General features: G+C 69.6%; 46 protein-coding genes (1 of these 46 cut by a window edge). 30 read left to right on the top strand and 16 right to left on the bottom strand.

Translation table 11 applies throughout. The annotated features are described in order from the left end of the window. The 7 genes from trpC to ACGFIK_RS07740 form a co-directional block, all read left to right on the top strand. Positions 1-657, top strand: the 3' portion of a protein-coding gene (gene trpC, locus ACGFIK_RS07770; RefSeq protein ID WP_327027038.1) for an indole-3-glycerol phosphate synthase TrpC. It extends 147 nt beyond the left edge of the window; the window shows 657 of its 804 coding nt (coding positions 148-804); its start codon lies off the left edge, out of view; it ends in the stop codon at positions 655-657. Between the two features lie 56 nt (positions 658-713). Next, entirely contained in the window at positions 714-1,949 is a 1,236-nt protein-coding gene (trpB, locus tag ACGFIK_RS07765) for a tryptophan synthase subunit beta (RefSeq protein ID WP_327024885.1), read from the top strand. A 2-nt stretch (positions 1,950-1,951) separates the two neighbouring features. Then, positions 1,952-2,755: a tryptophan synthase subunit alpha gene (gene trpA / locus ACGFIK_RS07760; RefSeq protein WP_327024886.1), complete on the top strand. Its 804-nt coding sequence runs from the start codon at positions 1,952-1,954 to the stop codon at positions 2,753-2,755. 197 nt (positions 2,756-2,952) lie between these two features. After that, entirely contained in the window at positions 2,953-4,086 is a 1,134-nt protein-coding gene (gene lgt, locus ACGFIK_RS07755) for a prolipoprotein diacylglyceryl transferase (protein ID WP_327024887.1), read from the top strand. A 14-nt stretch (positions 4,087-4,100) separates the two neighbouring features. Further along, positions 4,101-5,282, top strand: coding sequence for an NAD(P)/FAD-dependent oxidoreductase (locus ACGFIK_RS07750; RefSeq protein ID WP_327024888.1), 1,182 nt, complete (start codon positions 4,101-4,103; stop codon positions 5,280-5,282). Between the two features lie 366 nt (positions 5,283-5,648). Next, positions 5,649-8,345 carry a LamG domain-containing protein gene (locus ACGFIK_RS07745; RefSeq protein ID WP_327024889.1) on the top strand — a complete coding sequence of 899 codons (2,697 nt, stop codon included), beginning with the start codon at positions 5,649-5,651 and terminating at the stop codon, positions 8,343-8,345. 224 nt (positions 8,346-8,569) lie between these two features. After that, positions 8,570-14,830, top strand: a complete 6,261-nt coding sequence (locus ACGFIK_RS07740) for an RHS repeat-associated core domain-containing protein (RefSeq protein WP_393338315.1) — start codon at positions 8,570-8,572, stop codon at positions 14,828-14,830. 121 nt (positions 14,831-14,951) lie between these two features. On the opposite strand, the gene ACGFIK_RS07735 is transcribed toward ACGFIK_RS07740, so the two are convergent. Together ACGFIK_RS07735 and ACGFIK_RS07730 are read right to left on the bottom strand one after the other, a co-directional pair. Then, on the bottom strand, positions 14,952-15,377 hold the full coding sequence (locus ACGFIK_RS07735; RefSeq protein WP_327024892.1) for a hypothetical protein: 426 nt from the start codon (positions 15,375-15,377) through the stop codon (positions 14,952-14,954). Between the two features lie 34 nt (positions 15,378-15,411). Next, positions 15,412-16,275, bottom strand: a complete 864-nt coding sequence (locus ACGFIK_RS07730) for a GNAT family N-acetyltransferase (protein ID WP_327024893.1) — start codon at positions 16,273-16,275, stop codon at positions 15,412-15,414. 146 nt (positions 16,276-16,421) lie between these two features. Between ACGFIK_RS07730 and gltB the strand changes: the two genes are divergently transcribed. The 7 genes from gltB to ACGFIK_RS07695 all read left to right on the top strand — a co-directional run bounded on the left by gltB (position 16,422) and on the right by ACGFIK_RS07695 (position 28,071). Then, entirely contained in the window at positions 16,422-21,146 is a 4,725-nt protein-coding gene (gltB, locus tag ACGFIK_RS07725) for a glutamate synthase large subunit (RefSeq protein WP_393338311.1), read from the top strand. Further along, the gene (locus ACGFIK_RS07720; protein WP_327024895.1) at positions 21,139-22,647 is read left to right on the top strand and encodes a glutamate synthase subunit beta; all 1,509 of its coding nucleotides are present in this window, start codon (positions 21,139-21,141) and stop codon (positions 22,645-22,647) included. The genes gltB and ACGFIK_RS07720 overlap by 8 nt, the downstream gene beginning before the upstream one ends. Positions 22,648-22,865: 218 nt before the next feature. Next, positions 22,866-23,666, top strand: coding sequence for an SGNH/GDSL hydrolase family protein (locus tag ACGFIK_RS07715; protein WP_327024896.1), 801 nt, complete (start codon positions 22,866-22,868; stop codon positions 23,664-23,666). Positions 23,667-23,825: 159 nt separating this feature from the next. After that, positions 23,826-26,363 carry an FtsK/SpoIIIE domain-containing protein gene (locus ACGFIK_RS07710; protein WP_393338307.1) on the top strand — a complete coding sequence of 846 codons (2,538 nt, stop codon included), beginning with the start codon at positions 23,826-23,828 and terminating at the stop codon, positions 26,361-26,363. Between the two features lie 2 nt (positions 26,364-26,365). Then, positions 26,366-27,205 carry a hypothetical protein gene (locus ACGFIK_RS07705; protein WP_393338304.1) on the top strand — a complete coding sequence of 280 codons (840 nt, stop codon included), beginning with the start codon at positions 26,366-26,368 and terminating at the stop codon, positions 27,203-27,205. Positions 27,206-27,347: 142 nt separating this feature from the next. Further along, positions 27,348-27,611 (top strand): DUF6244 family protein, encoded by a 264-nt coding sequence (locus ACGFIK_RS07700; RefSeq protein ID WP_102660593.1) that lies wholly within the window; start codon positions 27,348-27,350, stop codon positions 27,609-27,611. A gap of 34 nt (positions 27,612-27,645) precedes the next feature. Further along, positions 27,646-28,071, top strand: a complete 426-nt coding sequence (locus ACGFIK_RS07695) for a hypothetical protein (RefSeq protein ID WP_393338302.1) — start codon at positions 27,646-27,648, stop codon at positions 28,069-28,071. Between the two features lie 86 nt (positions 28,072-28,157). Here ACGFIK_RS07695 and ACGFIK_RS07690 read toward each other — a convergent pair whose 3' ends face one another. After that, positions 28,158-29,414 carry a S8 family peptidase gene (locus ACGFIK_RS07690; protein WP_393338299.1) on the bottom strand — a complete coding sequence of 419 codons (1,257 nt, stop codon included), beginning with the start codon at positions 29,412-29,414 and terminating at the stop codon, positions 28,158-28,160. Positions 29,415-29,705: 291 nt separating this feature from the next. Then, the gene (locus ACGFIK_RS07685) at positions 29,706-30,206 is read right to left on the bottom strand and encodes a hypothetical protein (protein ID WP_327024901.1); all 501 of its coding nucleotides are present in this window, start codon (positions 30,204-30,206) and stop codon (positions 29,706-29,708) included. Between the two features lie 221 nt (positions 30,207-30,427). Here ACGFIK_RS07685 and ACGFIK_RS07680 point away from each other — a divergent pair, with 221 nt between their 5' ends. The 3 genes from ACGFIK_RS07680 to ACGFIK_RS07670 are packed head-to-tail and all read left to right on the top strand — an operon-like array spanning position 30,428 to position 36,905. Further along, on the top strand, positions 30,428-33,895 hold the full coding sequence (locus tag ACGFIK_RS07680) for a DEAD/DEAH box helicase family protein (protein ID WP_393338296.1): 3,468 nt from the start codon (positions 30,428-30,430) through the stop codon (positions 33,893-33,895). Beyond that, entirely contained in the window at positions 33,892-35,385 is a 1,494-nt protein-coding gene (locus ACGFIK_RS07675; RefSeq protein ID WP_327024903.1) for a restriction endonuclease subunit S, read from the top strand. Before ACGFIK_RS07680 ends, ACGFIK_RS07675 begins: the two co-directional genes overlap by 4 nt. Beyond that, positions 35,382-36,905, top strand: coding sequence for a class I SAM-dependent DNA methyltransferase (locus ACGFIK_RS07670; protein ID WP_327024904.1), 1,524 nt, complete (start codon positions 35,382-35,384; stop codon positions 36,903-36,905). The genes ACGFIK_RS07675 and ACGFIK_RS07670 overlap by 4 nt, the downstream gene beginning before the upstream one ends. Before the next feature lie 50 nt (positions 36,906-36,955). Here ACGFIK_RS07670 and ACGFIK_RS07665 read toward each other — a convergent pair whose 3' ends face one another. Together ACGFIK_RS07665 and ACGFIK_RS07660 are read right to left on the bottom strand one after the other, a co-directional pair. Beyond that, complete coding sequence (locus ACGFIK_RS07665) at positions 36,956-37,213, bottom strand: flavin reductase (RefSeq protein ID WP_327024905.1); 258 nt, start codon at positions 37,211-37,213, stop codon at positions 36,956-36,958. Continuing rightward, a complete protein-coding gene (locus tag ACGFIK_RS07660; protein WP_327024906.1) occupies positions 37,210-37,572 on the bottom strand; it encodes a hypothetical protein in 363 nt (120 codons plus the stop codon). The genes ACGFIK_RS07665 and ACGFIK_RS07660 overlap by 4 nt, the downstream gene beginning before the upstream one ends. A gap of 102 nt (positions 37,573-37,674) precedes the next feature. On the opposite strand from ACGFIK_RS07660, the gene ACGFIK_RS07655 reads away from it, so the two are divergent. Both ACGFIK_RS07655 and ACGFIK_RS07650 read left to right on the top strand, forming a co-directional pair. Continuing rightward, entirely contained in the window at positions 37,675-38,421 is a 747-nt protein-coding gene (locus ACGFIK_RS07655) for a DUF5753 domain-containing protein (RefSeq protein ID WP_327024907.1), read from the top strand. Further along, positions 38,409-38,603: a DUF397 domain-containing protein gene (locus ACGFIK_RS07650; protein ID WP_327024908.1), complete on the top strand. Its 195-nt coding sequence runs from the start codon at positions 38,409-38,411 to the stop codon at positions 38,601-38,603. The genes ACGFIK_RS07655 and ACGFIK_RS07650 overlap by 13 nt, the downstream gene beginning before the upstream one ends. Before the next feature lie 96 nt (positions 38,604-38,699). Here the strand turns inward: ACGFIK_RS07650 and ACGFIK_RS07645 are convergent, their stop codons facing one another. Continuing rightward, positions 38,700-38,855: a hypothetical protein gene (locus ACGFIK_RS07645; protein ID WP_327024909.1), complete on the bottom strand. Its 156-nt coding sequence runs from the start codon at positions 38,853-38,855 to the stop codon at positions 38,700-38,702. Between the two features lie 74 nt (positions 38,856-38,929). On the opposite strand from ACGFIK_RS07645, the gene ACGFIK_RS07640 reads away from it, so the two are divergent. Next, positions 38,930-40,048: an IS630 family transposase gene (locus ACGFIK_RS07640; RefSeq protein WP_327024910.1), complete on the top strand. Its 1,119-nt coding sequence runs from the start codon at positions 38,930-38,932 to the stop codon at positions 40,046-40,048. A 3-nt stretch (positions 40,049-40,051) separates the two neighbouring features. Here the strand turns inward: ACGFIK_RS07640 and ACGFIK_RS07635 are convergent, their stop codons facing one another. The 5 genes from ACGFIK_RS07635 to ACGFIK_RS07615 all read right to left on the bottom strand — a co-directional run bounded on the left by ACGFIK_RS07635 (position 40,052) and on the right by ACGFIK_RS07615 (position 42,182). After that, positions 40,052-40,321, bottom strand: coding sequence for a hypothetical protein (locus ACGFIK_RS07635; RefSeq protein WP_327024911.1), 270 nt, complete (start codon positions 40,319-40,321; stop codon positions 40,052-40,054). A 43-nt stretch (positions 40,322-40,364) separates the two neighbouring features. Further along, the gene (locus ACGFIK_RS07630; protein ID WP_327024912.1) at positions 40,365-40,820 is read right to left on the bottom strand and encodes a Fic family protein; all 456 of its coding nucleotides are present in this window, start codon (positions 40,818-40,820) and stop codon (positions 40,365-40,367) included. Further along, positions 40,807-41,403 (bottom strand): type II toxin-antitoxin system antitoxin SocA domain-containing protein, encoded by a 597-nt coding sequence (locus ACGFIK_RS07625; RefSeq protein ID WP_327024913.1) that lies wholly within the window; start codon positions 41,401-41,403, stop codon positions 40,807-40,809. The genes ACGFIK_RS07630 and ACGFIK_RS07625 overlap by 14 nt, the downstream gene beginning before the upstream one ends. Before the next feature lie 159 nt (positions 41,404-41,562). Beyond that, a complete protein-coding gene (locus ACGFIK_RS07620; RefSeq protein ID WP_327024914.1) occupies positions 41,563-41,823 on the bottom strand; it encodes a flavin reductase in 261 nt (86 codons plus the stop codon). Further along, the gene (locus ACGFIK_RS07615; protein WP_327024915.1) at positions 41,820-42,182 is read right to left on the bottom strand and encodes a hypothetical protein; all 363 of its coding nucleotides are present in this window, start codon (positions 42,180-42,182) and stop codon (positions 41,820-41,822) included. Before ACGFIK_RS07615 ends, ACGFIK_RS07620 begins: the two co-directional genes overlap by 4 nt. Before the next feature lie 257 nt (positions 42,183-42,439). On the opposite strand from ACGFIK_RS07615, the gene ACGFIK_RS07610 reads away from it, so the two are divergent. Together ACGFIK_RS07610 and ACGFIK_RS07605 are read left to right on the top strand one after the other, a co-directional pair. Next, positions 42,440-43,285, top strand: coding sequence for a helix-turn-helix transcriptional regulator (locus ACGFIK_RS07610; protein ID WP_393338288.1), 846 nt, complete (start codon positions 42,440-42,442; stop codon positions 43,283-43,285). Beyond that, entirely contained in the window at positions 43,273-43,467 is a 195-nt protein-coding gene (locus ACGFIK_RS07605; protein WP_327024917.1) for a DUF397 domain-containing protein, read from the top strand. Before ACGFIK_RS07610 ends, ACGFIK_RS07605 begins: the two co-directional genes overlap by 13 nt. Before the next feature lie 86 nt (positions 43,468-43,553). On the opposite strand, the gene ACGFIK_RS07600 is transcribed toward ACGFIK_RS07605, so the two are convergent. Next, on the bottom strand, positions 43,554-44,663 hold the full coding sequence (locus ACGFIK_RS07600) for a M14 family zinc carboxypeptidase (protein WP_393338285.1): 1,110 nt from the start codon (positions 44,661-44,663) through the stop codon (positions 43,554-43,556). A 552-nt stretch (positions 44,664-45,215) separates the two neighbouring features. On the opposite strand from ACGFIK_RS07600, the gene ACGFIK_RS07595 reads away from it, so the two are divergent. Continuing rightward, positions 45,216-46,022 carry a TerC family protein gene (locus ACGFIK_RS07595; RefSeq protein ID WP_327024919.1) on the top strand — a complete coding sequence of 269 codons (807 nt, stop codon included), beginning with the start codon at positions 45,216-45,218 and terminating at the stop codon, positions 46,020-46,022. A 308-nt stretch (positions 46,023-46,330) separates the two neighbouring features. On the opposite strand, the gene ACGFIK_RS07590 is transcribed toward ACGFIK_RS07595, so the two are convergent. Further along, positions 46,331-47,206 carry an aldo/keto reductase gene (locus ACGFIK_RS07590; RefSeq protein WP_327024920.1) on the bottom strand — a complete coding sequence of 292 codons (876 nt, stop codon included), beginning with the start codon at positions 47,204-47,206 and terminating at the stop codon, positions 46,331-46,333. A 208-nt stretch (positions 47,207-47,414) separates the two neighbouring features. Between ACGFIK_RS07590 and ACGFIK_RS07585 the strand changes: the two genes are divergently transcribed. The 6 genes from ACGFIK_RS07585 (at position 47,415) to ACGFIK_RS07560 (ending at position 54,500) form a co-directional block, all read left to right on the top strand. Further along, positions 47,415-47,780, top strand: coding sequence for a YciI family protein (locus ACGFIK_RS07585; RefSeq protein WP_327024921.1), 366 nt, complete (start codon positions 47,415-47,417; stop codon positions 47,778-47,780). A 244-nt stretch (positions 47,781-48,024) separates the two neighbouring features. Beyond that, positions 48,025-49,473 (top strand): pyruvate kinase, encoded by a 1,449-nt coding sequence (gene pyk / locus ACGFIK_RS07580; RefSeq protein ID WP_327024922.1) that lies wholly within the window; start codon positions 48,025-48,027, stop codon positions 49,471-49,473. Then, positions 49,470-50,354 (top strand): acyl-CoA thioesterase II, encoded by an 885-nt coding sequence (locus ACGFIK_RS07575; RefSeq protein ID WP_327024923.1) that lies wholly within the window; start codon positions 49,470-49,472, stop codon positions 50,352-50,354. The genes pyk and ACGFIK_RS07575 overlap by 4 nt, the downstream gene beginning before the upstream one ends. A gap of 131 nt (positions 50,355-50,485) precedes the next feature. Further along, complete coding sequence (locus ACGFIK_RS07570) at positions 50,486-50,947, top strand: Rrf2 family transcriptional regulator (protein WP_327024924.1); 462 nt, start codon at positions 50,486-50,488, stop codon at positions 50,945-50,947. A 133-nt stretch (positions 50,948-51,080) separates the two neighbouring features. Continuing rightward, positions 51,081-52,037 (top strand): sulfite exporter TauE/SafE family protein, encoded by a 957-nt coding sequence (locus tag ACGFIK_RS07565; RefSeq protein ID WP_327024925.1) that lies wholly within the window; start codon positions 51,081-51,083, stop codon positions 52,035-52,037. A gap of 198 nt (positions 52,038-52,235) precedes the next feature. Then, complete coding sequence (locus ACGFIK_RS07560) at positions 52,236-54,500, top strand: cellulose binding domain-containing protein (RefSeq protein ID WP_327024926.1); 2,265 nt, start codon at positions 52,236-52,238, stop codon at positions 54,498-54,500. Between the two features lie 251 nt (positions 54,501-54,751). Here the strand turns inward: ACGFIK_RS07560 and ACGFIK_RS07555 are convergent, their stop codons facing one another. Both ACGFIK_RS07555 and ACGFIK_RS07550 read right to left on the bottom strand, forming a co-directional pair. Continuing rightward, positions 54,752-55,756, bottom strand: coding sequence for an LLM class flavin-dependent oxidoreductase (locus ACGFIK_RS07555; RefSeq protein WP_327024927.1), 1,005 nt, complete (start codon positions 55,754-55,756; stop codon positions 54,752-54,754). Between the two features lie 56 nt (positions 55,757-55,812). After that, positions 55,813-56,292, bottom strand: coding sequence for an Lrp/AsnC family transcriptional regulator (locus ACGFIK_RS07550; protein ID WP_327024928.1), 480 nt, complete (start codon positions 56,290-56,292; stop codon positions 55,813-55,815). 102 nt (positions 56,293-56,394) lie between these two features. On the opposite strand from ACGFIK_RS07550, the gene ACGFIK_RS07545 reads away from it, so the two are divergent. Then, positions 56,395-57,552, top strand: a complete 1,158-nt coding sequence (locus ACGFIK_RS07545) for a PLP-dependent transferase (RefSeq protein ID WP_327024929.1) — start codon at positions 56,395-56,397, stop codon at positions 57,550-57,552. Positions 57,553-57,671 lie beyond the last annotated feature (119 nt).

The following is a 57,671-nucleotide window of genomic DNA, read 5'->3' as shown; positions in this document are numbered from 1 at the left end:
ATCGCCGAGGTGAAACGCTCATCACCGTCCAAGGGCCAACTGGCCGAGATCGCCGACCCGGCCGACCTGGCCGGTGAGTACGCCGCCGGGGGTGCCCGGGCGATCAGCGTGCTCACCGAGGGACGCTGGTTCGGTGGCTCGCTGGAGGACCTGGCCTCGGTGCGGGCCGCGGTGAACATCCCGGTGCTGCGCAAGGACTTCGTGGTCTCCAGCTACCAGGTGCACGAGGCCCGGGCCCACGGCGCCGACCTGGTGCTGCTGATCGTCGCCGCCCTGGAGCAGAACGTGCTGGTCGGCCTGCTGGAGCGGATCGAGTCGCTGGGCATGACCGCACTGGTCGAGGTGCACGATGAGGAGGAGGCCGACCGGGCCCTGGAGGCCGGGGCGCAGGTGATCGGGGTCAACGCCCGCGACCTGCGTACCTTGGAGGTCGACCGATCGGTGTTCGAACGGATCGCCCCGGGCCTGCCGAGCAGCGTCGTCAAGATCGCCGAGTCCGGGGTACGGGGTCCGCACGACCTGATCCGGTACGCCTCCGCGGGTGCCGACGCGGTGCTCGTCGGCGAGGGGCTGGTCACCAAGAAGAGCCCCCGCGAGGCGGTCGCCGAACTGGTCAACGCCGGGAACCACCCGGCCACCCCCCGCCCGGTGCGCTGAGGTCGTACCGATCGATTCCGAGGGAGAGGATCCCCGATGAGCGCGCAGGTCACGGCATGAGCACCCCGGCGTCGGTCGGCCCGGCGGCACAGGTCCCGGACGGCGCCGGCCGCTTCGGTCGTTTCGGCGGACGGTTCGTGCCGGAGGCCCTGGTCGCCGCCCTCGACGAGCTGGAGGCCGCACACCGTACGGCGATGGTCGACGAGGGCTTCCGTGCCGAGTTGGCCGCCCTGATGCGCGACTACGCGGGCACCCCCTCCCTGCTGTACGAGGCCCGCCGCTTCTCCGCCCAGGCCGGTGCCCGGGTGCTGCTCAAGCGGGAGGACCTCAACCACACCGGGGCGCACAAGGTCCGCAACGTGCTCGGTCAGGCGCTGCTGACCCGGCGGATGGGCAAGAAGCGGGTGATCGCCGAGACCGGTGCCGGTCAGCACGGTGTCGCCGCGGCCACCGCCGCCGCCCTGTTCGACCTGGACTGCGTGGTCTACATGGGCCAGGTCGACACCGAACGGCAGGCCCTGAACGTGGCCCGGATGCGGATGCTCGGCGCCACGGTGATCCCGGTGACCACCGGCTCGCGGACCCTCAAGGACGCGATGAACGAGGCGATGCGGGACTGGGTGGCCAACGTCGATGACACCCACTACCTGATCGGTACCGCAGCCGGTCCGCACCCCTTCCCGGCGCTGGTCCGCGACTTCGTCCGGGGCATCGGCGACGAGGCCCGGCAGCAGTGTCTGGACCTCACCGGTGCCCTGCCGGACGCGGTCACCGCCTGCGTCGGGGGCGGCTCCAACGCCCTCGGCATCTTCCACGCCTTCGTCGACGACCCCCAGGTGCGGCTGTACGGCTTCGAGGCCGGCGGCGAGGGGCTGCTCAGCGGTCGGCACGCGGCCAGCATCACCGGTGGTTCCAGCGGAGTGCTGCACGGCGCCCGCACCTATGTGCTCCAGGACGCCGACGGTCAGACGGTCGAGTCCCACTCGATCTCCGCCGGCCTGGACTATCCCGGGATCGGGCCGGAGCACGCCTGGCTGCACGACACCGGGCGGGCCACCTATCTGCCGGTCACCGACGACGAGGCGATGGCGGCTTTCCAGCTGCTCTGCCGTACCGAGGGGATCATCCCGGCGATCGAGAGCTCGCACGCCCTGGCCGGCACCCTGGCCATCGCCGGGAAGCTCACCGCCGAGTTGGGCCGGGAGCCCACCATCGTGGTCAACCTCTCCGGCCGGGGTGACAAGGACGTGCACACCGCCGGCAAGTACTTCGGCGTTCTGGACGGAGACTAGGCATGAGCCGCATCGGGGTGGTTTTCGACAAGGCGCGGGCGGACGGACGGGCGGTGCTGATCGGCTGTATGCCGGCCGGTTTCCCCACGGTCGAGGGCAGCATCGCGGCGATGAAGGCGATGGTGGCCGCCGGGGTCGACGTGATCGAGCTGGAGATCCCGTACTCCGATCCGGTGATGGACGGTCCGGTCATCCAGCGGGCCAGCGACATCGCCCTGGCCGGGGGCGTACGCACCCGGGACGCCCTGCGGATCATCGAGGAGGTCACGGCCACCGGTGCGCCGGTGGTGACGATGACCTACTGGAACCCGATCGAGCAGTACGGTGTCGACGCCTTCGCCCGGGATCTCGCCGCCGCCGGTGGTACCGGGCTGATCACCCCGGATCTGATTCCCGACGAAGCGGACGAGTGGCTGGCCGCCTCGGACGCCCACGGGCTGGACCGTACCTTCCTGGTGGCGCCCTCCTCGACGGACGAGCGCCTGGCGATGACGGCGGCCCACTGCCGGGGCTTCATCTACGCCACCGCCCTGATGGGGGTGACCGGCGCCCGTAGCCAGACCTCCGAGGCGGCACCCGTGCTGGTCTCCCGGGTCCGCGCGGTGACCGATCTGCCGGTCGGCGTCGGGCTCGGCGTCGGCACCGGGGCCCAGGCCGCCACGGTCGCCGGCTACGCCGACGGGGTGATCGTCGGCAGCGCCCTGATCCGCTGCCTGCTGGACGCCCCCGACACCCCCACCGCCCTGACCGCCCTCACCACCCTGGCCACCGACCTGGCCACCGGCGTCCGCCACCCCACCCCCTGACCCCACCCCCTCCCTCCCGCACCCTCACCCCGCCCCCTGAGCCGCGTCGATCATGCACTTTTGGTCGCCGATTCGCCGGGAATGGGCGGTATGCGGGGACGGAAAGTGCAAGATCGCGGGGGCTGAGTGGGGGATGGGGGTGGGAGGTTGGGTGGCCGGGGTGACGGTGGTGGGGTGGGCAGCGGTAGGGTGCGCCCGTGAGTCTCGCCTCGCCGACCTACCTGGCCGCCATCCCCAGCCCGAGTACCGCCGTGTGGAATCTCGGGCCGATTCCCCTGCGGGCGTACGCCCTCTGCATTCTCGCCGGCATCGTGGTGGCCTGCTGGGTCACCGACCGGCGACTGCGTCAGCGGGGGGTAGCTCCCGGCGCGGTGCTGGACATCGCCCTGTGGGCGGTGCCCGCCGGCATCATCGGCGCCCGGATCTACCACGTGATCACCTCACCGGCGCAGTACTTCGGCACCGGTGGTGACCCGATCAGGGTCTTCTACATCCACGAGGGTGGGCTGGGGATCTGGGGCGCGGTCGCCGGTGGCGCGGTAGGGGCCTGGTTCGCCGCCCGGCAGTTGGGCATCCCCTTCGCGGTGGTGGCCGACGCGCTGGCCCCCGGTCTGCCCCTGGCCCAGGCGGTCGGTCGGCTCGGCAACTGGTTCAACAACGAGTTGTACGGCAGCCGGACGGACCTGCCCTGGGGCCTGGAGATCCACCGGATGGAGGGTGGGCAGGCGCTGCGCGACGAGGCCGGCCGGCCGATCCTGGAGGAGGGGCTCTACCACCCGACCTTCGCCTATGAGGCGCTGTGGAACGTCGGGGTCGCCGCCCTGGTCTTCTACCTCGACCGTAAGCTGCGGCTCGGCCGGGGCAGGGCCTTCGCGCTGTACGTGATGGGCTACACCGCCGGCCGGTTCTGGATCGAGATGATGCGGACCGACGAGGCCAACACCATCTTCGGCGTACGCCTCAACGTCTGGACCGCGGCGCTGGTGTTCCTCGGCGCCCTGGCCTACTTCCTGCTGGTCCGTGGCCCGCGCCAGTACCTGATCCCGATCGGCGCCGCGGCCGCCGCCCCGACGGCCGACTCCGACGTCTCCCAGGTGGACCTGTCCGCCCGGCAGGCCGCCGAGCAGTCGGCCGCGCCGGAGGGCTACCGGACGGTCAGCGAGGAGCAGTTCCGGCACTGGCAGGCGACCGGCGAGGCGCCTCCCGAGGGACCCGACCCGACCGGTACGGCCCCAGGAGAGCCCGACGCGGGCGCTGCCGGGGACCGGCCGGACGACGAGCCCGTCGACGGCGAGGGGGCCTCGGCCCGCCCCGCCGAACGCGACAGCTGAACGAGGGGGTGGCCATGCGGACCGCGGTGGTGGTCGGCGGCGGGCTGGGCGGCCTGGCCGTATCCGGTGCGCTAGCCCGGTCCGGCTGGCAGGTCACCCTCCTGGAACAGGCCGACCGGATCCGCCCGGAGGCGACCGCGGTCGTACTCTGGCCGAACGGGGTCCGGGCCCTGCGTGCCCTGGACCTCGGCGCCGGCCTGGACGCGGTGGCCACCCCGTTGCCCGACGGCGGGGTACGCCGTCCGGACGGTCACTGGCTGGTGCAGCCGAGACCGGTCCCGGTCGAGCGGCTGCCCGTCGTGGTGCACCGGGAGGACCTGCACGACGCGTTGATCGCCGGCCTGGGCGAGCGGGTGGAACTGCGTACCGGGGTGACCGTGCGGACCGTACGGGTGGCCCCGGGTGAGCGTCCCGCGGTCGGCGACGGCCGGCACACCTTCGAAGCCGACCTGGTGGTGGCCGCGGACGGAGTCGACAGCCTCATCCGTCGTCAACTCGCCCCGGAAGCCGGCGTGGTCAGCTCCGGCTGTGCCGCCTGGCGGGCGGTGATCCCCTGGTACCGGGCGCCGAGCCTGCCCGATTCGGTGGGCGGGGAGATCCTCGGCGCCGGCTACCGGTTCGTGGCCGCCTCCCTGGGAGAGCGGGGTTCCTCCGGTGCCTCCAGCCGGGGCGGCATCTACTGGATGGCGACCGCCGCGGGTGCGGCCCGACCCGAACCGCCGCAGACCCAGCTGGCCCTGCTGCGCCGCTGGTACGCTGGCTGGCCCGGACCCGTCGACGAGTTGCTGTCCGCCACCGAACCCGAGGACCTGGTGCAGCAGGAGATCCGCGAGCTGCGCCCGCTGCCGAAGGCGTACGGGTTCCCGTCCGGGCCCGGCGGAGTGGTGCTGCTCGGCGACGCGGCCCACGCCATGCCGCCGCATCTCGGCCAGGGCGCGTGCCTGGCCTTCGAGGACGCGGCGACACTCGCCGCGTTGCTGCGCGAGTCGACCCTGCCGGATGCGGTGGTGGCGTACGACCGGGCACGGCGTCCCCGCACGGCGGCCGTGGTTCGGCAGACCCGCCGGATGTCCGCGGTTCTCCAGACCCGGGGCCGGCTGGCCCTGCGTGCCCGCGACGCCGCCCTGGGCGCCATCAGCCCTCGGCTGCTCGGCACCACGGCCGCTATCGCCGCCCAGTGGCGCCCGCCCGCCTGACCGCGGAGTCTCCCGCCCCGCCGGCTGCCACCGCCGACGACCGCCCGGCCGTCCCCGGCCGGCGGTGCTCGTGCTGATCACGGATTGCACACATGATCTTTCTGGCAGTGTCGAACAAATGCCGCAGAGCTACGGCCGGATGATATTGACAGATCGAAACGTGCAGGGAAGGGTGGGTGATCAATCGTCACGGGGGTGTCTACATTGGTCAAACAATCATGGTCTCAGCCTGCCCAAATTCGGTCGCAGAGACCGCGTCGGCTGGCAACCGCGTTGGTTGCCGTACTGCTTGGTTCAGGGCTCGGTGTGGTGGCCGGTGGGCCCGCATCCGCGCTAGCAGAGTCCACATTGGAGCGAGACTGCACGGTGGCGGAGGCGGCGAACGAGACTGCCGCCGCCGCCTTGGCCGCCCAGTGCGGTGTGTCGGTGGAGGTGTTGAGTGAGCGGACCGAGTCCGAGCAGGTAGCTGTCGATCCGACTGGCACGCGGACGCTCACGGTGTCGGCGGTGCCGCAGCGGGTCCGGCGCTCCGACGGTTCGTGGACGGCGATCGACCCCACCCTGTCGGTGTCGGGCGGTGCGGTGGTGCCGGCCGCGACGCTGGCCGATGTACGGTTCTCGGCCGGTGGATCGGCGCCGTTGGTGACATGGCGGGAGGGCGGCTCGTCGTTCATCCTTTCGTGGCCGCTGGGGGCGTTGCCGGTGCCGCGGCTGGTGGGTGCAACTGCGGTGTACGACGATGTGCTGCCCGGGGTCAACCTGCACGTCACCGCCTTGTCGGAGGGGTTCACGCATGCGGTGGAGATTCTGTCTCCGGCGGCGGCGGCGAATCCTCAGGTGCGCAACCTGCGGTACGTGCTGGGCGGGGATGTCAGCGTCGAGACGCAGGCCGATGGTGGGTTGCGGCTGACCGACCCGAGTGGGCAGACCATGGCGGTCACGCACTCGGCGTCAATGTGGGACTCGTCGGTGGATCCGGCAGCTGCCGGCGAGGTACTGCCGATGCGAGGCGGTGACCGGACCACCGCCGAGCCGGCGAGCGGTGCGGAACCCGCAGTCACGTCGAGGCGTACGACCGTGGCGATCACCATGGACGAGGACGAGCTTGTCGTGATCGCGGACGAATCCATGCTCGATGATCCAGAGGTGACCTGGCCGGTGTTCGTGGATCCGCCGTTCAACGGCCTGCGGTCGAAGTGGGCGTTCGCGAACGACGCGAACAAGGCCTGGGACGTGGGTAACCGCGCCTGGGTCGGTCGCAACCCGTACGACGATGTGTTGTACCGGTCGTTTTTCGACTTCAACGTCTCGACGTTGCGAGGGACCCAGATCCTGTCGGCGAAGGTGACCATGAAGCTCGACCACTCGTGGTCCTGCGACCCGACCGCGGTGCACCTGTACCGGACCAACACGGATGGGATCACGGTGTCCAGCGGTGGCCGGATGGCCTGGTCGACCCGGCCGCTGCCGTCGTCGTACTGGTTGGGCTCCTGGTTGGGTAACGCGAACGAGGCCGGTGGTTGTGGGTCCGTTCAGCCGGACGCGGACGCGGTGTTCGATGACAGCAAGGTGAAGACCGACGTGCAGGCGCGGGCGACGGCGAATGCCACGACCTACACGGTCGGTTTGTGTGCGTGCACCCGCACCGGCGAGCACGAGTCGTCGCAGGCTCGGTGGAAGAAGTTCTTCACCGGTCACACCTACCTGATCGTGACGTACGACAAGAAGCCGAACCCCCCGGTCGCGCAGCCGTTCTCCACGACGACGGACTGCTACAAGGCGTGCACCTCGCCGGCGGTGGTGCGTACCACGACTCCGACCCTGCGGGCGAACGTGTCTGACCCGTACAACGGAAACCTGCGGACCGCCTTCGAGGTCCGCACCGCGGCCTCGGCGTCGGCGACGCTGGTGGCCGGGAACTCCTCGGCACTGGTGACGACCGCCGCACCGGGTACCGCGACGTGGCGGGTGCCGTCCGGGCTGGCCAGTGGGCAGACCTACCACTGGCGGGCACGCTCCTCCGACGAGAACAATCTGACCGGCGACTGGTCGGGGTGGCAGACCCTGACCGTGGACACGGCACCACCAGTGCTGGCCCCGGTGTCCTCGACGCAGTACCCGCTGCGGGAATGGGGCGCCGAGGTGGGCACCCCGGGCATCTTCGCGGCCGACGGCAGCCCGGACACGGCGGACTTCACCTGGTGGGTGGACAACGGCTCGACGACCACGGTCGCGGCATCAGGCACGGATCCGAAGACGATGTCGGTCACCCACACCCCGGCCACGGACATGGTCCACACGCTGAACGTGGTGGCCAAGGACATCGCCGGCAACATCAGCCCGACGTATCTGCATCAGTTCTGGGTGTCGCCGGCGCCGAACAAGTTCTCCCGCTGGAGGTTCGACGAGGCGTCGGGCACGACGGCGGCGGACTCGGGCTCGGGCGGCAGCGCGCTGTTGCCGGGAACGCTGTCGGGTTCGGTGGCGTTCGGGCCGGGCTATCTCGGTAACGCAGCCTCGTTCACCGGAACGGGCGGTCAGATCACCACCACCGGGCCGGTGCTCGACACCACCAGGAGTTTCACGGTGATGGCCTGGGTCCGCGCGTCCGACCTCGCTGCCGACGATCACCAGGTGGTGCTGAGCCAGGACGGTACGACGGCCAGCCGCTTCCAGCTGATGTACGACAAGGACGCCAACGGCGGCGCCGGCGGCTGGTGCTTCGCCATGCGTCCCACCGACGGCGGAAACCCGACGACCGCCTGCGCGGACGGCTTCGCCTGGGGGCCGCCGACCGACGGCACCTGGGTGCACCTGGCCGGGGTGTACGACGCGGCCACCGACAAGATCCGCGCGTATGTGATGGGTGATCTGCTCAGCTGCGGTGGGGAGACCGCCGAGACGTCCTTCACCGGCGACTGGTCGGCGACCGGATCGTTCGCGATCGGCCGTGGACAGTCGTCGGGTACGGCCGCGAGCCACTGGCGCGGCGAGATCGATGACGTGCACGCGTTCCAGCGCACCCTGTCGGCCTGGGAGATCTGTCAGCAGGCCGCTCAGTAGTTCCACGCAACCGCAACTCAACCGGCTCCGGGCAGTCCGACACCGGTCACGTCAGGCTGCCCGAGCCGGTCTCTTTTGATCTTCGGATCGTCTCGTTCCACCTCCGGTTTGTCCGTCGAACATGCATGGGGAGCATTGCGATGAGCGTTGAGGTCGGTGGCCCGCCACAGCGGGCGAGAACGATGGGTCGTACCAATCGGTGCTTACGATGGCTGGCCGCCCCGATGGCGCTGGTCCTGGCGGTGACGTTGTTCGAGCAGCCGTCGGCTGCCGTTGCCGCGCCGAAGTGGGAACCGCCGAAGCCGAAGGAGGTCACCGGGCTCAAGGTGACCGACGTCCGGCCGGAAGCCGCCCGGCCGGATTTCTCGGCGCAGTCGCGGACGGTGCGTCAGCCGCGCCCGGTGAACTGGCCGGCGGCCGGCACGGCGACGGCCCGGCCGAAGGTGGCCGGTGCGGGTCGGGCCGGTGAGCTGCCGGTGACGGTGTCCGCCGTGGAGTCGGAGGGCCTCGGCGCCCGGAGACTGGCCGGGCCGGACGTGGTGTCGGTGCGGGTGTTCGACCGGGCGGCCACGGCGCGAGCCGGCGTGCAGGGTGTGTTGCTGGGCCTGGGCCGTGCGGACGGGGGAACAGGCAGCGGCCCGGTCTCTGTCGAGGTGGACTTCTCGGGGTTCGCGCACGCCTACGGTGGTGACTGGGCGTCGCGGTTGCGGCTGGTGCAGCGGCCGGAGTGCGCGGTGACCACGCCGCAGGTGGCGCAGTGCCAGACGTCGACGCCGATCCCGTCGGTGAACGACGCGCGCGCGTCGACGGTGTCGGCGCGAGTAAGCCTGCCGGGTGAGGCAATGACGCTGCTCGCGGTGCAGGCCGACTCGGCCGGTGACAACGGTGACTACAAGGCGACCGATCTGTCGCCGGCCGGAGCCTGGGAGGTGTCGACCCAGACCGGTGACTTCTCCTGGTCCTACGAACTGCGGATGCCACCGTCGTTGGGTGGGCCGTCACCGTCGGTGAGCCTGGCGTACTCGTCGGGCAGTGTCGACGGGATGACCTCGATGACGAACAACCAGGGTGGTTGGGTCGGCGACGGCTGGTCGTCCTGGCCGGGTTTCATCGAGCGGCGGTACGCCTCCTGCGGGGACGACAATCCGGGTCACAAGACCGGCGACCTGTGCTGGTTCAGCGACAACGCGACGTTGTCGTTGAACGGTCGGGCGGGTGAGCTGGTCCGGAGTGGTTCGGTGTGGCGGTTGAAGAACGACGACGGCACCAGGATCGAACGGGTCACCGATTCGGCGCGCAATAACGGTGACGACGACAACGAGTACTGGAAGGTGACCACCACCGACGGGGTGCAGTACTACTTCGGCTACCACCGGCTGCCGGGCTGGTCGTCGGGGGATCCGGTGACGAACTCGACGTGGACGACTCCGGTGTACGGCAACAACTCCGGTGAGCCGTGCTACGACTCCACGTTCGCGAACGCCCGCTGCGACCAGGGATGGCGGTGGAACCTCGACTACGTGGTCGATCCGAACAACAACTCGCTGGCCTACTTCTACAAGAAGGAGACCGGCGCGTACGGGCGGAACAACACTCCGACCCAGCGGACCACCTATGACCGGGGCGGTTACCTGGACCGCATCGAGTACGGCATGCGCAAGGGCGCCGAGTACAGCGCGGCCGCGCCGTTGCGGGTGACGTTCGAGACCGGCCCGCGGTGTCTGTCGAACTGCTGGACGGGCGCGGAGTGGACGTCGGATCCGAGGCCGAATTCCTGGCCGGACACGCCGTGGGACCAGTACTGCGATGAGTCCCCGTGCGTGGAGCAGAACTCGCCGACGTTCTGGTCGGCGCGTCGGCTGACCAAGGTCACCGCGCAGCTGCGCAACGGCACCTCGTCGTACCGGGATGTGGAGTCCTGGGCGTTGCGGCACGAGTTCATCAACGCCGGCACCGGTGAGGGTACGCCGATGTGGCTGCGGGGGATCACCCGTACCGGGCACGTCACCACTGCCGGTGGTGTCGCCGTCTCCGACCCGGAGATCACCTTCAACCCGGGAGCCGAGCCGTTGGCCAACCGGGTCGACGGGCCCTCGGACCAACGCACCGAGTTGAACCGGTGGCGGATCAAGCAGATCCGCACCGAGACCGGCGGCGACATCCTGATCACCTACTCAGGCCACGACTGCACCCGCACCAGCCTGCCGACGCCGCACTCGAACACCAAACGGTGTATGCCCGCCTACTTCTCCTGGCCGGGTAGCGGTGACCCGACCCTGGACTGGTTCCACAAGTACGTGGTGACCCGCATCGACCAGGACGACCTGGTCACCGACCAGCCGAACCAGACCACCTTCTACGACTACCTCGACAACCCTGCCTGGGCGTACAACACCGACGAGCTGACCAAGGACAAACACCGCACCTGGGGCGACTGGCGCGGCTACGGCCGGGTACGGGTCCGCCAGGGCGACCCGACCAACGGGGTACAGACCGCGGTCGAATACCGCTACCTGCGCGGCATGCACGGCGACAAGCAGCCCAGCGGCACCCGCTCCGTGCAGGTGTCGGACACCTGGGGCGGAACGATCACCGACCACGAGGCGCTCCAGGGCTTCCTCCGCCAGGAGATCACCTACAACGGGGTCAGCAGCAGCGGCGTCAACGGTGCCGAGGTTTCCTCCACCCTGAACGAGCCGTGGCGCCGTGGCCCGACCGCGACCCGGACGCGCAACGGCGTGACCACCAACGCCTGGATGGTGAACAACGCCTCGACCCGGACCCGTACCGCCCTCGCGGCCGGCGGGTTCCGCATCACGAAGACCGCCACCACGTACAACTCGGACGGTCTGCCGACGGCGGTGGAGGACGCCGGTGACGAGAACGTCACCGGGGACGAGACCTGCACCCGTACCCGGTACGCCCGTAACGAGGGCAGCTGGATGATCGACCGGGTCAGTCAGACGGAGGTGCTGTCGATCAGGTGCGCGGACGCGCCGAGCACGGCGACGCCGGCCACGGTCCTGAAGCGGGATCGTTCCTTCTACGACAGCTACACCGGCGACTCGTCCTTCGGCGCGGCCCCCACCAAGGGCAACGTGGTGCGCACCGAGGAACTGGACCGGTTCGACGGCGCCACCCCGGTGTATGTCCGCACCCAGTCGATGAGCTACGACGCCAACGGCCGGGTCACCGCCACGACCGACGCCAGGGGCTACAGCAGCACGACCGACTACACGACGGCCAACGGTGGCCTGCTCACCCAGACGGTGGAGACCAATCCGCTCGGCCACACGAAGACCACCGCCCGGGAACCGGCCTGGAACCTGGCCACCCGGGTGACCGACGAGAACGGGGCGTTCACCGACCTGACCTACGACGGTCTGGGCCGGCTGACGAACGTGTGGCTGCCCGGTCGGAACAAGGCCAACCAGAGCGCCAGTACGAAGATCAGCTATCAGATGCGCAACAGCGGTGGTCCGACCGCCGTCTCCACCGAGAGCCTGCTGGTGACCGGTTCGACGTACAAGAAGTCGGTCACCCTGTACGACGGCTTCCTGCGTGAGCGGCAGAGCCAGACCCAGGCCACCGGCGGCGGGCGGTTGCTGACGGAGACGTTCCACAACGCCCGGGGCGAGGTGGAGTGGACCTCCGAGCCGTACTACGACACCACGAACGCGGCACCCTCGACGACCCTCGGCACGCCGCAGGGCCAGATCCCGTCGATCACGCAGAACGTGTACGACGGGGCCGGCCGACGTACCGCCGAGATCTTCAAGGCCCTCGGCGTGGAGAAGTGGCGGACGAGCACCAGCCACGACGGTGACCGGATGCACGTCACCGCCCCGCAGGGCGGCATCGTCAGCACCGTCATCACCGACGTCAAGGGACAGACCACCCGACTGCGGCAGTACGCGAACCGGTCCGACGTCGGTTCGACCGATCCCGCGACGTACGACGAGACGCAGTACACCTACACCCTGCTCGGGCAGCAGAAGACGATCAAGGACCCGGCCGGCAACACCTGGTCGTACAGCTACGACCTGCGCGGTCGGGAGATTCAGGCGGTCGACCCGGACAAGGGCACGACCACTTCGACCTACGACGCCGAGGGCAACGTACTCACGGTGACGGCGCCGTTGGGCACCGGAACCACGACCGTCGCTTACACCTATGACGAGTTGGGCCGCAAGACCAGCGTGCGGGACGACAGCGCCACCGGCGCGATACGGGCCGACTGGGTTTTCGACACCCTGCCCAACGGGAAGGGCAAGCTGACCTCCACCACCCGCTACACCGGTGGTCAGGCGTGGACCAGCCGGACCGACTCCTACGACGCGTTCGGGCGGACCACCTCCACCTCCCTGGTGGTGCCCGCGTCGGAGCCTCAACTGTGTGCCGCGGCGGGACCGGATCCCTGCGTCTACACCACGACCACCAGCTACCGGGTCAACGGACAGACGCACCAGGTAGACCTGCCGGCCGCAGCCGACCTGCCGTCGGAACGGTTGACCTTCGGCTACAACGACCTCAGCGAGGACGGCTCGCTGCTGTCGGCGGCACAGATCTACGTCGGGGCGGTGACCTACAACAAGCTGGGTCAGCTCACCGGGCGGGAGTTGGGCGCCTTCGGCTCGCGGGTGGCGGTCACCTCCGATTTCGACGAGCCGACCCGCCGGCTGAAGGCCACCAATGTGGTGCCGGAGCTCAAGCCGGAAGCGGCGAACTGGTCCTACGAGTACGACGCGGCCGGAAATGTCACCAAGATCAAGGAGCAGCCGCAGGGGCAGACCGCGGACACCCAGTGCTACACGTACGATCACCTGCGGCGACTGACCGGGGCCTGGACCCCGGGCTCCGGTGACTGTGCCCAGAGTCCCACCGTGGCGGGGCTCGGTGGACCGGCGCCCTACTGGCACTCCTGGACCTTCGACGTCACCGGCAACCGGCTGACCGAGACCCGGCACGCGGCGACGAACACCACCTTCAATTACACCCACCCGCCCGCGGGTGCGGCCCGCCCGCACACCGTCACCAACGTCACCGCGACCGGAGGCGCGTCGTGGAGTCGTAACTACGGCTACGACAACGCCGGCAACACCGTCGCCCGGCCCACGGCCAGCGGCGCCACCCAGAGTCTGGTGTGGAACCGGGAGGGTGACCTGGAGAGCGTCACCGAGGGCGGCACCACCACCAGCTTCCGCTACGACACCGAGGGCAACCGGCTGACCCGTACCGACGCCACCGGCAAGACCCTCTACCTGCCCGGCGGCTTGGAGGTCCGCTACACCAACGCCACCGCCGCCAAGACCGCCACCCGCTACTACACCCATGCGGAAGCAGTCGTCGCGATGCGGACCGGCGAGGGACTGTACTGGATTCTCGGTGACCATCACGGCACGGCCGAACTGACCATCAATGCCGCCACCCTGGCGATCGCCAAGCGTCGCACCCTGCCCTATGGCGACAACCGGGGCAACGCGGTCGGCATCTGGCCGGCAGCCATGGACAAGGGATTCGTCGGCGGCACCAAGGATCCCACCGGCCTGACCCACATAGGTGCCCGAGAATACGATCCCTTCATCGGCCGGTTCATCAGCGTCGACCCCGTGATCGACTACGCGGACCCGCAGCAGATGCACGGCTATGCCTACAGCAACAACAACCCGGTGAGTTTCACCGATCCGGACGGCGAGTTTCTCCGCAGTGTCGTGAAGAAGGCGGCGAACGCCGCCGTGTCGACCGGCAAATTCCTGTCCGACAATGCCGGGAACATCTCACTCGGGCTGGGGGTGGCAGCAATGGCCTGTGCGGTCATTCCGCCGCTACAGGTGCTCGCGCCGGTCCTCACGGCGGGATCCGCGCTGGCCGGTGCCTATGATGCGGGCAAGAGTGCGAAGAATGGGGACTGGACCGACGCCGCCATCGGAGTGGCCGGCCTGATTCCCGGCGGCAAGGCCGTGATGCAGACCGGCAAGTTGCTCAAATCCACCGCAGGCCCGGCTAAGAAGCTCTCCGCGGCCAAGGTGCAGCACACGAAGCTCAGTTGGCAGAACCAGAAGTTCCAGCAGAACGCCCGCCGTCCCGGCCAGGACGAGAGCTACCGGAGGCTGGCGTATCAGATGGAGACCCAGGGGATGTTGTTCGCCGACTACGCCGTCAGCGTCCATCGCCGGATCCTGGGCGAGGCCGTGGATCAGGTGATCAAGCAGCCCAGGACCGGGTTGGACTTCATGGGTGACGTGCTGTTGCTGGAGAACGCCAACTTCAACGCCTGCAAGTGGTTCGTCGGCTGTGAGTCCTCACGGCATGCGACGGTCTTTCCGGAGCATGCGCAGCGCAATGTCGTCAAGGCGAGCAGCGGCGTCAGAGGTAACGGCAGCGGTGGCTACCAGCCGAAGACGACCCCGGCGAAGAACTCTCCGTCCGCGCCGGTGCGGACGCCGACGTACAACTGGACGCCGGGACGAATCGGCGGCATCTAGGCAGTGACCGCGTAGATCCGGTTCACCGACCCGGGTCGAGTCAGGTGTCGGGCCGCGAGGATGATCTTCATCCGCGCGGCCCGACCCCGTGCTGTGTGACAGTGGCCCGTCGGACGGCGACTCAGGCGGCGGGCGAGAACCATTGCCGAGACGATGCGGGCAGCAGCAGCAGGCCGATGACGGCAGCGAGCGCCACCATCCGCAACACGGTCAACGCGTCGATGTCGGGCAGTGCCGTCAGGCCGTACGCGATGTTGAAGGCGGCGAAGCCGGCGGTCAGCATCCGGGCGCGCCCGACCTGGCGCCACAGGCCGTACGCGAAGGCCAGCGAGAGAAGGACCACCCCCACGGCGAACACGGTCGCCCTCGTGTCGGTGACCCCCGGAGCAGTGCTCGTCTTGAACTGGATCGCCTGGATGACGCTCGCCAGGGGGAAAATGATCGCGGCCGCGACGACCGGGATGGGGACGCGTGTCTGACCTTGATCGATCATCGACACATGGTAGGTGTTGATCGCTTGGCTCGACCAGAGCGGCAGTCGGTGCACCTGTGCGGCTGTCGGATCAGGTTGTGCGGGCCGGTCAGGTGGTGACGGCGGCAGGTTCGGCCACGCAGGCGGTGCCCACGCGGTGGAAACCGGCCCGCAGGTAGACCCGGGCGATCTCCTCGCTACCGGCGGAGAGGAACACCAGGTCGGTTCCGTCGGCCAGCAGGGCACGGGCCAGGGTGGCGGTGACCGCCGCACCGAGTCCTCGACGGCGGGCGCTGGGCAGGGTGGCCACCCCGGCGATCTCGGCGACGTCACCGACCCGCATGGCCATGCCGCTGGCCAGCGGGCCTTCGGTGGCAGTGCCGGCCAGTACCGAGAGGTGGCTGCCGTTGGCGATGCGGGCGCGTTCCTCGTCGACCGCCGCCTCGTCCAGGCCGATCATGGCCGCGTCGCGCTCGGCCGCTCCGGACCTGCCCCGCGCGGTGCCGGGCGCGGCGAATCCGACCGCCGCCACCGCCCGCCGCGCGGCCACCGCTGCACCGAGATCATCGTCCGTCGGGCCTAGCAACCGCACCGACACGCCAGCGACGGCCTCCGGGTGGAGCAGGGTCACCGGGTCGGGCAGGGCGGCCGGGTCGAGGACCATCAACGGCGCTTCGAGTACGGCCAGGCCGGCCGCACGGGCCACCGGGAGCAGGTCCGGGTTGAGGTCGTGCACCCACTCCAGCGCCTCGGGCAGGCCCAACTCCCGCTGCCGGGCGCGGACCTCGGTCAGCTCGGCCAGCGACGGCGGCCGCCCGGCACCCCGACGCGGTCGCGCGTAGAACGGCCATCCGCGGCCTTCCCGAACGAAGAGGACCAGAGCGCCGTGATCTTCCACATGTGCCGCGTCCCGGGGCACCGCGTCGTAGAACCGTTCCAATCGGTCGAGGAGGTCGGTACGCTCGGAATCCACCCGGCGAGATTACCCGTCTCAGAGTCTGGACGGTGTGATCAATCTGCACTGGCCTTGCCCTACGAGCCCTAACGTAGACTTAATAGTCCGTATAGGGCCGACGTCGTCCCGATCATTTTTTAGCCTGAGTGACGACAGGAGGCCCGGTGGCCTTTGCGTACCCACACCGCCCCCAGCCGGCACCGCAGGACCCCCAGGTGACGTCTCCTGCCGGCCTGTACGACGCCGCTCATGAGCACGATGCCTGCGGGGTCGCCTTCGTGGCCGATCTGCACGGACGGCGCTCCCATACGGTGGTCGCCAACGGCCTGGGCGCGCTCTGCCGGCTGGACCACCGGGGTGCCCGGGGCGCGGAGCCGAACACCGGCGACGGCGCCGGCATCATGATCCAGGTACCGGACGCCTTCCTGCGCGCGGTGGTGGACTTCCCCCTTCCCCCGCACGGTGAGTACGCCACCGGTCTGGTCTTCCTGCCGGACGACGACGCCGGTGCGGCGCGGGCCCGCCAGGTGGTCGAGAAGTACGCCCTGGTCGAGGGGGCGGAGCTGCTCGGCTGGCGGGATGTGCCGGTCGATCCCTCCGACCTGGGCGACACGGCGTTGGCCGCGATGCCCCGGGTGCGGCAGTTGTTCCTCGCCGCCCGTCGGCTCACCGACACCCCGGCCGGTCCGGCCGGTTCCCCACTGAGCGGCCTGGAGTTGGAGCGGGTCGCCTTCTGCGTACGCAAGCAGGCCGAGCGGGAGTCCGCCGAGCGGGGAGTGCCGGCGTACTTCCCCTCGCTGTCCGGGCGGACCATGGTCTACAAGGGGATGCTCACCCCGGACCAGCTACCGGCCTTCTACCCGGATCTGACCGACGAGCGGGTGGACAGCGCCATCGCCCTGGTGCACTCCCGGTTCTCCACGAACACCTTCCCCTCCTGGCCGCTGGCCCACCCGTACCGGTTCATCGCCCACAACGGTGAGATCAACACCATCCGGGGCAACCGGAACTGGATGCAGGCCCGTGAGGCCCTGCTGCGTACCCCCGATCTGCCGGGCAACATCCGCCGGGTCTTCCCGATCTGCACCCCGGCCGCCTCCGACTCGGCCAACTTCGACGAGGTCCTGGAGCTGCTGCACCTGGCCGGGCGGAGCCTGCCGCACGCGGTGCTGATGATGATCCCGGAGGCCTGGGAGAACGACCCGGACATGGCCGCCGACAAGCGGGCTTTCTACCGGTTCCACGCCAGCCTGATGGAGCCCTGGGACGGCCCGGCCTCGGTCGCCTTCACCGACGGCGAGATCGTCGGTGCGGTGCTCGACCGCAACGGCCTGCGGCCGGGGCGCTGGTGGCAGACCGCCGACGGGCTCGTGGTGCTGGGCAGCGAGGCCGGGGTGCTCGACCTCGACCCGGCCACCGTGGTAGCCAAGGGTCGCCTCCAGCCCGGCAAGATGTTCCTGGTCGACACCACGACCGGTCGGATCGTGCACGACGAGGAGATCAAGACCGAGCTGGCCGCCGCCCAGCCGTACGCCGACTGGCTGCACGCCGGGCTGATCGAGCTGGACGACCTGCCGGCCCGCGAACACCAGGTCTACACCCACGACTCGGTACGCCGTCGTCAGCTGACCTTCGGCTACACCGAGGAGGAGCTGAAGATCCTGCTCGCCCCGATGGCCCGTACCGGCGCGGAGCCGATCGGGTCGATGGGCACGGACACCCCGATCGCCCCGCTGTCCACCCGGCCCCGGCTGCTCTACGACTACTTCCACCAGCTGTTCGCCCAGGTCACCAACCCGCCGCTGGACGCCATCCGGGAGGAGTTGGTGACCAGCCTGGCCTCGACCATCGGCCCGGAGGGCAACCTGCTCGACCCCGGCCCGGCGAGCTGCCGGCAGATCGTGCTGCCCTACCCGGTGATCGACAACGACGAGCTGGCCAAGATCCTCAGCATCGACGAGGACGGCGACCTGCCCGGCTTCAAGGCGGTACGGGTCTCCGGGCTCTACCGCATCCGCGACGGCGGCGCCGGGATCAAGGCCCGGCTGACCGAGATCTGCCGGCACGTCTCCGAGGCGATCGAGGACGGGGTACGCATCCTGGTCCTCTCCGACCGGGACTCCAACGCCGACCTGGCCCCGATCCCGTCGCTGCTGCTCACCGCGGCGGTGCACCAGCACCTGGTCCGGGAGCAGACCCGTACCCAGGTGGCCCTGATCGTGGAGTCCGGCGACTGCCGGGAGGTGCACCACGCGGCCGTGCTGATCGGCTACGGCGCGGCGGCGGTCAACCCGTACCTGGCCTTCGAGTCGGTCGAGGACATGATCTCCACCGGCGCGCTGGCCGGGATCGAGCCGCGCACCGCGATCCGCAACTACGTCAAGGCCCTGGGCAAGGGGGTCCTGAAGATCATGTCCAAGATGGGCATCTCCACGGTGTCCTCGTACTGCGGGGCGCAGGTCTTCGAGGCGGTCGGGCTGCACAGCCGCCTGATCGAGCGGTACTTCCGGGGCACCCCGAGCACGATCAGCGGGGTCGGCCTGGACGGCATCCACACCGAGGTGGCCGCCCGACACGCCCTGGCCTGGCCGGCGCCCGGAGTCCCGGCCGGCGACCGGCTGCCGGTGGGCGGGGAGTACCAGTGGCGCCGCGAGGGTGAACTGCACCTGTTCAACCCGGAGACGGTGTTCCTGCTCCAGCACGCCACCCGCAGCCGCCAGTACGACGTGTTCCGCAGCTACACCGCCAAGGTCGACGAGTTGGCCGCGAAGGCCGGCTCCCTGCGCGGGCTGTTCCGGCTGCGTACCGGGGAACTGCCGCCGGTGCCGATCGAGGAGGTGGAGCCGGCCAGCGAGATCGTCAAGCGGTTCGCCACCGGCGCCATGTCGTACGGGTCGATCTCGGCGGAGTCGCACGAGACCCTGGCGATCGCGATGAACCGCCTGGGCGGCAAGTCCAACACCGGTGAGGGCGGCGAGGACGTCGACCGGCTGCACGACCCGGAGCGCCGCTCGTCGGTCAAGCAGATCGCCAGCGGCCGGTTCGGGGTGACCAGCGAATATCTGGTCAACGCCGACGACCTCCAGATCAAGATGGCCCAGGGCGCGAAGCCCGGCGAGGGCGGGCAGTTGCCCGGCAACAAGGTGTGGCCGTGGATCGCCCGGACCCGGCACGCCACCCCCGGGGTGGGTCTGATCTCCCCGCCGCCGCACCACGACATCTACTCCATCGAGGACCTGGCCCAGCTGGTGCACGACCTCAAGTGCGTCAACCCGGCCGCCCGGGTGCACGTCAAGCTGGTCAGCGAGGTCGGGGTCGGCACGGTGGCCGCCGGGGTGGCCAAGCTCAAGGCCGACGTCATCCTGATCTCCGGTCACGACGGCGGCACCGGGGCCTCCCCACTGAATTCCCTCAAGCACGCCGGCACCCCCTGGGAGCTGGGCCTGGCCGAGGCGCAGCAGACCCTGCTGCTGAACAAGCTGCGTGACCGGGTCACCGTGCAGGTGGACGGTCAGCTCAAGACCGGCCGGGACGTGATCGTCGCGGCCCTGCTCGGTGCCGAGGAGTTCGGCTTCGCCACCGCCCCGCTGATCGTCTCCGGCTGCATCATGATGCGGGTCTGTCACCTGGACACCTGTCCGGTCGGCATCGCCACCCAGAACCCGGTGCTGCGGGAGCGCTACACCGGCAAGCCGGAGTTCGTGGAGAACTTCTTCCTGTTCCTCGCCGAGGAGATCCGCGGCTACCTGGCCGAGCTAGGTCTGCGCAGCATCGACGAGGCGATCGGCCGCACCGAGCTGCTGGACGTGGCACCGGCGATCGAGCACTGGAAGGCCGGCGGGCTGGACCTGCACCGGGTGCTGCACCTGCCGGAGCTGCCCGAGGGGGCGGCCCGTCGGGGCGTACGCGCCCAGGATCATGGCCTGGAGTTGGCGCTGGACAACCAGCTCATCGCGCTGGCGGAGCCGGCCCTGCGCGGCGACGGCGAGCCCGCCCCGGTGCGGGCCGAGGTGACCATCCGCAACGAGCACCGCAGCGTCGGGGCGATGCTCGGCGGGGAGGTCACCCGCCGCTACGGCGGCGCCGGGCTGCCCACCGACACGATCGAGTTCTCCCTGCGCGGCACCGCCGGGCAGTCCTTCGGGGCCTTCCTGCCCCGGGGGGTCACCCTGCGGCTGTACGGCGACGCCAACGACTACGTCGGCAAGGGGCTCTCCGGTGGTCGGCTGATCGTCCGACCGGCGCCGACCTCGCCGTTCGTCACCCCGGACGCCGCGCCGGGTAGCCGGGCCGAGGATCAGATCATCGCCGGCAACACCATCCTGTACGGCGCCACCGGGGGAGAGGTCTTCCTGCGTGGTCGGGTGGGGGAGCGGTTCGCGGTCCGCAACTCCGGTGCGGTGGCCGTCGTCGAGGGAGTCGGCGACCACGGCTGCGAGTACATGACCGGGGGCACCGTGGTGGTGCTCGGCGCCACCGGGCGCAACTTCGCCGCCGGCATGTCCGGTGGTACGGCCTTCGTCTGGAACCTGGACCGACGGCGGGTCAACACCGAACTGGTCGACCTGTCCGCCCCCAGTGAGTCCGAGCGGGCCCGGCTGCACGAGTTGGTGCAGCGGCACTTCGCCGAGACCGACTCGGCCGTCGCCGAGCAGTTGCTCAAGCGCTGGCCGGAGGCGGTGGAGGAGTTCACCGCCGTGGTACCCCGGGACTACCGCCGGGTCATGGAGATCATGCAGGCCGCCGAAGCCGCCGGCCAGGACGTCGACGAGGCGGTGATGAGCGCCCTGGCGCCCGCCGCCGCCCCACCGCAGCCGACGCCCACGCAGGCGTCGCAGTCGGTCCCGCCCGCTGACCGGGTGGTCGCCCAGGAGGTGGCTCGTGCCTGACCCGAACGGTTTTCTGCGTCACCCCCGTCGGATGCCGGCCCGCCGGCCGGTGCCGGTGCGGATCAGTGACTGGCGGGAGGTCTACCCCCCGGCCGGTGAGGAGCTGATCCGCGAGCAGGCGGCCCGGTGCATGGACTGCGGCATCCCCTTCTGCCACAGCGACACCGCCGGCTGCCCCCTGGCGAACCGGATCCCGGACTGGAACGACCTGGTCCGCACCGGCAACTGGGACGCGGCGGTGGAGTCCCTGCACGCCACGAACAACTTCCCCGAGTTCACCGGTCGACTCTGCCCGGCGCCCTGCGAGGCGGCGTGCGTGCTCGGCATCGCCGGGGGTGACCCGGTGACCATCAAGCAGGTCGAGGCGGAGATCGCCGACGCCGCCGTGGCCCGGGGGCTCACCCCGGCCGAGGTGCCGCCGCCGAGTGGCCGGTCCGTCGCCGTGGTCGGTTCCGGCCCGGCCGGGCTGGCCGCCGCGCAGCAGCTGGCCCGCGCCGGTCACGCCGTCACCGTGTACGAGCGCGACGACGCGATCGGTGGCCTGCTGCGGTACGGCATCCCCGACTTCAAGCTGGAGAAGCGGCACATCGACACCCGGCTGGCCCAGCTCGCCGCCGAAGGGGTGCAGTTCCGCACCGGGGTCAACGTCGGCGTCGACATCACCGCCGAGCAGTTGCGCGAGCAGCACGACGCGGTGCTGCTGGCCTGTGGGGCGTTGCAGGGCCGCGAGTCCGACACCCCTGGCCGGCAACTGCGGGGGGTGCACCAGGCGATGGCGCACCTGGTGGCGGCCAACCGGGTGGTTGCCGCAGCCGGTGAGGGGCGCCCCGCCCTGGCCACCCTGCCCGACGGCACTCCGATCGACGCGGCCGACAAGCATGTCGTCATCATCGGCGGCGGGGACACCGCGGCGGACTGCCTGGGGGTGGCCCACCGGCAGGGGGCGGCCGGCGTACACCAGCTGGACCTGTACCCGCAGCCGCCCCGGGCCCGCGACGAGGCCCGCGACCCCTGGCCCACCTGGCCGTGGATCCTGCGGGAGTACGCCGCCCACGAGGAGGGCGGCGAGCGGGTCTTCGCGGTCGCGGTGCAGGAGTTCGTCGACGACGGCACCGGCGCGGTCCGGGCGGTACGCATCGCCGAGGTGACCGTGGAGAAGCGCGACGGCCGACGGATCGTCACCCCGGTGCCGGGTACCGAGCGGGAACTGCCCGCCGACCTGGTGCTGCTGGCGATCGGCTTCGAGGGCACCGAGGAGCAGCCGCTGCTGGCCCAGTTCGGGGTGGCCCGCAACGCCCGGGGCGCGATCGACTCCCGGGCCGACTGGCAGACCGAGACCGAGGGGGTCTTCGTCGCCGGTGACATGCACCGGGGCGCCTCGCTGATCGTCTGGGCGATCGCCGAGGGGCGGGCCGCCGCCGCGGCGATCCACCACTACCTCGACGGGGTGGGTGCCCTGCCCGCTCCCGTCCGCGCCGACTCCCGCCCGCTGACGGTGTAAGGAAGGGCACCTTCTTAACGCCTCGTGCATAGGAAGGGCCCCCTGTTAACAGCACGCGGCCCAGAGCACACGGCACCCGCCTGATCACGCCGATCGGGCGGGTGCCGTCGGCTATTCCCTTAATCCAGATGTTTCGATAGCATTACCGCCCAGTAACAACCCTTGGCCACGCGCGCGGTTCTCGGGCTCCACCACCACCCCCTTGTGGAGGTCCGCCAATGCCCCACCGTCCGCTGGCCCGCGCCCTGGCCGCGCTGGTCGCCATCGCCACCGCCACCCTCGGTGCGCTGGCCGTGCCCGCCGCCGCCCAGGCTGCCGCTCCCATCCACTACGTAGCCCTCGGCGACTCCTACTCCTCCGGGGTCGGCGCCGGCCCGTACGACCTGTCCACCTGCCTGCGCAGTCAGAAGTCGTACGCCCCGCTGTGGGCCGCGGCCAACAACGTGGCCAGCTTCCGCTTCCCCGCCTGCGGTGGGGCGGTCACCGCCGACGTGCTCAACAACCAGCTCAGCTCGCTGAGCAGCACCACCACCATGGTCACCATCACGGTCGGCGGTAACGACGCCGGCTTCGCCGACGTGATGACCAGTTGCCGGTTCGGCAGCACCTCCAGCTGCACCAACGCGGTCAACCAGGCGAAGGCCTTCGCCACCGGCACCCTCCCGGCCCGGCTGGACCGCACCTACGCCGCCATCCGCGACCGGGCCCCCAACGCCCGCCTGATCGTGCTCGGCTACCCGCGCCTGTTCGAGACCGGCTCCTGTGGACTGCTGGCGATGAGCAGCCAGAAGCGAACCCTGCTCAACGAGGCCGCCGACACCCTGGCCCAGGTCACCGCCGACCGGGCGGCGGCGGCCGGGGCCACCTTCGCCGACACCCGGCCCACCTTCGCCGGTCACGGCGTCTGCGCCGCCCAGCCGTGGATCCGTGACGTCACCGGGGTCATCGAGGCGTACCACCCGAACGCCGACGGCTACCGCCACGGCTACCTGCCGGCCCTCAACGCGGTCACCGGCTGACCGCTCACCGCCGACGGCCGACGGTACGCACCCCGCGCACCGTCGGCCGTCGCCGTTCCACTGTGGGCCGACACGTCCGGGTACGCGGACGCGTGCCCGCCCGGCCGTGGTCCGTTAGGGTTTCAGCGGACCACAGGACGGGCGGCGGAGGAGCAGAGGTTGGGCAGGCTCGCGTCGGCGTACGGGCAGGCTACCGCCGCCCACCGGGCCGCCCGGGCCCACCTCGAGGCCGCCCGGGAGGCCCTGCGGGGGACGACACCCCCCGCACCCAGGGTCGACCCCGACCTGCTGACCCGGCTGGCCCGGGTCGGCGGCACCCTGGCCACCCCCACCCCGGGCACCCCCCTGGCCGGTCAACCGGTGCCGGTACGCCTGGGCGAGGCGATAACCGCCGGTGCGGGCTTCCCCGTCCTGGTGCCCCTCGGGGCCGGCCACCACCTGTCCGTCGACACGGACGCCCGCAACCCGGCCGTGGCCGGGCTGCTGCGCGCGGTCGTGCTGCGGCTGCTGGCCACGGCCGCACCCGGCTCGGTCCGGGTGGCCGGGCTGGACAGCGGAGCCCTGGGGGCCACCTTCGGACCCCTGCGACCCCTGCTGGACTCCGGGGTCATCGACCCACCGGCCACCACCGAGGCGGAAGTCGCCACCCTGCTGGACGCCGCCGAACAACACGCCCGTACCGCCCGGCGCAGCGACCGCCCCGACCAGGAACTCCTGGTGCTGGTCGCCGCCTCCGTCCCCTCCCCCCGCGAGGCCGCCCGGCTGGCCGCGCTCACCCACGCCGGACCGGCCGCCGCCGTCTGCGTCCTGCTGGCCGGGTGGACCGCCGCCGGGCCCGGGGAGACACTGCCGCCGCTGGGCACCACGACCACCCTGCGGATGATCGACGGGTACGCCCGGGTCGGTGACCCGCCGCACGCACCCTTCAGCGCCGACGGCAGCGGCCTGCCCCTGCCGGTACGCCTGGACGGCGACCCGCCGCCGGCCTCGGTAGCGGCGCTGGCCACCCACCTCGGCGAGACCGCCCGCCGGGGCGCCACGGTCGGCTTCGCCGATCTGCTGCCGTCCCAGCGGTGGGCCGCCTCGGCCCGCTTCGGCCTGCGTACCGTGGTCGGTCGAGCCGGCCGGGAACCCTTCACGATCGCCTTCGACGACGCCACCCCGCACTGGCTGGTCGGTGGGCGTACCGGTAGCGGCAAGACGGTGTTCCTGCTGGACGTGCTCTACGGGCTGGCCGCCCGCTACGCCCCCACCGAGTTGCAGCTCTACCTGCTCGACTTCAAGGAGGGGGTGAGCTTCACCGAGTTCGTCCCCACCGGCCGCGACCCCTCCTGGCTGCCGCACGCCCGAGCCGTGGGCATCGAGAGCGACCGCGAGTACGGGGTGGCCGTGCTGCGGGAACTGCGCCGCGAACTGCACCGCCGGGCCACCGCCCTGAAACGCCACGGGGTCACCAAACTGGCCGACCTGCCCGCTGACACCGCCGTGCCGAGGATCGTCGCCGTGATCGACGAGTTCCAGGTGCTGCTGGCCGGCAACGACCCGATCTCCCGGGAGTCGGTGGACCTGCTGGAGGAGTTGGCCCGCAAGGGCCGCTCGTACGGCATCCATCTGGTGCTGGCCAGCCAGAGCACCACCGGCATCGAGGCCCTCTACGGTCGGGCCGAGGCGGTGTTCGGGCAGTTCGCGTTGCGGGTGGCGCTGCCCGGAGGCGGGGGAGTGCTCGACCAGCTCAACGACGCCGCAGCCACCCTGCCGGTCGGCTCGGCCGTGGTGAACACCGCCGCCGGGGTGTCCGGGGCCAACACGATCATCCGCTTCCCGGACGCCTACGCCGCCGCCGAGGAGTTGACCCGACTGCGGCACGAGCTGTGGCAGGCCCGCCCGGCCACCGCCCGGCCACCCTCGGTGTTCCGGGGCTACGAGACCGCCCGGGTGGAGGAGGACCCCACCTTCACCGGCCTGCGCCCCGGCGGTCGGCGACCCCTGGCCCTGGTCGGTCGCACGGTCGACGTGGACGGCACCAGCGCCCTGTTCATCATGGACACCGCCCCCGGGCGGCACCTGGCCGTGGTCGGCACCGCCACCGCCGGTGCCGAGGTGCTGCGGGCGGCCACCCTGAGCCTGGCCCGGCAGCACACCCCCGGGGAGGTGACCTTCCTACTGGCCCCCCTGGTCGCCGCCGCCGACCCGGCCGCCGACGACACCGCAGCCACCCTGACCGCCGCCGGCCACCCGGTGGTACGCCTCGACGCCCCCGCCCTGCGGCAGCACCTGGCCACCCTCGGCGCGACCGACCCCACGACCCCGCCGGGGCGGGCCTACCTGGTGGTGTTCGGGATGGACGCCGCCGCCGGACTGCTCGCCGAGAGCGACCCGGCCACCTTCCGCAGCGGCCACGACGACCTGCGCACCCTGCTGCGTCAGGGCCCCGGTCACGGGGTGCACCTGCTCGGCTGGTGGCGGGGGCTGCGTCGACTCGCCGACGACCTCGGCGGGACCCAGAACCGCGACGACATCGCCTGCCTGGTGGCGCTGAACGTGCCCGGCGCCGACCTCGGCCTGCACCTGGGGGTGCACGACCTGGCGTACACCCCCCGGGCCGACCGGGCGTTGCTGGTCGACCGGCACGACCAGCGGATCCGACTGATCGTGCCGTTCGCCCGCGACGAGCACCCCGGCGACGGGCAGGAGTGAGCGTGTCCACCTTCGACGAGTACGCCGCGCTGGTCCGGCACCTGTCCGTCCAGCAGCGCGCCGACGAGCAGGGTGTCGCCGCCGAGGCCGACCGGCGGCGGGATCTCGGTGCGGCCGTCGACTACCTGGACCGTCGACTGTCGGCCCAGGGGCAGCGGCTGGACCAGTTGGGCCGCACGATCGCCGTCGCACCGCCGCCCGTCGGGCCGCAGCCGAGCACCGCGCCCGTCTCCGGTCCACCCGGTGCGCCGGTGTCCTCCGGGCCACCTGCGAACGGGACGGGGTGGGACGGCGGCGTAGCCGCCGCGCCGGGGCGGCCGGGGGTCGGGGCGTACTCCCAGGGGGGTGTGGGGGAGGCGGAGCGGACGTTGCCGGTGGCGGTGAGCGCGACGGCGGCCGGGGTGCCCGGCCAGCGGGTCGGCGAAGTCGACCCGGCCACGGAGCTTGAGATGGTGCGGCGGTGGGCCGACGAGGCCGACCGGTACGCCCAGCAGACCGAGGTGCTGGCCCAGCGGCCGGCGCTGCTGCCGAGCTGGTCCCCGATGGCCCGGGCGATCGCCGTCTACCTCGGGTTCGCGGCCGTGTCGGTGCTGATCATGCTGGTGATGGTGCTGGCCTCCGGAATCGGGGTGGTCGGCGGATGGACCCTGTTCTCCTGGATGTGTGCCGGCCTGCCCGCCGCCTCACTGATCGGTGGCTGGCTGGTGCTCGGCCGCTGGGGTCGGCCCGCCGTCGGCGCGACGACCGCACCCCGCTACCCGGTGATCGGTTTCCTGCTCTGCTTCCTGGCCGTACCGCTCGCCTACTGCGGCTATCTGATCCTGATCCGCACGCTGCGGTGAAGATGCGCCGAGATCTTGGTACGCCTGCGCCCCTCCAGGGGCACTTTCGTACCAAGATCTCCGCTGCTGTTTCAGGGTGCGGGAGTCTCGTAGGCTCCTTTGTGGTCGTTGCTCGGATGGTGGAGGACGTGAGGGAGGGCGTGTGAGTGCAGCGGAGATGATCGCCAGGCTGGCGGCGGCGGCACAGAAGCTGGACGAGGCCAAGGCGAAGACGGCCGCCGCCGCGCAGGACGCGGCCGAGGCGCGGCAACTCGTCGCGGGAGCCCTTCAGGGGGTCGCCGCCGGGCCGCTGATCAACATGATCGACTCGTACCGGCAGGCCCTGGCGCAGGCCGCCCAGGGTGGTGAGCCCGCCAAACAGCACGTCCAGGAGACCATCGCGAAGGTACGCGCACTGGGTAACTGACCGCCGAGGGCGCGACGACAGGGGAGGTGGCGCAGTGAGCGAGAGCGCGTTGTTGGACGGATTCCACATCGGACACCTGCCGGAGGGGCTGGGCGATCTGGTCTCCGACTTCGCCAGCGAGTGGGGGGACGTGCAGATCACCAGCCGGGTCTGGGAGCGGCAGACCGCCGACGGGCACCGGGTGGACCTACGGGTGCATGTGCTGCGCGGGCAGCGGCTGGCCGACCTCGACGGGCTGCGCGACTTCCTCGTCGACTACCACGAACGCGAGTACGACGACTCCCAGGTGACCGAGTTCCCGCACCCCGAAGGGCCCGGCCTGGCGACCGATGTTCAGGTGTTCTGGCTGGCCGAGCCGGGAGTCGGGGTGACCGTGCTGGTCGACCCGGAGCGGGTCGACCAGGCGGGCCTGTTCGCCTTCGCGCGTGGCATCGTCCGGCAAGGCCAGCCGGCGGATTGAGGCGCTGCCTGGCGGGCCGTCCAGTAACGGACCAGAACGCGGGCGGGGCCGCAGTTCTGCTGCGGCCCCACTGTGCGAGTCGGAGATCAGGAACCGGTCGGGCCCAGCGGAGCACCACCCGGAATGGGGACGACCCCGGTCGGGCCGACGTAGAGCAGCCGGTTCGGCGAGCCCTCCGGGTTGGGGATCTTGTCCTGGGTGGCGTTGCCCAAGATCAGGTTGCCTACCTGCTGAGGCGTCAGGCCGGGGGTGACGCCGAGGATCAGGGCGGCGGCACCGGCGACGTGCGGGGCGGCCATCGAGGTGCCGCTGGCAATGTAGGAGCTGTTGTCGCTGGTGTACCAGGCGGAACGGATTTCCTGGCCGGGGGCGAAGATGTCGGTGCAGCGGCCCCAGTTGGAGAACAGTGCCCGGGAGTCGCCGATGGTGCTGGCGTTCACCGTGATCGCCTCAAGGACCTTGGCCGGGGTGTATTCGCAGGCGTCGGAGTTGTTGTTACCCGAGGAGATCGTGTAGAGCACGCCTTTCAGGATGGAACCCCGGATCGCGTTCTCCAGGGTGACGTGGCTGCCTTTGGCGCCGAGACTCATGTTCGCCACCGCCGTCCCCTTGGTCACGTGTTGAGCGGTCACCCATTCGACCCCGGCGATGACCGCCGCCGTGGTACCCACTCCGCCGCAGCCGAGGACCTTGACCGCGACCAGTGACACGCTCTTGGCAACCCCGAATGCCCTGCCACCGAGGGTGCCCGCGACATGCGTACCGTGGCCGTTGCAGTCGGTGTTGATCCCGTCCCCGGTGGTGTTGATGCCCCAGACCGCCCGGCCACCGAAATCGGCATGTGTCGTCCGGATCCCGGTGTCGATCACATACGCCCGCACCCTGTTCGTCGCGTCCGGGTACGTGTACGTGTTGTCGAGCGGCAGGTGCCGCTGATCGATCCGGTCGAGCCCCCACGACGGCGGGTTCACCTGCGTACTCGTGAGTCGGACCTCGATGTCCTGCTCGACGTACGCCACTCCCGGCTGGGCAGCGAGCCGGCGAGCAGTGGCGTGGCTCATCGTGCCCGCGAATCCGTTCAACGCATGCGAGTAGGTGTGCGCCACCTTGACGTCGTACCTGGTGGTCAGCTCACGGGTCAGCGTTTGGGCGTTGACGGCCGAGTCGTCCTTGAGTACCACGAGGTAACTGTCCGGAATGGCATTCGGATTGTCGATGCCGAGAATGCTGCCCTCGGCCGCAGCCACCGGTGACGCGGCCACCGAGACGAGTAGGGCAGCCGCAATGGCGACCGCCGATGATTTCGTGGAACGTCGTCGCCAGGTCTTGCGGGCATCGTCCATGGTGATTCCTCCATGCTGACGCTGAGTGTGGGGCCCCGTCGAACACGCAGAGCGCCATCTGCCGCGCAAGAATAACGAAATTCATCTGTAACCGTCAATTATTCAAATTAGCTCATTCATCTCGTGCGGGTTCGATGTCCGGATGAATTGTGTGCTAGCTCGCAAACCTGGCGTAGTCGCGATAATGCTTATTTAGCGTCACCCGGAAGCGGGGCTGGGAAGCTTCGGATCTGCGATTTCCACACCAGCAATTCGCGCTGGAGCAAATTCGCTATGCCGCTAGGTGTTGAGCTACGCAGACGGCGGCTGAGGCGGTTCGTGCTGGTCCTCGGCGACCTGAAGCAGATGGCATCGGACGATCGCCCGGCAGGAGGTGGCCAGGAGCAGTCCGATACCAACCGCCATGATCGGCAGCCCGGCACCGAACGGTCGCTCCGCCACCGAATCCAGGCTGCTCTGCTCGCCCAACATGGCGAAGCTCGCCGCCACCACCGCCAGAGCGGTGACCAGGGTGCCGATGGCGGCGACCACTCCGGTCATCGCCGCCACCACGCTCCGTCCTGCCCACAGTGCCGCCCCGGCAGCCAGCAGCAGCCAACCGAAGGTGAGCAGAGTCCAGCCGCCCCCATCGCCGAGCGAGGCGTACTCCCAGCCGGAGAAGGACCACAGGGCGCGCTCGCTCCGACGAAACCAGGGCATCAGATAGCCGCCGAAGGCGAGCATGGTGGCGACGAGCATGCCCGCGTCGACGGCGAACAGCCGGAGCGTTGAGGTCTGCGGTGCCGTGGACATGATCCTCCTCGTCCAAAAGCTACGGAGCAGCATCGTACGGCGTGATCCACACGTCCGCCCGCTGTCGCGGGACGGCACCGCATCGATGGGCGGCGCCACCGGGGCCAGCGCGTGTCGGGTCGGCGACAAGGTGGGTCAAACGCCATTCCTCGTACGTATCCTGGCGTGTTCATCGGCAACTGTGGACGTGGGGGAACGTGAATCCGCGACAATTACGGCGTTTGGCGGAACGGTCGGCCAACTTCGGTTTCCTGCTGAAGGATCATCCGCTGCTGGTCTGGTATGGGGCGGGCGCTGAGCTGCTGGTTTATGTCGACGCGCAGGCCGCGATGTTCAAGATCCGCGCCTTCGGCGACGAGTTGGCCAAGGAACTGCTGCGGCGCACCGGGCAGCAACCCCGCAGCGACTTCTACCACCGGGTGGAGGCGCTGCACGCGGACGGGACCCTGACCCGGGAGATCCACCGGGCCTTCCACAGCCTGCGGGATCAGGGCAACAAGGCGGTCCACGACCACCTGGCCGAGGTACGTGCCGCACTGGAGATGCTGCGTACCTGCTTCGAGCTGGGACTGTGGTTTCACCGGGCGGTGTCCGGTGACCGCTCGCCGATCGGCTTCGTGCCGCCCACGCCACCACAGCAGCAGGTTCCGCGCAGCGTCGCCGACGCACTCCGAGACGAGCTGGACCGCTACCGCCGGGAGTTGGCCGAGGCGAAGCTGCTGCTCACCGGGGCACAGTCCGTCGAGCGAGCGCAGGCAGAAGCCGAGCGGGCCGCCGACCAGGCGGTTCGGACCGCTGCCGCCGCCCGCGAGGAGGCCGCCGAGCTGGTCACCAGCCTGGAGCCGGCGGCGCGTGCCGAACAGCAGCGCCGGGACGCCAGCCGGACCGGCAAGGTGTCGGCGGCCCGCCGGGAGGAGTTCATCGCTCGTGCCCGGCGTGCCTCCCGCAGACCCCTCAACGAGGCACAGACCCGGGTCGAGATCGACCGGCAGCTCCACGCGGCCGGCTGGCAGGTCCAGGACGAGGAACACGCCAACCTGGAGGCGGGACGCGGCGTTGCCCTCCGGGAGGTGACCCTGGCCAGCGGTCGGGCCGACTACCTGCTCTATGTCGATCAGCAACTGGTCGGGGTCATCGAGGCGAAGCGCGAAGGCACCGCCCCGCGTGGCGTGGAGGCGCAACTCGACCGCTACCGGCGCGGGCTGACCCCCGCACAGAAACTGACCGCCTGGCGGCGAGACATGCCGCTGCCGTTCGGCTATGTCGCCACCGGCACGCAGACCGCCTTCGTCAACGGGCTGGACCCGCATCCGCGTACCCGGGAGGTCTTTGCCTTTCACCGGCCGGAGACGCTGGCCCGGTGGATGCGGGAGGCCGACGACGACCCGGCCGCGCCGACGCTGCGCGCCCGCCTGCGGCAGATGCCGGAGCTGAATCCCTCCGGTCTGCGGCCGGCGCAGATCGAGGCGATCGTGGGCCTGGAACGCTCGCTGGCCGGCGACCATCCCCGGTCGCTGATCCAGATGGCCACCGGCGCGGGCAAGACCTTCACCGCGGTAACCGCCAGCCACCGGCTGCTCAAGCACGCCCGCGCGAACCGGATCCTCTTCCTCGTCGACCGCAACAACCTGGGTCGGCAGACCCTCCAGGAGTACGCGGGCTACCAGACCCCGGGCGACGGGCGAAAGTTCACCGAGCTGTACAACGTGGACCGGCTCTCCGGCGCGGGTCTGCTCGACTCCTCGACCGTGGTCATCTCCACGATTCAGCGGCTCTACGCCGCCCTGCGCGGTGAGGACCTACCCGACCCGGATGCCGACGACCGCGCGTACGACGAGTATGAGCTGGACGCTCCGGCGGAGGTCGGCTACCAGCCGCGCATCCCGCCGGAGACCTTCGACCTGATCGTGGTGGACGAGTGTCACCGCTCGATCTACGGCCGGTGGCGGGCGGTGATCGAGTACTTCGACGCCTTCGTGGTCGGCCTGACCGCCACCCCGGTCGCCCAGACCCTGGGCTTCTTCCAGCAGCACCTGGTCTCGCAGTACACCTATGAGCAGGCGGTGGCCGACGGGGTCAATGTCGGCTTCGACGTGTACCGGATCAAGACCCAGATCACCGAGGCGGGGCACACCATCGACGCCGGAACGGTGGTGCCGCTGCGCGATCGGCGTACCCGGGCCGAGCGTTACCAGGAGCTGGAGGACGATTTCCGGTACGAGGGCAGCCAGGTCGGCCGATCGGTGATCTCCAAGGGGCAGCTGCGGCTGGTGTTGGAGACTTTCCGGGATCGGTTGTTCACCGAGATCTTCCCGGGCCGCAACACCGTGCCCAAGACGCTGATCTTCGCGCGGGACGACAATCACGCCGAGGAGATCGTGACGATGGTGCGGCAGGTCTTCGGGCGTGGCAACGACTTCGCCGCGAAGATCACCTATGCTTCCCGTCGTGAGGGGGCCAACCCCGACACCCTGCTGCAAGCCTTCCGCAACAGCCCGGAGCTGCGCATCGCGGTGACCGTCGACATGATCGCCACCGGCACGGACGTCCGCCCCCTGGAGTGCGTCTTCTTCCTCCGGCCGGTCCGCAGCGCCACCTACTTCGAGCAGATGAAGGGACGCGGGGCACGCACCATCGACCCCGCCGAGTTCCAGGCGGTCACCCCCGACGCGCAGGTCAAGGACCGGTTCGTCATCGTCGACGCGGTCGGCGTCACCGAAGCCGAGTTGGACGAGGCGGTGCCCCTGCACCGCCACTCCGAGAAGCAGATCTCCCTGCGTGACCTGCTCCGCAAGGCAGGCACCCTGACCGCCAACCCGGACGAGGTCGCCACCCTGTCGGCTCGGCTGTCCCGGCTCGACCGGAAGATCACCGACGCGGAGCGGGAGGAACTCGCCGAGCTGGCCGGGCAGCCGCTCACCGCGATCGCCCGGGGACTGGTCGAGGCCATCGCTCCGGAACAGCTCAACCCCGCGAAGGCCGCCGGCCCCCGAGCGGTACGCGAGCTGATGGCCGATGCCCTGCGCCCGTTGGCCGCCAACCCGGAACTGCGGGAACGCATCCTGGCCATCCGGCGGGCCCACGACATCACCATCGACGAGGTGAACGTCGACACCCTGCTGTCGGCGCGCGGGGTGCCAGCCGAGGATCTGGCCCAGAACATGGTCAAGGACTGGCACGCCTACCTGGAAGACCACCGCGCGGAGATCACCGCCCTCCAGGTCTTCTACGAGGGACGCGGCCGGATCGGGTACGCCGACCTGTCCGACCTGGCCCGGCGGATCGCCCGACCGCCGCAAGCCTGGACGGCTGAATCGCTCTGGAAGGCGTACGTCCTGCTCGGCCGCACCGCCGAGGCCCCCGGCGCCCGCAGCGTCACCGACCTGGTCAGCCTCATCCGGTACGAACTGGGGCTGGACACCGAGCTGCGGCCCTACCGCAGCGTCATCGAGGAACGCTTCCGAGGGTGGCTGCTGCGGCAGGAACAGGCGGGAGCTACCTTCACTGCCGACCAGGTGTGGTGGCTGGAGAGGATCAAGAACGTGATAGCGACAAGCGTGGAGGTCACCCCGGACGACCTCGACGGCGCACCCTTCACCGAACGCGGCGGCATCGACGGCTACGCCACCACCTTTGGCCCCCGCGCCGAACCCCTCCTCACCGAACTGAACCAGGAGCTTTCCGCGTGACCGACCTGCCAAAAGGCTGGACGGAAGTACGCCTTGGCGACATCGCCAAGTCCGTCAAGAACGGTATCTTCGTCTCGCGCCCCGGCGCGGAGCCCGACGGCGTGCCGATCCTGCGCATCAGTGCCGTGCGGCCCGGCCACCTTCGAATGGACGATATTCGCTACACGGGACAGAGCACAGAATCCCTGGAGGGATCAGATTCTCTGCTTCGCCCTGGCGACCTCGTGTTTACTCGCTACAACGGAAACATCGACTTCGTTGGAGCGTGTGCACTCGTCCCGCAGAACGTCGGCCCACTGACCTACCCGGACAAGCTTATCCGCGTCCGAGTGAACCCCGAAGCTGCCGTTCCCGAAGTTGTCGCGTACCTATTTCAATCAACTTATGTCAGGTCTCATGTGCGAGCCTTGGCGCGGACGACAGCAGGCCAGGCCGGCATCTCGGGAGCGAGCCTCAAGTCTGTTACGCTTCCGCTTCCGCCGCTTGCTGAGCAACAGCGCATTGCTGCCATTCTCGATGATTTCTTATCTATCTTGAAAGCAGGCATGGCTGAGGTAGACAAAGTTGCTCGACGCGTTGATCGATTTCGGGACAAAGTCATGTACTTGGCGGGCGTGGGAGGTTTGACGGATCAATCATTAACGAGCGTTGCGCATTCACCCGAGCCAGCTAGTGTGATCGATGGTGATTTGCCAAAAATTCCGAGCACGTGGCAGTGGAAGCGGCTGGGGGAGATTGCCGACGTTGTCGGTGGTGTGACCAAGGACGCCAAGCGGCAGTCGGATCCCGATTTTGTGGAAGTTCCTTATCTGCGGGTTGCGAACGTGCAGCGGGGACGTCTCGACCTTGCTGAGGTGACACGGATTCGGGTGCCTCCGAGGAAGGTCGAACAGTTGCGGTTAGTCCCCGGTGACGTGCTGCTCAACGAGGGTGGGGATCGGGACAAGTTGGGCCGAGGCTGGGTGTGGAACGGGCAGATACCCGATTGCATCCACCAGAACCACGTCTTCCGGGCCCGAGTCAGAGATGAGGCGCTGCACCCGAAGTTGTTGGCGTGGCACGCGAACGGATTCGGGCGGCGCTGGTTCGAGGTCAACGGCCTCCAAAGCGTAAATCTAGCCTCCATCAGCCTCGGCAAAATGCGGCAGTTCCCCGTCCCTGTTCCTCCTCGCGATGAGCAGGAAGGGCTGGTGGTGATGGCCGAGACATACCTTTCAATGTTGGATGGCATGGAGAAGGCAGTGGCGACTGCCCGGCAGAAGGCAGCTCATCTGCGCGCGTCGTTGTTGGCGGAGGCGTTCGCGGGGCGGCTCATTCCCCAAGATCCGAATGATGAGCCGGCGTCGGAGTTGTTGGCGCGGATTCGGGCTGAGCGCGAGGCGGCGTTGCCGAGGCAGAAGGCGCGCTCTCGGCGTACGAAGAAAGACTTGCCGGCACCGCCGACCAGGGTGACCGGCGATGACTACCAGCAGGAGGCACTGCCGCTGTGAGCACTGTGGATTCGCGCCGGCTGGTGCAGAAGCTCTGGAACTACTGTGATGTGCTGCGCGACGATGGTGTGTCGACCATCGATTATGTGGAGCAGTTGACCTTCCTGCTGTTCCTGAAGATGGCCGATGAGCGAGCGAAGCGGCCGATGCGGCCGGAGCAGATCGTGCCAGCCGAGCTGAGCTGGCAGACGTTGCTGGATGCCGAGGGTGACGCGCTGGAGGTGCAGTACCGGCACATCCTGACCGGGCTGGCCAAGGAAGGCGGCACCCTCGGCACGATCTTCCGCAAGGCGCAGAACAAGATCCAGGATCCGGCGAAGCTCAAGCGGCTGATCGTCGACCTGATCGACAAGGAAAACTGGTCCGGGACCGGTGTCGACGTCAAGGGCGATGCGTACGAGGAGTTGCTTGCCCGGGGCGCGGAGGACACCAAGTCGGGGGCGGGACAGTACTTCACCCCTCGGGCGCTGACGGCCGCGATGGTGGACTGCATGATGCCAACCCCGGACGACACGATCACCGATCCGGCCTGCGGCACCGGTGGTTTCCTGCTCGCCGCCTTCGAGTACGTCCAGCGGCACCACGGCGCAAGCCTCACCCCGGACCAGCGCCGCAGCCTCGCGGCTGGCGCGATCACCGGTACTGAGCTGGTCGAGGGTACGGCGCGGCTGGCCGCCATGAACATGTTGCTGCACGGCATCGGCACCCCAGGTGGGGAGTCGCTGATCACCATCGGTGACGCGCTGGGTAAGCCGCCAGCCCGCCGGCACACCCTGGTGCTGGCCAACCCGCCGTTCGGCCGCAGCTCCACGATCCGGTCGGTGACCGAGACCGGCAAGGCGTCCCGCGAGGAGCGGGAGATCGAACGCACCGATTTCTGGGCGGCGACGGCCAACAAGCAGCTCAACTTCGTACAACACATCGCCGCGCTGCTGGAGATCGACGGCCGGGCGGCCGTGGTCCTGCCGGACAACGTGCTTTTCGAGGGCGGCGCGGGGGAGACCATCCGTCGTCGACTGCTCAAGCAGTACGACCTGCACACTCTGCTGCGCCTGCCCACCGGCATCTTCTATGCCGGTGGGGTCAAGGCCAACGTGTTGTTCTTCGAGCGCAAGCGGGCTCGCGAGCAGCCATGGACCCAAAAGCTCTGGGTGTACGACTTCCGTACCAACCAGCACTTCACCCTCAAGCAGAATCCGCTGCGCCGCGAACACCTCCAGGATTTCGTGGACTGCTATCTGCCCGGCAAGGACCGCTCGGAGCGGGTGGAGTCCGAGCGGTTCAAGGCGTTCAGCTACGACGAGTTGATCGCCCGGGACAAGGTGAACCTGGACATCACCTGGCTGCGTGACGCTTCGCTGGAGGACGTCGACGCCCTGCTGCCGCCCGAGGTGATCGCTCAGGAGATCGTCGAAGACCTCCAGGCCGCCCTGCGCGAATTCGCCGCCATCGCCGAGGCCCTGTCCTCCCGCGCGGAATCCGCACAGACCTCGACAGAGCCGCCAGCCGCGGATGAGTGACCCGCCCCGGGCGCGGCAGGGGGAATTGCCGCCACCCGGGACGGGGGTCCTCAGGAGGGGTGGATCGGCACCCAGTCGGTGAAGCGCTGGTGCAGGTTCGTCGGGTAGGCGTTCGGGTGCAGGTCGGCTAGTTGTTCGGTGGCCTGTTCGCGCAGGGTCACCAGGTGGACCAGCAGCCCTGGCATGTTGCCCCGGTACTCGGCGAGCAGGCGTAGCTTCGCCGGTGAGCAGGGCCAGGAGCTGCCGCAGGCTTGGCAGCGCCAGGTCGGGCGGGAGGGGATGTGATCGCGCGGGTGCGGTCGTCTCACCGGTCGCCCCCGGTCGTGCCGCGCCGTCGGCTCCGAGCCCGGCTTCTGCTCGGCGGGGGTACGGGTAGAAGCCCGACTGGCCGCACAAACAGCTCGCGGCGCTCGGTGGCGTCGCCGTTGCGGTCGAGTACGTAGACCTGGATCCAGGCCCAGCCGTGGTAGCTGTTCCGATCGGTCAGCTCGCGGATTACCCGGACCGCTATCGGCCTGGCGAACTGCGGTGACGCCTCGCGGGTCAGCAGGTAGACGCCGGGTGTCACCCGGGGGGTGCCGTCCTCCCGGTGGCCGGGCACCGGGGTGGCCGGGCGACTCGTCCAGCGCGACGCGGGAACGGCATTCGCGGGCTTTAGTGCAGACACAGGCGACCTCCTCGCAACCACGATCACTGGTTGCATGTGGACAGATACACCGCGTGGATATAGGTTCATCAGACGTCATAGACGTCCCTCTCGGAGGTGGTCATGAACCAGGCGCTGAGGGCAGCCATGGCCGATGCCGGTGAAACCATCGATAGCCTCGCCGAGCAGGTCGGGGTGGACCCGAAGACGGTTGGACGCTGGATTACACCGGGCCGTGTGCCGCATCCGCGTCACCGTGCGGCGGCGGCTGCGGCGCTCCGGCGTGAGGTGGAGGACCTTTGGCCGGACGTTTTGAAACGTCGTGAACCGCCGTGGCTGCGGCCATGGGTGGAGACGGAGCTTCAGGCGACCTCGCTGCGGTCCTTTCAGGTCGCTGTCATTCCGGGCTTGTTGCAGACACCGGCGTACGCGTCGGCAGTTCTCAGCTGCGGGTTGCTCGGGCAAGACGAGGTGGCCGACTACGTCGAGACCCGTATGCGCCGCCAAAAGGCAGTACTGGAACGGCGTAAGCCGCCTCTCTTCGTCGCGGTCGTTGACGAGTTCGCGCTACGCCGAGGCAGCCCGGAGATCATGCGTCCGCAGCTTGACCACCTGGTCAACATGGCCCAGCGGCCCAACATCCTGCTGCACGTACTCCCCTTGGACGCTGGCCTGCACGCCGGGCAGGCGGGGCCATTCGTCATAGCGACCACCGAAGACGGCGATGTCGCGTACCTCGATGATCAGGCGGCCGGGCGGCTGACAAACGAGACCACCGGGCTTTGGTCGATCTGGGATACGCTGCGCTCGGTGGCACTTCCGCGCCGGCAGACTCTCGACTTCCTAGAGGCACGATCATGGCTGACCTGACCGGCGCCATCTGGCGCAAGAGCACCCGGAGCAGCTCCAACGGCGGCGACTGCGTCGAGGTCGCGGACAACCTGCCCGGTGTGGTTGGCGTACGCGATTCAAAGGATCCGGCCGGCCCGGCGCTGACCTTCACCTCGGCCGCCTGGCGGGCCTTCCTCACCCACCGCACCGCACGGCCCTGACCTGAGCATCGGCAGGCGTTGTGGGAGACGAGGAGTTGATCCTGGTTGTTCCGTGTCCAGTTGAAGGACCGTCGTGGGTCCGCTGCTGAGCAGCTTTCAGGTCAGCCGTCGCACGACAGGGCGCAGCACCGTGATCAGCGGGCCGAGGTCGGCTGTGATGAGGTGCTGCTGGCAGGCGCCGATGTTTGCTTCCGCGTTCAGTTCGGACCAGTCGAGCAGGTAGCCGGCTGCCGCCGCTAGTGCTCTGACCACGAAGGTTCGCGGTGTTGGATGACACGCCGTCCGGCTTGGCTGACGGGCGGCGTCGCGGGCTTCAGGCTGTGGCGGTGGCAGAACCCGTGCGCGTCCGGCGGCTCAGTGACCAGGAGGGTCAGCAGCTGCTGAGGATCACCCGTCGTGGTACCGGCTCGCCGGTCCGATTACGGCGGGCCATGGTCGTGCTTGCTTCGGCCGGTGGGAACACGGTGCCGGCGATCGCCCGGCTGGTGCAGGCGGACGAGGACACGATCAGGCAGGTCATCCACCGGTTCAACGAGATGGGCATGGCCAGCCTGGACCCTCAGTGGGCGGGTGGCCGTCCCCGCCTGATCAGTGACGATGACGAAGCGTTCATCGTCGAGACGGCCAACGCCCGCCCCGAAGCACTGGGGCGGCCGTTCACCCGGTGGAGCGTGCGCAAGCTCGCCGACTACCTCACCGCCCATGCCACTCGCCGAGTTCGGATCGGGCGGGAACGTCTGCGGCAGATCCTGCACCAGCACAAGATCACCTTTCAGCGGACGAAGACGTGGAAGGAGTCCACCGACCCCGACCGGGATGCCAAGCTGGCCCGCATCGAGTACGTCACCGCGCATTTCCCGCAGCGGGTGTTCGCCTTCGACGAGTTCGGGCCACTGGTCATCCGTCCGCAGGCCGGTGCCGGGTGGGCGCCGTCCGGGCATCCGCAGCGGCTGCCGGCGAACTACCACAAGCTGCACGGCGTCCGGCAATTCCACGGCTGCTACAGCGTCGGGGACGACCAACTCTGGGGCATCGTCAGGCGTCGCAAGAGCGCTGCGAACACCCTGGCCGCGCTCAAATCGATCCGGGCTGCGCGTCAGGACGGAGCGCCGATCTACGTCATCCTCGACAACCTCTCCGCGCACAAGGGCCTCAAGATCCGGGCGTGGGCGGCTCAGAACAAGGTCGAACTGTGCTTCACCCCGACGTATGCGTCCTGGGCCAACCCGATAGAAGCCCAGTTCGGCCCGCTGCGGACCTTCGTGATCGCCGGCTCCGACCACCCGAACCACACCGTCCTGACCCGCAAACTGCAGGCCTACCTGCGCTGGCGAAACGTCAACGCACGTAATCCCGACGTCCTGGCCGCCCAACGCCGCGAACGCGCCCGCATTCGCAGCGAACGCCAACGAGGCTGGCGGCAGCCGACTACACGTGCCGCCTGAGCGTCACGCATCGCCGGTTGCCCGCCCCACCCCGCCAAGCGCATCCAGTAGCCGCTTCCTCGCCTCCTGCAGCCGGACGGGGTAATCCGGCCTGAACACCTCCGCCAGCGAGGTCTCCAGCGTCCCGCAGATGCGATACAGCGGGGACCAAACTGCCTGGTCGCGATCGACCAACTCGTCGAAATCGGCAGTGCCCATCATCCGGTGAAGCCAGTCTGAGAGCACCAACGCTTCGTCCCGGCTCAGCCTGATCATGAAGTCGTCCTCCGTCACCGCGCCGAGGCTACCGTCCACTCGACACCGTGAACGTTCGTGGTCAAGGCACTAGTTGCCGCAAGAACGAGCGGATAGTTCGTCCGTTGCCCTCACGAAAGGGGTGGCACACGTTCAGCTCACCGTAGTAGTGCGCGAGGGCTTCGACGAACGCGTCCGGACGCAGGCCGAGCAGGAAGCCATCCTCGGGGAGTCGACTGAGGATGGCGCTTACTTGATCGTCGATGAAGCGCCAGTGACAGAACCTTGCACCGGGCTTGCTGATGTCTACTGTCCTGGTTTCTCCGGCCCACGGGTACACGGCCGCGAAGAGGTGGCGGTGAAAGTCTTGGAGGTGCTCCAAGCCGTAGTTGCCCGGAAGGATCATCCGGGAGGCTTGCACCTCACGGATCGAGGCCAGCCTGGATTCGACCTCGTTCAGTTGCTTGATATCGGAGATGCCCAGCTTGTTCTTCAGGCAGTCTGAGCCTGGCCAGCAGTACGGGTCAGTCTCGGTCACCGCAGATCCGGGCGATCTCTTGAGCGATCAGCTCGTCGGCGTCGATGACGCCGGAGGCGACATCGCGAAGCTTGTCCTGCCAGTCCTCGTCGAACTCGACGCCTTCAAGTGCGGCGTTCGCGGATGCGAGGGTGACGGCGGTCTCGACGCTTGCCACCTGCCGGGCGAAGTATGTCCGCATCAGGTCGGTGCTGAGTTGTTCGGTCGAACTAGCGGACTCGGGAAGGGCGCCGCGGGCGACGCGCCAAGGAAGCTCGTTGTGAGTCATGGTCGACAGTTCGGTGGCTGAAAACTTGCCGTAGCTCTCGGTCACCCAACGGACCGTGGCCGCCTGGGCCGGTGTCAAGTGAGACGGCTCGCCGTGTGGCCACTCGGACACGATGCGCTGCCCTCGGTGATGGCGGTAGAGGAGCGGCACCACCGGGCCCTCGCGCCACGCCTCGATCGGCTCCTGAAACAAGGGGTGCCCCTCGCGCGCCAGGTGCCAGCCCTGGCAGTAGTAGACGAGCTTTTCCAGCTTCATAGCGGTCATCGGGCCGAGTTCGCTCAATACCGCCGCCGCAACGTCGTGTGCGTTGACCACTGGCGGCACCTCCTTCCCAGCTCCGAGATCTCCTGCCCTGCGTCCGTCTGCCACAAGCCTAGCGACCAGGGGAGACAATTCCGCCCTACCCTGGCCGGGATCTCCTGCGACCTACTGCGCCACGACGGCAACCAGCTCTTGTTCACCTGGGCCGGGCGTCTAAGGCTCGGTGCGGATCGGCACCCAGTCGGTGAAGCGTTGGTGCAGGTTCGTCGGGTAGGCGTCGGGATGCAGGTGGGCGAGCTGTTCGGTGGCTTGTTCGCGCAGGGTGACCAGGTGGACGAGCAGCCCTGGCATGTTGCCCCGGTACTCGGCGAGCAGGCGCAGCTTGGCGGGTGAGCAGGGCCAGGAGCTGCCGCACGCTTGGCAGCGCCAGGTCGGGCGGGATGGGACGTGATCGCGCAGGTGCGCCCGCCTCACCGGTCGCCCCCGGTCGTGCCGCGCCGCCGGCTCCGAGCCCGGCTTCTGCTCGGCGGGGGTACCGGTCGAAGCCCGACCGGGCGTACGAACAGTTCCCGGCGCTGGACGGCGTCGCCGTTGCGGTCGAGTACGTACGCCTGGATCCATGCCCAGCCGTGGTAGCTGTTCCGGTCGGTCAGTTCGCGGATCACCCGGACCGCTATCGGCTTGGCGAACTGCGGTGACGCCTCGCGGGTCAGCAGGTAGACGCCGGGTGTGACCCGGGGGGTGCCGTCCTCCCGCGCACCGGGGGTCGGGGTGGCCGGGCGACTCCTCCAACGGGAGACGGGGACAGCATTCGCGGGCCTGGGCAATGTCACGGGCACCTCCTCGTCTGGTCGGTGTGGCGGGCCGATGGCCACGGCTACTTCCTGCCACGGGCGCGAATCGCCTGCGGTGCTCTGGTTGGGGGTCGCTGCGGTGGGGACATCCGGCAGCGACCCCCGCCACGTACGTGCCTGCCGGGTCGGGGGGATCGACCTCCACCAGGCACGCCGTGCTACTTCCACCCTGGACGTACGCCCCATACGGTGTGAATAGTCAGCACGCGATCGCGGAAAGTAGCGGCCAGGCTCGAATGGGCGCGGAACGGTGCACAGCGCCGGGGAAGGGAGTGGAAGTCGTGGGAATCTCGCCCTCGGAGTACCTGCTTCGTGAGTTGCGGCGACGGCGTGGGGCTGCCGGGCTGACTCAGGCGCAACTCGGCGAGCGGGTGTTCTGCTCGGATTCACAGGTGAGCGCCATCGAGACCGGCACGAAGCCGCCGACCCTGCCCTATCTGACCGCGGTGGACGGTGCGTTGGAGACCGGCGGCTACTTCGCGACCCTCTGGGACGAGTTGGTCAAGGGAGACGCCTCCCCGGTCTGGTTGCGCGAACTGATCCAGATCGAGCGGGAGGCGACCGCGCTGCGCTGGTATGAGCATTCCTTCGTGCCGGGCCTGCTCCAGACCGAGGCGTACGCTCGCGCCACCTTCCGGGCTGCGCGTACCCCCATTGCCGACCTTGATCAGCGGGTTGACGCGCGGATGCAGCGACAGGCGGTGCTCGACCGCGACCCGAGGCCGCAGTTGTTCGTGGTGTTGGACGAGATGGTGCTGCGGCGGGCCTGCGGTGGCCCGGACGTGATGGCCGAACAACTTGAACACCTGATCACCTGCGCCGAGCAGCCGCATATTCAGTTGCATGTGGTGCCGCTGTCGGCTGGCATCTATTCGGGGTTGGCCGGGGCGTTCATCCTGGCCGATCTGCCTGATGGGGATCGTGCGGCCTATATGGACAACCAACTGGCAGCGCAGATCGTTGGGCAGCCGGATTCGGTTGCTAGCCTGGGCTTGGCGTGGGACGCGGTGCGGAGCGAAGCCCTCCCGTTGGGCCAGACACTCGACGTGCTCAAGGAGGCGGCGAAGACATGGGCGACCTGACCGGCGCGCGGTGGCGTACCTCGTCGCGCTCCTCGACCAACGGCGGTGCCTGCGTCGAGGTCGCCGACAATCTGCCCGGCGTGATCGGCGTACGCGATTCGAAGGATCCGACCGGCCCGGCGCTGACCTTCAACCCGGCCGCCTGGCGGGCCTTCCTCGCCCACTTTCCCGAGCGTCCCTGAGCGCGCGCCCTCGGCCTACCGGCGGCTGGAACGGGTGTCGCCCCGGCCCTTGGAGAGCCGGGGCGACGGTGGTGGTGTTACTCAGATCAGTCGCGCGGGGCGTTGATCCGCTCGGGGATGAGCTCGTACCGCTCCGGGTCGATGGTGTCCAGCGTCCCGTCGGTGATCGAGTCGAAGATTCCGAAGAGGCCGTCCTCGATCTGCTTGGTCAGCATCCCGTGCTGCTTCTGGCCCCAGGACTGGGTCTGCCCACGGGTCTCGAACAGGATGCTCGCGCTGCCGCGCAGGGCGTACGAACCCAGGGCGGTGCCCGGCAGGTTGGTGTTCTGCGGGTACAGGGTCACCTTGCTCTGCGGCGAGTTGCCGGACTGGAGGGCGTCGTAGACCGCGACGTTCACCCGGCGTGCGGCGTCGTAGTCGAACTTCGGCCAGTTGCCGTGCGCGGCGGGGTTGTCGATGAAGCGCCCGGAGATGGAGAGGGTGGTGTAGTCGTCCATGCCCACGCCGGTGTAGCAGGCGGCCTGGTTGTGCAGGTCGACGAAGACGTCGACCGTGCCGAACTCCTGCTCCAGCGCGCGGTAGACGTCACGGGAGGTCTGCGCTTCCGGGGTGATGTACCAGCCGGTGGAGGCGCTGTTGCCCGGGAAGTCACCCGGCTGCGGGACGTAGTCCAGGTTGGGGTTGAAGTCCCGGTTCACGTCGAAGCCGCCGAGTCGGCTGTTGTAGTTCCACGCGGTCCGCGCACCGGCGAGCTGCGGGAAGTCGGCGACGACGTCGCTCCAGGGCCGGGCGTTCTGCCGGGTGACCAGTTCGCCGCCGTCCGCGTTGAGCTTCGGCACTGCGACGATGGTGACCGCCTTGCGGATCTCCTCGGACCGCTTCGAGTTGTTGCCGAGGGTACGCAGGGCGTTGAGCAGGGCGGGAGTGCCGTGCATCTCGTTGCCGTGGATCTGGCTCTGGACCATGACGACGGTGTCGCCCTCGCCCACCCGAGCGGACCAGATCTCGCGGCCCTGGTTCGTGTAGCCGGCGACGTCGACCTGGACGTTGCCGTTGCTGGTGTGTTCGATCTGCTGGAGACTGCGGCGCAGTTCCTCGTGGCTGATGAAGCCCTGGACCGACTTGTTTCCGGTCTCGTTTCCGCAGTGCGATTCGAGCGGTTGGGCGGCGGCCGGGGCGGTAATTGACACCGCCATTCCGGGAAGGCCGATGAGCAGCGCGGCGGCCACTGCGATGTGACGCTTTACCCGACTAGGTGACGCTGACGGCACAGCTTGACGCATGGAAAGCCCTCCACAGTGATCGGGTGGATCTAGTTCGCCACCTAAGCACAGGTGCGGGCAGCTAGCAATGGGTTGACTTTGATCGGCAGTGGGGTGGCCAAGGCCAATCTCAAGCTTTCCTCAAATGTCGCCGAGAACTGCTGCCAGTCATCGATGAACTGTCTACGGTGCCACCTCCGGAAGTCGCTCCGGCCCCGATTTCAATAGGGCTCCACGCATGTCAGATCCGACGATTGTAGAAGGTGTGCCATGCGGATCTGGACAATCATTCGACATTCGTATCGGCGAACCGCTCGGCGCCCATTCCTCCGCCGGTTCCCGGCGGATCGTCGCCACGTCGGGCGTCCGGCGGTCGCCGCTGGGGCGGGGTTGCGGTGCGGAAGGTGACGCGGTACGCCATGCTTGCGCAGATCGCCGATGGTTCCGGGTGCCCCGCCCGGCGGCGTCCTGAGAGTCGAGGATGGAATGGAATTCTTGACCAGTCCCGAGCTGTGGATCGCCTTCGCGACCCTGCTCCTGCTGGAGATCGTGCTGGGCATCGACAACGTCGTGTTCATCTCGATCCTGTCCGGCCGGCTACCCGAACATCAGCAGGCCCGGGCCCGTACGATCGGCATCTCGCTGGCCCTGATCACCCGGCTGCTGCTGCTGGGCTCGCTGTCCTGGATCATCGGGTTGACCTCGCCGCTGTTCACCGTGTTCGGGCAGGAGATCTCCGGGCGGGATCTGATATTGCTGCTAGGCGGTTTGTTCCTGGTGGGCAAGGCGACGTACGAGATTCACGAGCACCTGGAGGGCTCCGACCACGGCCGGTCGAACAAGAAGGTGGTGTCCTTCGGCTCGGTGATCGCCCAGATCCTGGTGCTGGACGTGGTCTTCTCGCTGGACTCGGTGATCACCGCGGTCGGCATGGTCGACGAGCTGGCCATCATGATCGCCGCCGTGGTGATCGCGATGATCATCATGCTGGTCTCCGCCGCTGCGGTCAGCAACTTCGTCAACCAGCACCCGACGGTGAAGATGCTGGCCCTGTCCTTCCTGCTGATCATCGGTGCCAGCCTGATCGCGGAGAGCTTCGACCAGCACATCCCGAAGGGCTACGTGTACGGGCCGATCGCCTTCTCCATCTTCGTGGAGTTCCTCAACCTGCGGGTGCGGGCACGCCAGCGCCGCGAGCAGGAGGCGAAGCCGGTGCAGTTGCACCCGACGTACGTCAAGAACAGCCCGGCGCGGCCCGACCCCGAGCCGGAGGTGACCACCACCGCCAGCTGAGCCTGCCGCGACCGTGCGCCGCCCGTACCCCGGTGGGTACGGGCGGCGTTTGTCGTATGTGGACCGTCGATGGCTCGGATGCCTGGTGAAGCTGGGTCTACCCGGGCGTAACTTTTCATCGACGTTTATGGATCATGACGGGATCATCATTGCGCGGTCGATCGGACACACCCCCACCCTCGCCCCGCACCCCTCGCCCCGTCGATCATGCACTTTTTGTCGGGGCATAACTGGACAGAAGCCGCATTGAGGCGACCAAAAGTGCAAGATCGCGTAAGAGCAGGGGCGCGGGGTGCGGAGGGCTGGGGTCAGGAGGTTGCGGTGGAGAGGGTTTCGTACTCGGTGTCGGACAGGGTGACCTGGGCGGCGGCTACGTTCTCCTCCAGGTGGGCCACCGAGGAGGTGCCGGGGATGGGGAGCATGACGGGGGAGCGGCGCAGCAGCCAGGCCAGGGCTAGCTGGGCGGGGGTGGCGCCGTGCTCGGTGGAGATCGCGTCCAGCGGGCCGCCGGGGCGGGCCAGTTCGCCGGTGGCGATCGGGTACCACGGGATGAAGGCGATGTCGTTGCCCTCGCAGTAGGTCAGGACTTCCTCGGCCTTGCGGTTGACCAGGTTGTAGAGGTTCTGCACGGAGGCGATCGGGGCGATCTCGCGGGCCGCCTCGATCTGCTCGACGGTCACCTCGGAGAGCCCGATGTGCCGGATCTTGCCCTCCTCCTTGAGCAGCACCAGCTCCCCGAGCTGGTCGGCCAGCGGCACCTTGGGGTCGATCCGGTGCAACTGGTAGAGCCCGATGCTCTCCAGGCCGAGGTGGCGCAGGCTCAGTTCACACTGCTGCCGCAGGTACTCCGGCCGCCCCAGGGGACGCCAGTCGCTGGGGCCGCTGCGGGACAGCCCGGCCTTCGTCGCGATGACCAGATCATCGGCGTACGGGTGCAGTGCCTTTTTGATCAGCAACTCGGAGACGAACGGCCCGTACGAGTCGGCGGTGTCGATGAAGGTCACCCCCAGCTCGTACGCCCGACGCAGCACCCGTACCGCCTCGGCCGGGTCCTTCGGGTCGCCCCAGACCCCCGGGCCGGTGATCTGCATGGCCCCGTAGCCGAGCCGGTCGACGGTCAGGTCGCCACCGATCCGGTAGGTGCCGGAAGCCTTGGCGGGTCGAGTGTCAGCGCTGCCAGCCATGCGTCAGTCCCATCCTCTAGATCGTCGTCGTCGGCAAATCTAGCCGTCATCGCCGCACCCCGCCCGGGTCACGGGAGCACCGGACCGGGATCGGCTGAGCGGCCGGTACGGCCTGCTGCTTCGTGGCAGGCTGAGGTACCGGCGTGTGTGCCGCCGTCGGGCGCAGGTGGGCCGCGAAACGGGCAGACGGGCCGCGGAAGGGGGCGTCATGACCGCAGAGCCGCATCTGGACTTCGCGCTCGACACGTACGAGTGCATCGTGCTGTATCCCGGCCCGGCCGGACGGGCCCTGCCCGCCGAGACCATCCAGCGGTTGCAGGCCGAGCACGCCGAGCACATGCAGGCGCTCCAGCAGCGGGGAATCATCCTGGTCTCCGGCGCGGTCGACGGCAAGGCCCGGCAGCCGGACCCGCCCCTGGGCTTCGGGCTGGCCCGCACCGGCTCGGTCGACGACGTGCGCACCGTGATGGAAGCCGACCCGGCGGTACAGGCCGGGCTCTACCGGGTGGACGTGATGACTTTCCTCTGCCCGGCCGGTTCACTGGAGTTTCCGCTGGTCAGGGCGGAAAGCTGAGCCGAATCGGATAGCTGACCTTCGGCGATCGTGCGGTCACCAGCGGTTGTGGGGACGGTGCGGCTGGGCGCAACCTGGACTGGGAGGCGTACCATTCCGGCGCGCGGTCGCTGTTGCCCGCCATCGACGTTCCGGTGTGGTCCCCGCCCGCCGGCAGCGCGCGTACGTCGCGCGCCGTTGGACAATTGTTCCGCTTTGCGCAAGGGGTCGGCCCCTGGTCCGACCTGGAGGAGAGACTAGCCTGATGGGCGTGACACGCCGCGCGAAGATCGTTTGTACTCTTGGCCCCGCCACCTCGTCCCCCGAGCGTATTCGTGGGCTCGTCGAGGCCGGCATGAATGTGGCGAGGCTCAACTTCAGCCACGGCAGCCACGCCGACCACGAGGCGGTCTACCACCTGGTACGCGAGGCCTCCCAGGCGACCGGCAAGCCGGTGGCCATCCTGGCCGACCTGCAAGGGCCGAAGATCCGCCTGGGTCGGTTCGCCGACGGCCCGCACGAGTGGCGCACCGGTGACTCCGTGGTGATCACCGGAGACGACGTGCTGGGCAGCAAGGATCGGGTGTCCTGCACCTACCGGAAGCTGCCGCAGGAGGTCAAGCCCGGCGACCGGCTGCTGATCGACGACGGTCGGGTGGCCGTGGAGGTCACCGACGTCACCGGCAACGACATCCGGGTCCTGGTCACCGAGGGTGGACCGGTCAGCAACAACAAGGGCGTCTCGCTGCCCAACGTGGCGGTCAGCGTGCCCGCCATGTCCGACAAGGACGCCGAGGACCTGCGCTTCGCCCTCGGCCTCGGGGTCGACCTGGTCGCCCTCTCCTTCGTCCGCTCCGCCGACGACATCAAGCTGTGTCACGGCATCATGAGCGAGGTCGGCGTACACCGGCCGGTGCTGGCCAAGGTGGAGAAGCCGGAGGCGGTCGACCACCTGGAGGCGATCGTGCTCGCCTTCGACGGGGTGATGGTCGCCCGGGGTGACCTCGGCGTGGAACTGCCGCTGGACGAGGTGCCGCTGGTGCAGAAGCGCGCCGTGCAGCTGTGCCGGGAGAACGCCAAGCCGGTCATCGTGGCCACCCAGATGCTCGACTCGATGATCGAGAACTCGCGGCCCACCCGGGCTGAGGCCTCCGACGTCGCCAACGCGGTGCTCGACGGCGCCGACGCGGTGATGCTCTCCGGCGAGACCAGCGTGGGCAAGTACCCGGTCCTCACGGTCAGCACCATGGCCAAGATCGTCAGCACCACGGAGTCCGGCTCGATCGCCGTGCCCCGCCTCCAGCACGACCCGCGTACCCACGGTGGGGCCCTCACGGTCGCCGCCTCCTCGATCGCCCGGGCCATCGGGGCCAAGGCCCTGGTCGCCTTCTCCCAGACCGGTGACACCGTGCGACGGCTCAGCCGGCTGCACTGCGACCTGCCCCTGCTGGCCTTCACCCCGGTACCCGAGGTGCGTCAGCAGCTAGCCCTCTCCTGGGGGGTGGAGACCTTCCTGATGCCGTTCGTCCAGCACACCGACGACATGTTCCGGCAGGTCGACCAGGCGCTGCTCGGGCTCAACCGGGGCAACCCCGGCGACTACGTGGTCATCGTGGCGGGCAGCCCGCCCGGCACCCCCGGCTCGACCAACACCCTGCGGGTGCACCAGCTCGGTTCGCTGGTCGACGCCGCCTCGGCGCGGGCCCTGCAGTGAGCGACGACCAGGTACTCGTCGGCCAGGCCGCCGTAGACCAACTGCTGGAGGTCCTCGACCTGGCGCCGACCGGCACCATGTCGTTCCGGGGGATGAGCCCCCCGGAAGGACCCCAGCGGGTGTACGGCGGCCAGGTTGCCGGCCAGGCCCTGGTCGCCGCCGGCCGCACGGTCGATCCGGAGCGGGTGGTCCACTCGCTGCACGGCTACTTCGTGCGCCCCGGTGACCCGGTCGAGCCGATCACCTACGAGGTGGAGAACATCCGGGACGGCCGTTCCTTCTCGGTACGCCGCTCCGTGGCCCTGCAACACGACAAGCCGATCTTCTTCATGTCGGCGTCCTTCCAGCGCCCCGAGGACGGGCTGGACCACCACGCCCCCGTCCCGCCGGACGTACCCGGGCCCGAGCAGGTGCCCACCATGTCCGACCGGCTGGCCCGCTACCCGGAACGGCTGGGCGTCTGGGGACAGATCCCCCGACCCATCGACGTACGCTACGTCGGCGAGCCCGGCTGGGTACGCCCCGGCGACCGTCCCGCCGACCCGCACCAGCGGGTGTGGATGCGCATCGACGGCAAGCTGCCGGACGATCCCCTGCTGCACGCCTGCGCCCTCACGTACGCCTCCGATCTCACCCTGCTCGACTCGGTGCTCTCGGTGCACGGCGAGGTGTGGGGCCCCGGTGGGGTGGCCGGCGCCAGCCTCGACCACGCGGTGTGGTTCCACCGCCCCTTCCGCGCCGACGAATGGTTCCTCTACGACTGCTGGAGCCCTTCGGCCTCCGGGGCCCGAGGGCTCGCCACCGGCAGGCTGTTCACGGTCGACGGGCGGCACCTCGCCAGCGTCGTCCAGGAGGGTCTGCTGCGCCGCGTCGGCGCCTGACCCGACCGGCTGACGGCCTCTCCTTCAGCGGCGCGAATCCCCGCCCGATCGACGGCCGTACCATCCGGGTCAGCCGATCGGTGCAGGGGTGATCGTCCGGGTGGCGGGGCGGGCCGACTAACGTGTCCGCCATGCGACTCTCCGCGCGGGTTGACTACGCCCTTCGAGCGGTTACCGAACTGGCCTCGGTGCCCGGGGTCGGTCGGGGCCGCCCGGTTACCGCCGACCAGATCGCCCGAGCCCAGGACATCCCGCCGAAGTTCCTGGAGAGCATCCTGCTGCAACTGCGCCGGGGCGGCATCATGCAGGCCCAGCGGGGCCCCGAGGGCGGCTACTGGCTGGCCCGGCCCGCCGAGGAGATCTCCCTGGCCGACGTGATCCGGGTGATCGACGGACCGCTGGCACACATCCGGGGGCAGCGGCCCGAGCAGCTCGGCTACCAGGGCGCGGCCCGCGCGTTGCAGGACGTCTGGATCGCCCTACGCGCCAGCGAACGCCAGATCCTCGAACTGGTCACCATCGCCGACGTTGCCCAGGGCACCCTGCCGGAGCCGGTCACCCGCCTGGTCTCCGACCCCCGCGCCTGGACCTGACCCCGCTCCTCAGGGGAAAGGGGGAGAGCCGGGGGAGTCGTGTCATTGACTGATCGAGGGCTTGACCGAAGGCCCCCCGGTGCCGCATTCTCGACCAAGTTGATAGGAGTTGCCGAAAAGTTTGGGGGCGGCCGTGCGCAAGCTGCTGGTCATCGCGCTCGTCGGGCTCGCCGCCCAACTGGTCGACGGGGCGCTTGGCATGGCGTACGGGCTGACCTCCTCGACCCTGCTGCTCCTGGTCGGGATCGCCCCGGCCGCGGCCTCCGCCTCGGTGCACCTGGCCGAGATCGGCACCACCCTGGCCGCCGGTGCCGCGCACTGGCGGTTCGGCAATGTCGACTGGCGGGTGGTCATCCGCATCGCCATCCCCGGGGCGGTCGGTGCCTTCGCGGGCGCCACCTTCCTCAGCTCACTCTCCACCGAGGCCGCCGCCCCCTGGATGGCCGCGATCCTGTTCACCCTCGGCGCGTACCTGCTGGTGCGGTTCTCCCGGCCGCTGCGCCGCAACCCGACCGCGGGCCGACTGCGGGGGCGTTTCCTCGGCCCCCTCGGCCTGGTCGCCGGGTTCGTCGACGCCACCGGCGGTGGGGGATGGGGGCCGGTCGCCACCCCGGCGCTGCTGGTCAGCGGCCGGATGGAACCCCGCAAGGTGATCGGCTCGGTGGACACCTCCGAGTTCCTCGTCGCCGTCTCGGCCAGCCTCGGCTTCCTCATCGGCCTGGGCACGGAGGGTTTCCTGCTGCCGATCGTGCTGGCCCTGCTCATCGGCGGCCTGATCGCCGCACCGATCGCCGCCTGGCTGGTACGCATCGTCCCCGCCCAGATGCTCGGCGCGGCCGTCGGCGGCGTGATCGTGCTGACCAACGCCCGCATCCTGATGCGTACCGCCGAGTTCGACGGTGCCCTGCCGGTGCTGGTCTACCTGCTGCTGGCGGCCGGTTGGGTCACCGCCCTGCTGCTGGCGGTGCGGCTGGTGCGGCGGGCCCGCCGTCAGCGGGCCATCGCCGAGGCGGCCAGCGCGGCGCAGGGTGCCCCCGAGGCCGATTCGGCCCCGGAGGAAGTCGCCGCCCTCTCCGCCGCTGACCGCTGAGCCTCGCCCACCCAGACCGGTCCGCCGCCTGCGAGATTGTGCGGGGAAAAGGCGTGCCCTAGCATCGCAGCTGCGCGGGAATCTAATTACCGACGTCGATTCGTCGGGTTCTCTGCCGCCAGCGCGGCACCCGCCGGCCTCGGGCAGGGTCGGCGAAGCCACCACTGCCGCGCGCCCGACCTCCACCGGAGGACCTCCATGCCCCGCACGGCCCGTCGGGTCATCGTGCTCGCCACCACCACCGCCGTCACCCTCGCCGCCGGTACCCTCACCACCCTGACCGCCTCGGCCGCCGCCACCGGCTGCCGGGTCGACTACCGCATCACCAACCAGTGGGGCGGCGGCTTCGGCGCCGACGTCACCGTCACCAACCTCGGTGACCCCCTCAACGGTTGGACCCTGACCTGGGCCTGGCCCGCCGCCGGTCAACAGGTCACCCAGGCGTGGAACGCCACCGTCACCCAGTCCGGGGCCCAGGTCAGCGCCCGCAACGTCGACTACAACGCCGCGATCGGCAGCAACGCCAGCACCTCCTTCGGGTTCAACGGCTCGTGGAGCGGCACCAACCCGGCCCCCACGAGCTTCGCCCTGAACGGCACGACCTGCACCGGCGCCACCACCCCGACGACTCCGCCCCCGACGACTCCGCCGCCGACCACCCCGCCGCCGACGACTCCACCACCCACCACCCCACCGCCGACCACTCCGCCGCCCGGGTCGATGCAGGCGGAGAACCTGGACCGAGGGCTGGTCAGCGTGCGTTCCGGCTCGGGCAACCTGGTGTCCTGGCGGCTGCTGGGCACCGAGACCTCCGGGGTGGCGTTCAACCTGTACCGGGGCGGCACCCGGGTGAACTCCACCCCGATCACCGGGGCCACCAACCACCTGGACAGCGGGGCCGCCGCCGGTGCCGCGTACACCGTGCGGGCCGTGGTGGACGGCGTCGAACAGGCCGACTCCGCCCCGGCGTTGCAGTTCCCGGCCGGCTACCTGGACGTACCGTTGCAGGTCCCGCCGGGGGGCACCACCGGAAGCGGTGAGGCGTACAGCTACTCGGCCAACGACGCCAGCGTCGGGGACCTCGACGGCGACGGCCGGTACGAGTTCGTGCTCAAATGGGAGCCCTCCAACGCCAAGGACAACTCCCAGTCCGGCTACACCGGCAACGTCTACGTCGACGCGTACACCCTCACCGGCGCCCGGTTGTGGCGCATCGACCTGGGCCGCAACATCCGGGCCGGTGCCCACTACACCCAGTTCCAGGTGTACGACTACGACGGTGACGGCCGCGCCGAGGTTGCCATGAAGACCGCCGACGGCAGCCGCTCCGGCACCGGACAGGTCATCGGCAACGCGAGCGCCGACCACCGCAACTCCAGCGGCTACGTCCTCGCCGGCCCGGAGTACCTGACCATGTTCGACGGTCGTACCGGTGCCGCCCTGTCCACCGTCAACTACGACCCGCCCCGAGGCACCGTCTCCTCCTGGGGCGACTCCTACGGCAACCGGGTCGACCGGTTCCTCGCCGCCACCGCCTACCTGGACGGTCAACGCCCCTCGCTGATCATGGCCCGGGGCTACTACACCCGGGCGGTCATCGCCGCCTGGGACTTCCGCAACGGCAGCCTGACCAAGCGGTGGACCTTCGACTCCAACACCAGCGGCAACGGCGCCGCCGCCGGACAGGGCAACCACAACCTGTCCGTGGCCGACGTCGACGCAGACGGCCGACAGGAGATCGTCTACGGTGCCGCCACCATCGACGACAACGGTCGACTACTGCACTCCACCGCCACCGGCCACGGCGACGCCATGCACGTCGGCGACCTCGACCCGACCCGACCCGGCCTGGAGGTCTTCAAGGTCAACGAGGACGGCAGCAAACCCAGCTCCTACCTCGCCGACGCCCGCACCGGCCAACTCATCTGGTCCACCCCGCCCGGCGGGGACAACGGCCGGGGTGTCTCCGGCGACATCTGGGCCGGCAGCCCCGGCGCGGAATCCTGGTCCTCGGCGGTCAGCGGGCTGGCCAACACCCGGGGTCAGAACATCGGCCGCAAACCCTCCTCGACCAACTTTCTGATCTGGTGGGACGGCGACCCGGTGCGGGAACTGCTCGACGCCACCCGGATCGACAAGTACGGCCCCAACGGCGACACCCGCCTGCTGACCGGCGCCGACGTGGCCGCCAACAACGGCACCAAGGCCACCCCGGCACTGTCGGCCGACATCCTCGGTGACTGGCGGGAAGAGGTGGTCTGGCGTACCAGCGACAGCCGGGCCCTGCGGATCTACAGCACCCCCACCCCGACCAGCACCCGGATCCACACCCTGATGCACGATCCGCAGTACCGGGTGGCCGTGGCCTGGCAGAACACCGCCTACAACCAGCCGCCGCACCCGAGCTTCTTCCTCGGCGACGGCATGACCACGCCGCCCGCCCCGCGCATCTACCTGCGCTGAGGCCTGAAGAAAGGGACAGGCACCGGGCCGCAATCGCGGAATCCGCTCAACTGCGGCCCGGTGCCCCACACCGCGGCACCCCCGACCCGTCCCGACCGGAGAGTGCCGTACCACCACCGGTTATAAAGTTAAGCGCACTCCGCGTCGCGGGGGTGACGCTCCCATGAAGATCGTGTTTCGCGGCACAGAACCGCTGTGACCTGGGCCACCACCGTAGATGCACCGAACCTGCCCGGCACCTGTGCCTTCACTCAGCGTCGCAGGCCCCCGGCGATCCGCTCGGCGATCAACTCGAACGACCGCACCCGGTCGGCGATGTCGTACACCATCGTGGTGAGCATCAACTCGTCCGCCCCGGTCCGGGCCAGCAGGTCGCCCAACTGCCGGGCCACCGTCTCCGGCGACCCTGTGGCCTGACCCTCCCGGCGCTGCACCACGAACTCCCGCTCAAGATCGGTGTACGGGTACGCCGCCGCCTCCTCCGGCGAGGCCAACGGCTCCGGACGCCCGGACCGCAACCGCAGGAACGACAACCCCGCCGGCCCGGCCAACCACTCGGCCCGCTCGTCGGTCTCCGCACACACCGCGTTCACCGCCACCATCGCGTACGGCCGCTCCAGCCACCGCGACGGGCGGAAACTCTGCCGGTACAACGCTAACGCCGGCAGGGTGTGCTGCCCGCTGAAATGATGGGCGAACGAGAACGGCAGGCCCAGGGCTCCGGCCAGTTGGGCGCTGAACCCACTGGAACCCAGCAGCCACACCGCCGGGCGCTGGCCCCGCCCCGGGGAAGCCATGATCCGCCCCGGGCGGTCCTCGTCGAAGAAGTCCATCAGCGCGGCCAGCTCCTGGGGGAACTTCTCCGCCGACAGCCCCTCCATCGTCCGACGCAACGCCAGGGCGGTCATCTGATCCGTACCCGGAGCCCGCCCGATGCCCAGGTCGATGCGGCCCGGATGCAGGGCCTCCAGGGTGCCGAACTGCTCGGCCACCACCAGTGGCGCGTGGTTGGGCAGCATCACCCCACCCGAACCCAGCCGGATCCGGCTGGTGTGCGCGGCCAGATGCGCGATCAGCACCGCCGGTGCCGACGAGGCGATCGCCGGCATGTTGTGGTGCTCGGCCACCCAGAACCGGTGAAATCCCAACTCGTCCGTACGCCGGGCCAACTCGGTGGTGTGCCGCAACGCCTCACCGGCGGAGGCGCCGGCCGCAACGGGGGCAAGGTCCAGAACAGAAAGCGGTACGTCGATCACAGCCGCTGCCAACCCGGAAGATGCCGGATTTGTTCCCCGATCGGAGCGGGAGGTGATCAGCCCAACCCGCGCGCCTGCTCGAAGATCAGGCTGGTCTGGGTGTGCTGCACCGCCGGATCCACCGCCAGATGATCCAGGACGAAGTCCCGCAGCGCCTCGGCCGAGGCGGCCCGCACATGCAGCACGTAATCCTCCGCCCCCGCCACATGGAACACCGACACCACCCCCGGCAGCCGCACCGAACGGGCCCGGAAGGCGTCCACCGCCCCCCGCGCGTGCTCGGTCAGGCGTACCGACACCAGGGCCTGCAACGGCAGACCCAGCGCCGCCGGATCCACCTCCGCGTGGAACCCGCGGATCGCCCCGCTCTGCCGCAGCGCCCGGGTACGCGCCAGACAGGTCGACGGAGCCACCCCCACCCGCTCGGCCAGGGCGTTGTTCGGCAGCCGCCCGTCGGCGGACAACTCCGCCAGGATCGCGCGGTCGGTGTCGTCGAGGGCCGCGAACGGCCGTAGATCATTCGATACGAGGGGCATGAGATCATCCTCCACCGAATAAGTGCACAACAGGAAGGGGAATGTTACGAATTGTATTCGAAACTGTTGCCTTTGATGCTCTGATCATTCGATCCTGTCCGCATGACGACCGTGGACACCAGAGCCGTGCACGCCGGCCGTGAAGACCTCACCGGCCTCGGCGTCCATGTGCCGCCGATCGATTTCTCGACCACCAACCCCCTGCCCTCGGTCGACGACGGCGGCGACGCGTACGAGGTGCTCGCCACCGGCAACCCGCTACCCCCCGGCGCCAGCGCCGTCTACCAGCGGCTGTGGAACCCCACCGTGGCCCGCTTCGAGACCGCCCTGGCCGAACTGGAAGGCACCGCCGAGGCCGTCGCCTACGCCAGCGGCATGGCCGCCCTCACCGCCGCCGTACTCGCCGCCACCCGCGACGGGAAACGCCACCTGGTCGCCGTACGCCCCCTCTACGGCGGCACCGACCACATCCTGGCCACCGGCCTGCTCGGCACCGAGGTCACCTGGGCCCGACCCGACCAGGTGGCCGCCGCCATCCGCCCGGACACCGCCTTGGTGATCGCCGAAACCCCGGCCAACCCCACCCTCGACCTGCTCGACATCGCCGCCCTGGCCGAAGCCGCCGGGCCGGTGCCGCTGCTGATCGACAACACCGTCGCCACCCCGATCCTCCAGCAGCCCGCCCGGCACGGCGCCCGGCTCGTGCTGCACAGCGCCACCAAGAGCATCGGCGGCCACGGCGACGTCCTCGCCGGAGTGGTGGCCTGCGACCCCGAATGGGCCGCCCGACTGCGCCAGGTCCGGGCCGTCACCGGCGCGATCCTGCACCCCCTCGGCGGGTACCTGCTGCACCGTGGCCTGCAGACCCTGCCGGTGCGGGTCCGCACCCAGCAGGCCGGAGCGGAGAAACTCGCCGCCTGGCTCGGCGCCCACCCCGCGGTCACCCGGGTACACCACCCCGGCCTCGACGACCCCGCCGGGCTCGTCGGCCGGCAGATGTCCGGCCCCGGCAGCCTGCTCGCCTTCGAGGTACGCGGCGGCGCCCCGGCCGCCGCCGCGGTCGCCGGCGCCTGTCGGCTGATCACCCACGCGGTCTCCCTGGGCGGCGTCGACACCCTGATCCAGCACCCGGCCTCGCTGACCCACCGCCCGGTCGATTCAGACGCCAAGCCGGATGCCGCCCTGCTGCGCCTCTCCGTCGGCCTCGAGGACCCGGAGGACCTGCGCGAAGACCTGGCCCGCGCCCTGGCGGCGATCTGAGCGCCGGCCAGTGGGGGGGGGGGCCCCCCCCCCGGGGCGGCGCGGGGGGGGGCGGGGGGGGGGCGGGGGGCAAAAAAAAGACCGCACACCCCGCCCCCACCCCCCCGGCTAGCAGGAGG

It is taken from the genome of Micromonospora sp. NPDC048871 (assembly GCF_043198155.1).
Lineage (GTDB): Bacteria > Actinomycetota > Actinomycetes > Mycobacteriales > Micromonosporaceae > Micromonospora.
This window is presented reverse-complemented; position numbering and strand designations above follow the sequence as displayed.

What these genes read in the sequence shown, in the direction of transcription:
- ACGFIK_RS07750 (WP_327024888.1), top strand. Translation starts at nt 4,101, where the DNA reads ATGCGGACCGCGGTGGTGGTCGGCGGCGGGCTGGGCGGCCTGGCCGTA.
- ACGFIK_RS07595 (WP_327024919.1), top strand. Translation starts at nt 45,216, where the DNA reads ATGGAATTCTTGACCAGTCCCGAGCTGTGGATCGCCTTCGCGACCCTG.
- ACGFIK_RS07545 (WP_327024929.1), top strand. Translation starts at nt 56,395, where the DNA reads ATGACGACCGTGGACACCAGAGCCGTGCACGCCGGCCGTGAAGACCTC.
- ACGFIK_RS07570 (WP_327024924.1), top strand. Translation starts at nt 50,486, where the DNA reads ATGCGACTCTCCGCGCGGGTTGACTACGCCCTTCGAGCGGTTACCGAA.
- ACGFIK_RS07600 (WP_393338285.1), bottom strand. Translation starts at nt 44,663, where the DNA reads ATGGCGGTGTCAATTACCGCCCCGGCCGCCGCCCAACCGCTCGAATCG.
- ACGFIK_RS07605 (WP_327024917.1), top strand. Translation starts at nt 43,273, where the DNA reads ATGGGCGACCTGACCGGCGCGCGGTGGCGTACCTCGTCGCGCTCCTCG.
- ACGFIK_RS07560 (WP_327024926.1), top strand. Translation starts at nt 52,236, where the DNA reads ATGCCCCGCACGGCCCGTCGGGTCATCGTGCTCGCCACCACCACCGCC.
- ACGFIK_RS07585 (WP_327024921.1), top strand. Translation starts at nt 47,415, where the DNA reads ATGACCGCAGAGCCGCATCTGGACTTCGCGCTCGACACGTACGAGTGC.
- ACGFIK_RS07715 (WP_327024896.1), top strand. Translation starts at nt 22,866, where the DNA reads ATGCCCCACCGTCCGCTGGCCCGCGCCCTGGCCGCGCTGGTCGCCATC.
- ACGFIK_RS07740 (WP_393338315.1), top strand. Translation starts at nt 8,570, where the DNA reads ATGGCGCTGGTCCTGGCGGTGACGTTGTTCGAGCAGCCGTCGGCTGCC.
- ACGFIK_RS07550 (WP_327024928.1), bottom strand. Translation starts at nt 56,292, where the DNA reads ATGCCCCTCGTATCGAATGATCTACGGCCGTTCGCGGCCCTCGACGAC.
- trpB (WP_327024885.1), top strand. Translation starts at nt 714, where the DNA reads ATGAGCACCCCGGCGTCGGTCGGCCCGGCGGCACAGGTCCCGGACGGC.
- trpA (WP_327024886.1), top strand. Translation starts at nt 1,952, where the DNA reads ATGAGCCGCATCGGGGTGGTTTTCGACAAGGCGCGGGCGGACGGACGG.
- ACGFIK_RS07655 (WP_327024907.1), top strand. Translation starts at nt 37,675, where the DNA reads ATGAACCAGGCGCTGAGGGCAGCCATGGCCGATGCCGGTGAAACCATC.
- ACGFIK_RS07685 (WP_327024901.1), bottom strand. Translation starts at nt 30,206, where the DNA reads ATGTCCACGGCACCGCAGACCTCAACGCTCCGGCTGTTCGCCGTCGAC.
- ACGFIK_RS07590 (WP_327024920.1), bottom strand. Translation starts at nt 47,206, where the DNA reads ATGGCTGGCAGCGCTGACACTCGACCCGCCAAGGCTTCCGGCACCTAC.
- ACGFIK_RS07650 (WP_327024908.1), top strand. Translation starts at nt 38,409, where the DNA reads ATGGCTGACCTGACCGGCGCCATCTGGCGCAAGAGCACCCGGAGCAGC.
- pyk (WP_327024922.1), top strand. Translation starts at nt 48,025, where the DNA reads ATGGGCGTGACACGCCGCGCGAAGATCGTTTGTACTCTTGGCCCCGCC.
- ACGFIK_RS07690 (WP_393338299.1), bottom strand. Translation starts at nt 29,414, where the DNA reads ATGGACGATGCCCGCAAGACCTGGCGACGACGTTCCACGAAATCATCG.
- ACGFIK_RS07610 (WP_393338288.1), top strand. Translation starts at nt 42,440, where the DNA reads ATGGGCGCGGAACGGTGCACAGCGCCGGGGAAGGGAGTGGAAGTCGTG.